The 57671-nt window shown below is 31.9% G+C and carries 57 protein-coding genes, 1 tRNA gene, 5 pseudogenes and 1 riboswitch (1 of these 64 only partly in view); of the genes and pseudogenes, 46 read left to right on the top strand and 17 right to left on the bottom strand.

Annotation, left to right across the window (positions count from 1 at the left end):
• The 3 genes from lip to HMPREF2953_RS11560 all read right to left on the bottom strand — a co-directional run.
• Positions 1–1164, bottom strand: partial view of a YSIRK-targeted triacylglycerol lipase gene (gene lip / locus HMPREF2953_RS10455; protein WP_070673288.1) — the 5' portion only. Its footprint begins 1158 nt before the window's first position; the window shows 1164 of its 2322 coding nt (coding positions 1–1164); the start codon lies at positions 1162–1164; its stop codon lies beyond the left edge, outside the window.
• Between the two features lie 410 nt (positions 1165–1574).
• Positions 1575–3086 carry an MFS transporter gene (locus HMPREF2953_RS10450; protein WP_049335275.1) on the bottom strand — a complete coding sequence of 504 codons (1512 nt, stop codon included), beginning with the start codon at positions 3084–3086 and terminating at the stop codon, positions 1575–1577.
• A 153-nt stretch (positions 3087–3239) separates the two neighbouring features.
• Positions 3240–3330 (bottom strand) — tRNA-Lys (locus HMPREF2953_RS11560).
• Positions 3331–3548: 218 nt separating this feature from the next.
• Here HMPREF2953_RS11560 and HMPREF2953_RS10445 point away from each other — a divergent pair.
• Together HMPREF2953_RS10445 and HMPREF2953_RS11805 are read left to right on the top strand one after the other, a co-directional pair.
• A complete protein-coding gene (locus HMPREF2953_RS10445; protein ID WP_070673286.1) occupies positions 3549–4421 on the top strand; it encodes a trypsin-like serine peptidase in 873 nt (290 codons plus the stop codon).
• A gap of 624 nt (positions 4422–5045) precedes the next feature.
• Positions 5046–5924 (top strand): hypothetical protein, encoded by an 879-nt coding sequence (locus HMPREF2953_RS11805; RefSeq protein ID WP_371091020.1) that lies wholly within the window; start codon positions 5046–5048, stop codon positions 5922–5924.
• Positions 5925–5950: 26 nt separating this feature from the next.
• On the opposite strand, the gene HMPREF2953_RS10435 is transcribed toward HMPREF2953_RS11805, so the two are convergent.
• Together HMPREF2953_RS10435 and HMPREF2953_RS10430 are read right to left on the bottom strand one after the other, a co-directional pair.
• Positions 5951–6826 carry a helix-turn-helix transcriptional regulator gene (locus HMPREF2953_RS10435; protein ID WP_070673282.1) on the bottom strand — a complete coding sequence of 292 codons (876 nt, stop codon included), beginning with the start codon at positions 6824–6826 and terminating at the stop codon, positions 5951–5953.
• 118 nt (positions 6827–6944) lie between these two features.
• Positions 6945–7799 carry an oxidoreductase gene (locus tag HMPREF2953_RS10430; RefSeq protein WP_049335282.1) on the bottom strand — a complete coding sequence of 285 codons (855 nt, stop codon included), beginning with the start codon at positions 7797–7799 and terminating at the stop codon, positions 6945–6947.
• An 82-nt stretch (positions 7800–7881) separates the two neighbouring features.
• Here HMPREF2953_RS10430 and panB point away from each other — a divergent pair, with 82 nt between their 5' ends.
• From panB to HMPREF2953_RS10410, 4 genes are all read left to right on the top strand, one after another.
• Positions 7882–8709: a 3-methyl-2-oxobutanoate hydroxymethyltransferase gene (panB, locus tag HMPREF2953_RS10425; protein WP_070673280.1), complete on the top strand. Its 828-nt coding sequence runs from the start codon at positions 7882–7884 to the stop codon at positions 8707–8709.
• Positions 8693–9544 carry a pantoate--beta-alanine ligase gene (gene panC / locus HMPREF2953_RS10420; RefSeq protein ID WP_070673278.1) on the top strand — a complete coding sequence of 284 codons (852 nt, stop codon included), beginning with the start codon at positions 8693–8695 and terminating at the stop codon, positions 9542–9544. The genes panB and panC overlap by 17 nt, the downstream gene beginning before the upstream one ends.
• Before the next feature lie 5 nt (positions 9545–9549).
• On the top strand, positions 9550–9933 hold the full coding sequence (gene panD / locus HMPREF2953_RS10415; RefSeq protein ID WP_002449536.1) for an aspartate 1-decarboxylase: 384 nt from the start codon (positions 9550–9552) through the stop codon (positions 9931–9933).
• A 236-nt stretch (positions 9934–10169) separates the two neighbouring features.
• On the top strand, positions 10170–10979 hold the full coding sequence (locus tag HMPREF2953_RS10410) for an alpha/beta hydrolase (protein WP_017174743.1): 810 nt from the start codon (positions 10170–10172) through the stop codon (positions 10977–10979).
• Between the two features lie 104 nt (positions 10980–11083).
• On the opposite strand, the gene HMPREF2953_RS10405 is transcribed toward HMPREF2953_RS10410, so the two are convergent.
• Positions 11084–11764: a M15 family metallopeptidase gene (locus tag HMPREF2953_RS10405; protein ID WP_070673276.1), complete on the bottom strand. Its 681-nt coding sequence runs from the start codon at positions 11762–11764 to the stop codon at positions 11084–11086.
• Positions 11765–11968: 204 nt separating this feature from the next.
• Here HMPREF2953_RS10405 and HMPREF2953_RS10400 point away from each other — a divergent pair, with 204 nt between their 5' ends.
• The 3 genes and pseudogenes from HMPREF2953_RS10400 to HMPREF2953_RS10390 all read left to right on the top strand — a co-directional run bounded on the left by HMPREF2953_RS10400 (position 11969) and on the right by HMPREF2953_RS10390 (position 14984).
• Positions 11969–12844 (top strand): hypothetical protein, encoded by an 876-nt coding sequence (locus HMPREF2953_RS10400; protein WP_070673274.1) that lies wholly within the window; start codon positions 11969–11971, stop codon positions 12842–12844.
• Positions 12845–12896: 52 nt separating this feature from the next.
• A pseudogene (locus HMPREF2953_RS10395) lies at positions 12897–13412 on the top strand (ArsB/NhaD family transporter); the annotation flags it as partial.
• Between the two features lie 177 nt (positions 13413–13589).
• On the top strand, positions 13590–14984 hold the full coding sequence (locus HMPREF2953_RS10390) for a YfcC family protein (RefSeq protein WP_049335296.1): 1395 nt from the start codon (positions 13590–13592) through the stop codon (positions 14982–14984).
• Between the two features lie 121 nt (positions 14985–15105).
• On the opposite strand, the gene HMPREF2953_RS10385 is transcribed toward HMPREF2953_RS10390, so the two are convergent.
• Complete coding sequence (locus HMPREF2953_RS10385) at positions 15106–16290, bottom strand: MFS transporter (protein WP_070673272.1); 1185 nt, start codon at positions 16288–16290, stop codon at positions 15106–15108.
• Positions 16291–16420: 130 nt separating this feature from the next.
• Here HMPREF2953_RS10385 and HMPREF2953_RS10380 point away from each other — a divergent pair, with 130 nt between their 5' ends.
• The 8 genes from HMPREF2953_RS10380 to HMPREF2953_RS10345 all read left to right on the top strand — a co-directional run bounded on the left by HMPREF2953_RS10380 (position 16421) and on the right by HMPREF2953_RS10345 (position 25329).
• Entirely contained in the window at positions 16421–17311 is an 891-nt protein-coding gene (locus HMPREF2953_RS10380; RefSeq protein ID WP_070673270.1) for a LysR family transcriptional regulator, read from the top strand.
• A gap of 106 nt (positions 17312–17417) precedes the next feature.
• Entirely contained in the window at positions 17418–18197 is a 780-nt protein-coding gene (locus HMPREF2953_RS10375; protein ID WP_065580991.1) for a (S)-acetoin forming diacetyl reductase, read from the top strand.
• A gap of 428 nt (positions 18198–18625) precedes the next feature.
• The gene (locus HMPREF2953_RS10370) at positions 18626–18865 is read left to right on the top strand and encodes a hypothetical protein (RefSeq protein ID WP_049335305.1); all 240 of its coding nucleotides are present in this window, start codon (positions 18626–18628) and stop codon (positions 18863–18865) included.
• A 152-nt stretch (positions 18866–19017) separates the two neighbouring features.
• A complete protein-coding gene (locus HMPREF2953_RS10365) occupies positions 19018–20361 on the top strand; it encodes a glucose transporter GlcP (RefSeq protein ID WP_070673268.1) in 1344 nt (447 codons plus the stop codon).
• 100 nt (positions 20362–20461) lie between these two features.
• Entirely contained in the window at positions 20462–22165 is a 1704-nt protein-coding gene (locus HMPREF2953_RS10360) for an ABC-ATPase domain-containing protein (protein ID WP_070673266.1), read from the top strand.
• 369 nt (positions 22166–22534) lie between these two features.
• Complete coding sequence (locus tag HMPREF2953_RS10355) at positions 22535–22975, top strand: MarR family winged helix-turn-helix transcriptional regulator (RefSeq protein ID WP_049382207.1); 441 nt, start codon at positions 22535–22537, stop codon at positions 22973–22975.
• A 17-nt stretch (positions 22976–22992) separates the two neighbouring features.
• Positions 22993–24336 carry a dihydrolipoyl dehydrogenase family protein gene (locus HMPREF2953_RS10350; protein WP_070673264.1) on the top strand — a complete coding sequence of 448 codons (1344 nt, stop codon included), beginning with the start codon at positions 22993–22995 and terminating at the stop codon, positions 24334–24336.
• 135 nt (positions 24337–24471) lie between these two features.
• Positions 24472–25329: an ABC transporter substrate-binding protein gene (locus HMPREF2953_RS10345; RefSeq protein ID WP_049382209.1), complete on the top strand. Its 858-nt coding sequence runs from the start codon at positions 24472–24474 to the stop codon at positions 25327–25329.
• Positions 25330–25405: 76 nt separating this feature from the next.
• Here the strand turns inward: HMPREF2953_RS10345 and HMPREF2953_RS10340 are convergent, their stop codons facing one another.
• Positions 25406–26401, bottom strand: a complete 996-nt coding sequence (locus HMPREF2953_RS10340; protein ID WP_070673262.1) for a YeiH family protein — start codon at positions 26399–26401, stop codon at positions 25406–25408.
• 114 nt (positions 26402–26515) lie between these two features.
• Between HMPREF2953_RS10340 and HMPREF2953_RS10335 the strand changes: the two genes are divergently transcribed.
• Complete coding sequence (locus tag HMPREF2953_RS10335) at positions 26516–27337, top strand: LysR family transcriptional regulator (protein WP_049335323.1); 822 nt, start codon at positions 26516–26518, stop codon at positions 27335–27337.
• 70 nt (positions 27338–27407) lie between these two features.
• Here the strand turns inward: HMPREF2953_RS10335 and HMPREF2953_RS10330 are convergent, their stop codons facing one another.
• Positions 27408–28094, bottom strand: a complete 687-nt coding sequence (locus tag HMPREF2953_RS10330) for a type 1 glutamine amidotransferase domain-containing protein (protein ID WP_070673260.1) — start codon at positions 28092–28094, stop codon at positions 27408–27410.
• 291 nt (positions 28095–28385) lie between these two features.
• Here HMPREF2953_RS10330 and HMPREF2953_RS10325 point away from each other — a divergent pair, with 291 nt between their 5' ends.
• From HMPREF2953_RS10325 to HMPREF2953_RS10315, 3 genes and pseudogenes are all read left to right on the top strand, one after another.
• Entirely contained in the window at positions 28386–28898 is a 513-nt protein-coding gene (locus HMPREF2953_RS10325) for a DUF308 domain-containing protein (RefSeq protein WP_070673258.1), read from the top strand.
• Positions 28899–29075: 177 nt separating this feature from the next.
• Positions 29076–30272 (top strand): 3M3SH-releasing C-S lyase, encoded by a 1197-nt coding sequence (locus tag HMPREF2953_RS10320; RefSeq protein ID WP_070673256.1) that lies wholly within the window; start codon positions 29076–29078, stop codon positions 30270–30272.
• Positions 30273–30288: 16 nt separating this feature from the next.
• Positions 30289–30696: pseudogene (locus HMPREF2953_RS10315) on the top strand (carboxymuconolactone decarboxylase family protein).
• 45 nt (positions 30697–30741) lie between these two features.
• On the opposite strand, the gene HMPREF2953_RS10310 reads toward HMPREF2953_RS10315, so the two are convergent.
• Positions 30742–31359, bottom strand: a complete 618-nt coding sequence (locus HMPREF2953_RS10310; protein WP_070673254.1) for a CadD family cadmium resistance transporter — start codon at positions 31357–31359, stop codon at positions 30742–30744.
• A gap of 259 nt (positions 31360–31618) precedes the next feature.
• On the opposite strand from HMPREF2953_RS10310, the gene lpdA reads away from it, so the two are divergent.
• From lpdA to rarD, 7 genes are all read left to right on the top strand, one after another.
• The gene (gene lpdA, locus HMPREF2953_RS10305) at positions 31619–32971 is read left to right on the top strand and encodes a dihydrolipoyl dehydrogenase (RefSeq protein WP_070673252.1); all 1353 of its coding nucleotides are present in this window, start codon (positions 31619–31621) and stop codon (positions 32969–32971) included.
• Positions 32972–33012: 41 nt separating this feature from the next.
• Complete coding sequence (locus HMPREF2953_RS10300) at positions 33013–33966, top strand: thiamine pyrophosphate-dependent dehydrogenase E1 component subunit alpha (protein ID WP_002449327.1); 954 nt, start codon at positions 33013–33015, stop codon at positions 33964–33966.
• Positions 33967–34035: 69 nt separating this feature from the next.
• Positions 34036–35076: an alpha-ketoacid dehydrogenase subunit beta gene (locus tag HMPREF2953_RS10295; RefSeq protein ID WP_070673250.1), complete on the top strand. Its 1041-nt coding sequence runs from the start codon at positions 34036–34038 to the stop codon at positions 35074–35076.
• A 14-nt stretch (positions 35077–35090) separates the two neighbouring features.
• Positions 35091–36374 (top strand): dihydrolipoamide acetyltransferase family protein, encoded by a 1284-nt coding sequence (locus tag HMPREF2953_RS10290; protein ID WP_070673248.1) that lies wholly within the window; start codon positions 35091–35093, stop codon positions 36372–36374.
• Positions 36375–36466: 92 nt separating this feature from the next.
• Entirely contained in the window at positions 36467–36682 is a 216-nt protein-coding gene (locus HMPREF2953_RS10285; protein ID WP_070673246.1) for a zinc ribbon domain-containing protein, read from the top strand.
• Between the two features lie 187 nt (positions 36683–36869).
• A riboswitch (TPP riboswitch) is annotated at positions 36870–36974 on the top strand.
• Positions 36975–37176: 202 nt separating this feature from the next.
• Positions 37177–38919 (top strand): phosphomethylpyrimidine synthase ThiC, encoded by a 1743-nt coding sequence (gene thiC, locus HMPREF2953_RS10280; RefSeq protein WP_070673245.1) that lies wholly within the window; start codon positions 37177–37179, stop codon positions 38917–38919.
• Between the two features lie 138 nt (positions 38920–39057).
• The gene (rarD, locus tag HMPREF2953_RS10275; protein WP_070673243.1) at positions 39058–39963 is read left to right on the top strand and encodes an EamA family transporter RarD; all 906 of its coding nucleotides are present in this window, start codon (positions 39058–39060) and stop codon (positions 39961–39963) included.
• A gap of 71 nt (positions 39964–40034) precedes the next feature.
• Here the strand turns inward: rarD and HMPREF2953_RS11735 are convergent, their stop codons facing one another.
• Both HMPREF2953_RS11735 and HMPREF2953_RS11730 read right to left on the bottom strand, forming a co-directional pair.
• Entirely contained in the window at positions 40035–40169 is a 135-nt protein-coding gene (locus HMPREF2953_RS11735; protein WP_256263334.1) for a hypothetical protein, read from the bottom strand.
• A gap of 24 nt (positions 40170–40193) precedes the next feature.
• Positions 40194–40316, bottom strand: coding sequence for a hypothetical protein (locus HMPREF2953_RS11730; RefSeq protein ID WP_256263333.1), 123 nt, complete (start codon positions 40314–40316; stop codon positions 40194–40196).
• 604 nt (positions 40317–40920) lie between these two features.
• Here HMPREF2953_RS11730 and HMPREF2953_RS10270 point away from each other — a divergent pair.
• The 3 genes and pseudogenes from HMPREF2953_RS10270 to HMPREF2953_RS11555 all read left to right on the top strand — a co-directional run.
• Positions 40921–41439, top strand: coding sequence for an immunodominant staphylococcal antigen IsaB family protein (locus tag HMPREF2953_RS10270; protein WP_049335343.1), 519 nt, complete (start codon positions 40921–40923; stop codon positions 41437–41439).
• 570 nt (positions 41440–42009) lie between these two features.
• On the top strand, positions 42010–44268 hold the full coding sequence (locus HMPREF2953_RS10265; protein ID WP_070673241.1) for an ATP-binding cassette domain-containing protein: 2259 nt from the start codon (positions 42010–42012) through the stop codon (positions 44266–44268).
• A gap of 80 nt (positions 44269–44348) precedes the next feature.
• Positions 44349–44459: pseudogene (locus HMPREF2953_RS11555) on the top strand (winged helix-turn-helix transcriptional regulator); the annotation flags it as partial.
• A 109-nt stretch (positions 44460–44568) separates the two neighbouring features.
• Here the strand turns inward: HMPREF2953_RS11555 and HMPREF2953_RS10260 are convergent.
• A pseudogene (locus HMPREF2953_RS10260) lies at positions 44569–44691 on the bottom strand (alcohol dehydrogenase); the annotation flags it as partial.
• A gap of 187 nt (positions 44692–44878) precedes the next feature.
• Between HMPREF2953_RS10260 and HMPREF2953_RS10255 the strand changes: the two are divergent.
• The 8 genes from HMPREF2953_RS10255 (at position 44879) to HMPREF2953_RS11360 (ending at position 49434) form a co-directional block, all read left to right on the top strand.
• The gene (locus tag HMPREF2953_RS10255; protein ID WP_002449159.1) at positions 44879–45127 is read left to right on the top strand and encodes a hypothetical protein; all 249 of its coding nucleotides are present in this window, start codon (positions 44879–44881) and stop codon (positions 45125–45127) included.
• A 695-nt stretch (positions 45128–45822) separates the two neighbouring features.
• The gene (locus tag HMPREF2953_RS11725; RefSeq protein ID WP_256263340.1) at positions 45823–46188 is read left to right on the top strand and encodes a replication initiation protein; all 366 of its coding nucleotides are present in this window, start codon (positions 45823–45825) and stop codon (positions 46186–46188) included.
• 348 nt (positions 46189–46536) lie between these two features.
• Complete coding sequence (locus tag HMPREF2953_RS10245) at positions 46537–47064, top strand: tubby C-terminal domain-like protein (RefSeq protein ID WP_070673234.1); 528 nt, start codon at positions 46537–46539, stop codon at positions 47062–47064.
• A gap of 236 nt (positions 47065–47300) precedes the next feature.
• Positions 47301–47510, top strand: coding sequence for a hypothetical protein (locus HMPREF2953_RS10240; protein WP_070673232.1), 210 nt, complete (start codon positions 47301–47303; stop codon positions 47508–47510).
• Entirely contained in the window at positions 47497–47646 is a 150-nt protein-coding gene (locus HMPREF2953_RS11550) for a hypothetical protein (protein WP_176746052.1), read from the top strand. Before HMPREF2953_RS10240 ends, HMPREF2953_RS11550 begins: the two co-directional genes overlap by 14 nt.
• Before the next feature lie 190 nt (positions 47647–47836).
• Complete coding sequence (locus HMPREF2953_RS11545; protein WP_176746051.1) at positions 47837–48001, top strand: hypothetical protein; 165 nt, start codon at positions 47837–47839, stop codon at positions 47999–48001.
• Between the two features lie 201 nt (positions 48002–48202).
• On the top strand, positions 48203–48394 hold the full coding sequence (locus tag HMPREF2953_RS11715; RefSeq protein ID WP_070673230.1) for a hypothetical protein: 192 nt from the start codon (positions 48203–48205) through the stop codon (positions 48392–48394).
• 947 nt (positions 48395–49341) lie between these two features.
• On the top strand, positions 49342–49434 hold the full coding sequence (locus tag HMPREF2953_RS11360) for a type I toxin-antitoxin system Fst family toxin (RefSeq protein ID WP_141754107.1): 93 nt from the start codon (positions 49342–49344) through the stop codon (positions 49432–49434).
• Between the two features lie 237 nt (positions 49435–49671).
• Here HMPREF2953_RS11360 and HMPREF2953_RS10225 read toward each other — a convergent pair whose 3' ends face one another.
• Both HMPREF2953_RS10225 and HMPREF2953_RS10220 read right to left on the bottom strand, forming a co-directional pair.
• Positions 49672–50442 (bottom strand): ABC transporter permease, encoded by a 771-nt coding sequence (locus HMPREF2953_RS10225; RefSeq protein WP_070673226.1) that lies wholly within the window; start codon positions 50440–50442, stop codon positions 49672–49674.
• Between the two features lies 1 nt (position 50443).
• Complete coding sequence (locus HMPREF2953_RS10220; protein ID WP_070673224.1) at positions 50444–51139, bottom strand: ABC transporter ATP-binding protein; 696 nt, start codon at positions 51137–51139, stop codon at positions 50444–50446.
• A gap of 219 nt (positions 51140–51358) precedes the next feature.
• Between HMPREF2953_RS10220 and HMPREF2953_RS10215 the strand changes: the two genes are divergently transcribed.
• A complete protein-coding gene (locus HMPREF2953_RS10215; RefSeq protein WP_000635273.1) occupies positions 51359–51967 on the top strand; it encodes a recombinase family protein in 609 nt (202 codons plus the stop codon).
• A gap of 2 nt (positions 51968–51969) precedes the next feature.
• On the opposite strand, the gene HMPREF2953_RS10210 is transcribed toward HMPREF2953_RS10215, so the two are convergent.
• Positions 51970–52155: a hypothetical protein gene (locus HMPREF2953_RS10210; protein WP_000938699.1), complete on the bottom strand. Its 186-nt coding sequence runs from the start codon at positions 52153–52155 to the stop codon at positions 51970–51972.
• 13 nt (positions 52156–52168) lie between these two features.
• Entirely contained in the window at positions 52169–52711 is a 543-nt protein-coding gene (locus HMPREF2953_RS10205; RefSeq protein WP_000873696.1) for a recombinase family protein, read from the bottom strand.
• Positions 52712–52824: 113 nt separating this feature from the next.
• On the opposite strand from HMPREF2953_RS10205, the gene HMPREF2953_RS10200 reads away from it, so the two are divergent.
• The 6 genes and pseudogenes from HMPREF2953_RS10200 (at position 52825) to HMPREF2953_RS10175 (ending at position 57385) form a co-directional block, all read left to right on the top strand.
• Positions 52825–54276, top strand: a complete 1452-nt coding sequence (locus tag HMPREF2953_RS10200) for a SulP family inorganic anion transporter (RefSeq protein ID WP_000229534.1) — start codon at positions 52825–52827, stop codon at positions 54274–54276.
• 13 nt (positions 54277–54289) lie between these two features.
• Positions 54290–54703, top strand: coding sequence for a universal stress protein (locus HMPREF2953_RS10195; RefSeq protein WP_000278297.1), 414 nt, complete (start codon positions 54290–54292; stop codon positions 54701–54703).
• A 948-nt stretch (positions 54704–55651) separates the two neighbouring features.
• Positions 55652–55822, top strand: a complete 171-nt coding sequence (locus HMPREF2953_RS11540; RefSeq protein ID WP_176746050.1) for a hypothetical protein — start codon at positions 55652–55654, stop codon at positions 55820–55822.
• A 238-nt stretch (positions 55823–56060) separates the two neighbouring features.
• A complete protein-coding gene (gene mobC / locus HMPREF2953_RS10190) occupies positions 56061–56444 on the top strand; it encodes a plasmid mobilization protein (RefSeq protein WP_070673222.1) in 384 nt (127 codons plus the stop codon).
• A gap of 165 nt (positions 56445–56609) precedes the next feature.
• Positions 56610–56873, top strand: a pseudogene (locus HMPREF2953_RS10180) (relaxase/mobilization nuclease domain-containing protein); the annotation flags it as partial.
• 95 nt (positions 56874–56968) lie between these two features.
• On the top strand, positions 56969–57385 hold the full coding sequence (locus HMPREF2953_RS10175; protein ID WP_070673216.1) for a VOC family protein: 417 nt from the start codon (positions 56969–56971) through the stop codon (positions 57383–57385).
• Positions 57386–57671 lie beyond the last annotated feature (286 nt).

The following is a 57671-nucleotide window of genomic DNA, read 5'->3' as shown; positions in this document are numbered from 1 at the left end:
TTGTTTAGCAACTTTATTGGTTTGATCTTTTGTTTCTGTCGTACCTTGCTGTTGAGATGTATTATTTGTTGTTGCTACTGCATTATTAGCTAATGTCTCTAAGCCAGCCTGTGAATTTTTTTGATCTTTAGCATCTTTATGTTCAATAGTTTCATTTGTTGTACCGTCAATTGAGATCGCTTCATCTTTAGTGTTTAAAGTATTCATTGTAGATGCAGCAGAATCTGTGGGTTGTTTAGCTGTCACTGTTTGTTTTGTTTCAGTAGTCTCGACTGTATCATTGTTTTGTTCAGCGGATGGTGTTTTTTCTTCATGCTTGTCATTAACATTTGACTCTTCTTCAGACTCAGATGATGTAGATGGCGTCGTTTTTTTGTTTAACTCTGATTGATTCGTTTCTGCTGAATGATTGCCAGTTGTTTTTAATGTATTCTCTTTTGTAGATGGTGTTTTTGATTCATTAGTTGAGTGTTCATGAGTCGTCGCTTTCTCTGTTGTTAGATTTTCATTTGTTGCTCTTTCTGAAGATTGAGATGGATGTTCATCCGTAGATGACTCACTTGCTGGTGTGTCTTCTGTTGTATTCTCTTTTTCATCTGAAGTTGGAGTGTCTTTTTGATTTGTGTTTTTAGTCGATTCTTGTGTTTCAAGAGAAGGTTGCTCCTCTTTAGTTGAAACTGATTCAGGGTTGTCAGAAGATGTTTTTGTAGTTGATGTTTCTTTAGCTTCAGTTGACGCTTCTTTAGTTTCAGCTGCTGCCTCTTCAGTTTTAGTTGCTGAATATTTTGTAGTTTGATGGGTTACATTGTTGTCAGTCACTTCTTCTTTTGTATTCGTTTTATTATTGGCGTTTTTAGCTTGAGTTGAGGTTGTATTTTCATTATGTAAGTTCTGTTGTTTTTCATTTTCGTTAGCTACTGACTGAGATGTACCAGTAGTTTGTTCGTCAGATTGAACATTGTCTTGTTGTGTTTCTTGATTATCAGATTGTTTTTTATGATCCCCAATAGATTGTGCTACAGCTGATTCAGGATTTCCCACTTCCTGATGTGTTTCTGCTGCCTGTGTAGCACCGCCTCCCATAAATAGCAATGTTGCTACTAAAATGGATGATGCGCCTACACTGAATTTACGAATACTGTATCTATTTTGTCTTGTTTTCATAAATAGCACCTCTATTAATTGTTTTTTTTGTTATAAAATATATAGATTAAATAAAAATATTAATAATTGCTCGTGGTATAAAACCGAAAAACTTACTAAATATCGCTTTAATGTGTTCCAAAGTCATCATCCTTTCTTAACTGATATTTTAGAAAGCGTTTACAAATATAGCGAAAAATTGTCGTATGTAGAACGGAGCTACATACGAGATTTAACCATCAACGTTGTCGATTGATTGACTGTAAATTGAATGTAAATAGATAGTAACGCTATATGAAAGCGTTGTCAATAATCTGTCACAATTACATAGAGTAAATGTACATTTTAAGGATATATGAACTTGAAATGTGTAATAACATTGTAAACTAAGGAGCGAAACCCTAATAAAGTAAACTGTTCCTTAAAAATCATTACTTGTGTATATTCAAATGTAACTCGGGGTTTTTAGGCGAACGAGGTGGTGTAATACGTCTCCCTTTTCCAAGAGACATTTGGATAATCGATGATACTAACATAATCGAATTGAAAATAATCATTAGTAGAAATACTTTATGATCAGCATCAATAGCAATATCTTTTATACGCTTAATATAAATTGAAGTGTTTGTAATATTTTCTGTATAAACAGATTGTGTTCCTTTTTGAATATTATATTTAATCAGATAGGCAATCACTGGAACAAGAAATGCTGCCGCGTAGTTACGTATTGTGTGCATCGTTTGAGAACGCTGACCAGCTTGAAGTAAATCGCCATCTAATAATGTTGCCATAGCACCACTTACAAGTGTCATACTTGCACCAAAACCAAGTAGGAAACCTTGAATGTAAAGTAAATGAATATTTACGATATCATGTAAAATCATCCAATGAATACTGACATAAAGTAACGCTGATGAGCCTAATGTGCCTAAAACACCAGCTCCCACTGCACTATAGATAAACATTTTAATAAATCCTGTCACAATGACACCTATGAAAAAGAATAAATAAAAGTGTAAAGATATAGTGAAAGGTAATTTTAAGATTCTAATTATATACACATTAATTCCTGCAATACCACATAATAGGGCTAAATGTGAAGATATAGCCATTGTTGCACCAACAAGGGGTTTCTTTGTTAATAACGTTTTAAAGTGCACAAATGGATGTTTTGCTTCGTGATTAAAAACTACAAAATTTACAATGAATAAAATTGCTATAATTAGGATAGGCCAGACCCAGAGAGACCCGTACCCTTTTTGTGTAAGCATCCCCATCGGTAGCGTAAGAGCAATCGTACTAAGAACTAATGAAATAATCATAGGACGACTAATATGAATAGGTTCAGAATGTTGATATTCTTCTTTCGTTAAGAATATTGAACCTAAAATAAGACATAAGATAGCTGAAATAATATTAATAATAAAGATCCAATGCCAACGATCTAATTCTAAAGATAGACTACCTGATAGACCTCCCAATGCATTTGCGCCAAATAAACCTACAATAACCATTAATAAGAATACATTGCGGTATTGTCTAGGGAAGTTGAGAAAGAGTTTTGGTAAAAGTGTGAAGAATAAGACACCGGTACTTAAACTTTGTAAACCTTTAGCAATAGATAAAATAATTAAGTCGAAAGAAAAAAGCCCGATAATCGAGCCGATTAAAAATAGAGTTACAAAGAATAAAAAATTACGTCTAAACCCGAATTTGTGTGTCAATGTATGTCCAAGTGGCACGCCAAGTGCAAAGGCAAAGTTAGCAATCACAGAAGGTATAATGAGATATTGAGAACCTATACCAAATGATGTTTGTAAAATACCTTGATTTAAACTATAAGCCAAATTTGAAAAATATTGTGAACCAATGCCGAAGATAGTTAGTATGCCAAGTATTGATATTTCTAGCATTTTTCCTTTTTTAGATAACCAAAAGTCCATTTTTTTCACTCCGATATATGAATATGGTGTATCGTCATTTCGCAACTTAACTATTGTACTCTTATAAATAGGAAAAATAAATAAGAGTGTCTTATATATAAAATAATGAAATAAAAAGAAACCTAAGAATTTAATCTTAGGTTTCTTAGATAGCGGAGGGAGAAGGATTTGAACCAACGCGAGCTAAAAGCTCCTACTAACCATAAAATGATTAGCCTCTTAAGCCAGGCTTGAGTATCCCTCCATAATTTTACTTTAATACTGTACTATATATTTTGAAGTTTGTAAAGAAAAATATTTTCTATGTAAATACTTTATAAATGTACATTAAAGTTAAAAATAAATTGTTTTATAAAAAAGACGCATACTGTCCTTTGTTTGTTTTATAATATTGATGTACATATTTTATTTTAAACATAAAACAAATTCATTTCTAAATGAAAGAAAGTAGGGGACAAATTAATGCTAAAATCTAAATTTGGTAAATCATTAGTAGCGAGTGTCATTATTGGTGCCAGTGTACTCGGATATTCTGCCCAACATCAAGAGGCTAAAGCTGTAGAAACCAACTATTATTATGATGGTATACAAAGAGGCTCATATCAGGCGTATTTAAAAGCGAAAAAAATTAGTAACAGTAGTATTTCAATCCAACGCTATCCAAATGCCTCACAAAATAATTTAAAGGCGATTGGTCGTGTATCTAATTTAAACGGCTGGAAAAAAGGTTCTCGCGATGCATCTGTAAGAAAACAAGACTCTATGGGAACAGGAACAGTGATTGGGGCTCATACATTTGTAACAAATGCACACGTGATCGATGATCAATATGGTCGTGCGGCGGCTCCGAAATATATTAAATTTCAAATGAATCGTGATGGAAGTCGTATGCCATATGTTTTCCAAGCAACAGAAGTGATTAAAGTACCACAATATGATATTGCAGTGGTTCACACAAAACAAAATATGTCTAAATATGTGAAACCAATTAAAATTGCAACGGATTCAGAGATTAAACAATTGAAATTCAATTCGTCACTTTATTCATTAGGATATCCATGGCAATATAACGACAACACCAAAGCGTATTTTAATAAACTTCGTGTAACTCAATTCTCATCAAATGGTACCGAGATTCAAACGAAAGATATTTTTAGATCAGGCGCTTCAGGCTCACCAATGTTAAATAGTACATTTACAAAAATGTATGGCTTAAGAACATATGGATATAACTTAATGGGTGGTTCAACGGATGCTTATGCTAAACAAGAAATGTCTGGTGGCGAATCATTTAAAGGATATGCTGGTCGTTTCGTACGTCAACATATTAAGTAATTGATATAAAAAAAGTACATGCTTTAGATAATGAAGTGTGTACTTTTTCATAACAACATACAGAGTCTGTTTAATATTGTCAGTTGAATATATATTTTTATTTTAAAAGGAGCGAAACAAATGAAGAAACATTACTTAGCTATCGGCGCGATAACGGCGACAACTTTACTTGCAGGTTGTGATTTAGGAGATATGACTGGGTTCAATAATTCTAGTGAAAAATCAGAACATACAACATCACAAAGTAACCAATCATCCAATAAAAACACTTCAGATCATGATAAAAATAATACCCAACAAGATAGTAATAAAGGTTCAAATGATAGCAATCAACAAGAGAATAAAATAAATAGTAATGTCGACAACTTATCTCAAGCTGAAAAAGTAGCGTTAGCTTTAAATGATCCTTCAGTGTCAGACTATGTCATCAATGCTAATGAATTAAAAAATCATTCATATTTTGCGAATTATAACGGTGGCGGCGAACAAAAAAATATAGATACTTATCAATTAGAGACTACAGAACAGCTAGAAGGTGCACCAAGCGATATGAAATTCTATAATGCACAACCGGCAAAGGGTTCATTTGCGACAATCATTGGTGTTGGAAGCGACAAAGTTTTTATTGCTGCCACGCAAAGTGCGGGTACGTATGAACAATTTAGGAATTCTTCTACAGGACATGAGTTAGATGTAAATACATTATTTGATAAATATAGTAAAAGTATTGATTATAAAGAAATTGCAAAACAAATTTCATTTAGTGGTAGTAAATCATCAGAAAGTCGCCATACATCTAATACAGATAGTAAAAATTCAAAAGAGTACTTTGCTAGAGTGTGGCTCACAGCAAGAAACGATGTAGATAAAGTGTTCGAAAAAGATGGGAATTATACACCTATAGATATGTCGGGTGAGCCTATTAATCCATATAATAAAAAGGCTTCAAAAGTATACCCAGATGGAACGATTGTACTATCTCCAAATTATACATTTTTAGGTCATGTTACTTTTAAAGATAACGGAGATGGAACTGTGACTTTCTACGATGTACCAAGTCATTTCCAAGGCCGTCTTTGGGAAGAAGATGATTATACTAAAAATGAAACGACACGTATTTTAAATAATGGAGAAACGAAACAACTTGCTAATCCTTCAGAAGCCAAGTTAGACGAAGTTGCAAATCATATTACTAGTGATACACCAGAACAACCAGAAGAATTTGATACTGACACAGAATCAAGTTCTGATGATACATCGAGTGAGAAGGATACCTCAAGTGATGAAAAAGTAACACGTGCAAATGTCATTGATAAGGTAGAAGATTATGAAGGTCATCAATTAGATACAGATACGTACACATATAAAGAACCAGAACAAGATGAAAACGGAGATTGGGGCTTCTCAATTTTAGATAAAAATGGAGATTTAGTTGGCTCATATATCGTTACGTCTGACGGTATAGTGACAAAATATGATGAACATGGAGATCCAATTGATTAATAAAAAGCAACAGCTGATTTTAATGGTCAGCTGTTGTTTTCTGTGTAAGTACGTCTAATTTCATCTAAACGCTCAATAAAACTATCGATATATGATTCCGGAGCAATGATTTTTGCTAGAGGAGCAAGTTGATAAGCAATATAATAAGCATCAAATCGCGTGCAATTTACCCAAGCCAAAATGGTGTCTTCATTACGTGAAACAATCTCTTTAATTGAAAATTGTTGTTTAAATTGATTCCAAATGGTTGTACTCATTTCAAATAATACTGCATTATTCGCGAAGTCTTTAGAAAATTTTGTATCTAGAACGTGTAAGGATGATATCGATTTCAAAGAAACAGTATGTATTTTATGTTGAAATTCGTAAGTAAACCAATAATCATAATGCATATATAAAATAGATAACGGTTTAATAGTTATTTTGTTATGATCTACTTTAATACGCACTCTATGTTTATTGACAATTGCTTTTTGAAGATCCATTAATATTTTTCCAGGAAGTAAATCATCACGTATTTTGAATTGATGTAACATCGTCATCAAAATATGTTTATCTTCTATTCTGACAGACGACAGCGCATGTAAGAAAAATTTGTAAATATCGTAATGAAGAATAGGTGTGAGACTTTGTAACTTAATGAGTAAACTTAGTACACCAAGGCTTTGTTTGTTCGTAGTATCATGTGTGAGTTCGTAACCGCCTAATTGATAATTATAGACGATTTTAGTATGATTGCTTCTCCAAAAATGACTTTCATAAAAAAATGTATTAATCGTATTAATATCACGTTGAATAGATTTTTTGCTGACATTTGTAAACCGATCTAAGTCTTCTTGAGTGACAACATGACCATTTAATAATAATGTCAACATATTAAGTATACGTGTTGCTTTATCCAAAGATATATCTCCCTTTTATTAAAGTAAAAAAGTTTTTAAAAATAATTATATAGCTTGTAATAGGGTTTGTTACTATATAATTTGACAAAATATTAATAGTTAAACATTGATTTTAACATTAATATTGAATGGATAAAGAATGGTGAGACCGTAATAATGCATAAACTGTATCTAACGATGGCGTAGAAAGGTGATGTGTTCTAGCCTTACGATAAATAAAACCTTGAATTGATTCTACTTCAAGGGGCTGATGATTCATCACATCATAATACATACTTGTCCCCATATGATCTGGATAACCAGTATAGATATGCATAATATCTGCAACAATCGTGTCAGGCAATGTAATACCTTCTGCCATAGCGACTTGTTTACCTTCTTCTAATAAGCGCGTGCATAATTGATAGACTTCCGAAATTTTTAAAATTTGTGCAGTATTGCCACCTAATGCAGTAATCGAGTTAATACCAAGATTGACGAGTAATTTATACCAAATCGTTGTTTCTATGTGATCTTCTAATATAAGTTCTATTTTAGTATGTTCTAAATAGCGTTTAAGTTGTTCAGTCCGATGATCATGCTGAATATGCAAACGGTAATCTCTGAAATGGGTCACTTCATCGTCTTTTTTCTGTCCACTAATATAGACCACAGCTTGATAGACATGTTTAAATGGTAAAGTTGAACGCAAACCATATCCATTTTGAGCTAAGATAATAATTGTCTCATCATGAGTAAGACGGTTTAAGTCTGGAACTAAAGATTCAAGTTGATGCGTTTTGACTGCCACGATAATCACATCGAAAGAGTTAGTCATAGACTTAATATCTTTAACAATGACATGTTGATTTGCAGGTTGAAAGTGAATGGACTTATTTGTTCTTCCAAGTAATGTGATATGAGGTAATACTTGTTGTAATTCGTAGGCAATCGTCGTACCTACAGCGCCTGGTCCAATAATCGCAATACGCATTTATAACTTTCCTTTCTTTAAAATATTACATATAATTATACGTGATATTATTGAGATAATGTTATAGGAGATCGATAAAATAATGAAAAATTTGTCAAAACTTATGGAAATGAAGCAAAATGGTACAAAAATTTCAATGGTTACAGCATACGATTATCCCAGTGCAAAACAAGCGCAACAAGCCAATATTGATATGATTCTAGTTGGTGATTCGCTAGGAATGACAGTTTTAGGTTATGATACAACCACTCAAGTTACTTTAGATGATATGATTCATCATGGTAAAGCTGTTCGTCGAGGCGCCGATGATACATTTATCGTTGTAGACTTACCTATCGGAGCGGTAGGCGTAAGTGCGGAACATGATTTAAATCATGCGATAACGTTATATCAACAAACCAATGCGAATGCATTAAAAGCAGAAGGTGCCCATTTAACTGACTTCATTAAAAAATCGACACAAATGGGTATTCCAATTGTTGCACATCTTGGTTTAATGCCACAAAGTGTCGGTGTTATGGGTTACAAGTTACAAGGTGGTACAAAAGACGCAGCAGAACAACTTATTCGCGATGCACATGCCGTTCAAGAAGCGGGTGCAGTGGCGTTAGTATTAGAAGCTATTCCAAGTGACTTAGCTGGATTAATTAGTAAACAATTAGACATTCCAGTTATTGGTATTGGGGCAGGCAAAGATACAGACGGACAAGTATTGGTGTATCACGATATGTTGAATTATGGCGTAGAACGTTATGCTAAATTCGTAAAACAGTTTGCAGATTTATCTGTAGGCATTGATGGTATTAAGCAATATGATAAAGAAGTGAAAGCAGGAGCATTTCCTGCAGAAGCACATACGTATAAGAAAAAAGTATTAGATGAGGTTAATAAAAATGACACAAGTAATTAATACTGTAAAAGAGATGCAAACAATCGCACAACACATAAAAGCGTCTGGTCAATCAATAGGTTTCATTCCAACAATGGGTGCGCTTCATGAAGGACATTTAAGTATGATGCGACGTTCAGTTGAAGAAAATGATGTGACAGTCATTAGTGTATTTGTAAACCCATTACAATTTGGACCTAATGAAGATTATGATGCATATCCCCGCCAAATAGATAAGGATGTTTCTTTAGTTAAAGATATTCATGTCGATTATGTATTTCATCCTTCCGTTGAAGAGATGTATCCAGATGAATTAGGCGTCACATTAAAGGTGGGACGTCTAGGGGAAGTCTTAGAAGGCCCACAACGTCCCGGACATTTTGATGGTGTCGTTACAGTAGTTAATAAATTATTTAATATCGTAAGTCCTAATAAAGCTTATTTTGGTAAAAAAGATGCACAACAATTAGCAATTATTGAGAAAATGGTAAACGATTTTAATCATCCTATTGAAATTGTCGGCGTCGATATAGTACGTGAAGACGATGGACTGGCGCGTAGTTCTCGGAATGTGTATTTAACTGATGAAGAACGTAAAGAAGCGGTTCATTTAAGTAAAAGTTTAACATTAGCAAAAGATATGTATGAAGAAGGTGAACGTCGAAGTCATATGCTTGTAGGTGCAATAAAAACATACTTACAAGAACATACAAGCGGTCATATCGACGAAGTCGCAATTTATAGTTATCCTGAACTTGAAGTTGTTAATGAAATAAATGGGCAAATTTTTATCGCTTTAGCTGTGAAATTTTCTAAAGCACGTTTAATAGATAATATTATTTTAGGGAGTAAATAGAGAAAATGATTAGAACAATGATGAATAGTAAAATTCATAGAGCACGTGTCACAGAATCCAATTTAAATTATGTAGGAAGTATTACGATCGATGCCGATATTTTAGATGCGGTTGATATTCTTCCAAATGAAAAGGTTGCTATTGTAAACAATAATAATGGAGCACGTTTCGAAACATATGTGATTGCGGGTGAACGTGGTAGTGGGAAAATTTGTCTCAATGGTGCTGCATCTCGCTTAGTAGAAGTAGATGATATTGTTATTATTATGACTTATGTACAGTTGGACGAACGTGAATTAATCGATCATGCACCTAAAGTAGCGATTATGAACGAAAATAATGAAATAATTCAAATGATTCATGAAAAAGAAAATACAATAATTAAGTAATTAAGTGAGCGTGCAGTCTTAAAGAGATTATTTTGGAAAGACTAGCACGCTTTTTATATATTAAGAGTATAGAGTTATGAGTTTTTTAGAAAGTTTTGATGCATAGTGATGTTATTATGGGAAAAATAAGAGGAAAACCATCAAACGAAATAAGAATATTAAGAGGTTTTATATGTGTTTATTCTAATTAACGAAGGGGTAGATACGAGTAAAGGTAAATAAAAGGGATGATAGAAATGAATTATATAAAATATTTAGAATCAAAAGATGGAACTAAACTCTATACAAAAGTTAATGAAGTTAAAGAAAGTAAAGCAAATATTATAATTGCACATGGTCTTGCAGAACATCTAGACCGTTATGATGAATTGGTCGCGTTTTTAAATGAGCATCATTATAATGTCGTTCGTTTTGATCAACGTGGTCATGGGCGTTCTGAAGGTAAGAGAGTATTTTATAGTCATGTGGATGAAATCATTGATGACTTGGATAGGATAATTAACTACACTAAGGAGAATTATAGTGGAAGAGTATTTTTAATCGGACATAGTATGGGAGGTTACGCGGTAACTTTATTTGGTACCAAATACCCTAATAAAGTAGATGGCATTATTACTTCTGGCGCACTAACGCGCTATAATAAAAGTACATTCGGAGAGCCAGATAAAAATATTTCAGCAGATACATATGTCAAAAATGAACTGGAAGACGGTGTTTGTTCTGACGAAGAAATTATCCAAAAATATAGAGATGATGATTTAGTCGCTAAAGAGATTTCTATAGGCCTCATATTTACCCTGATGGATGGTATTGCCTATCTAAAAGAACATCCAAGCCATTTTATAGATCCAGTACTCATCTTACATGGTAAAGAAGATGGTCTCGTAAGCTATAAAGATTCTATCGATTTATATAATGAAATTGCTTCTAAGAAAAAGTCTCTGTATATTTATGAAAATTTACAACATGAAATTTTCAATGAGTCGTCATATAATCAAAGTATTTTTAGAGATATCATTGATTGGTTGGATAGTAAAAATAGATAAAATATGATGTTTGACGTGAAACAATGAAGTTAATATTAAAACAACCATGAGTAGGAGTATTCTCACTCATGGTTTTTAATTGACTAATAATATGTGTGGCGAAGTTATTTTAACCCTACATATTCTTCTAATGTTTTACCAGATTGATATACTTTGTTAGCAGTATCTTTTCCTAAATAACGTAAATGCCATGGTTCGTATTGATAACCAGTAACTTTTTCTTTTCCTTTAGGATATCTCACAATAAAGCCGTATTTATGTGCGTTTTTCGCAATCCATTGACCTTCTTTTGTTTTTCCGAAACTTGCATATAAGTTTTTATCTGAATTAACGCCACCGATGTCAAATGTAAGACCTGTTTGATGTTCTGAGTAGCCAGGACGTGCGCTATATTTATCTGCAGCTTTTTTACCATCGCGTGCAGCATAACGATTGTATAGTTGAACTTGAGTAGGATAACTTCTGTAGCCACTCATTTTGTATAAGTTAATACCCTCTTTTTGTGCAGCACTAAATAATTGTTGTAAGGCTTGTTGGGCTTTTGGATCTTCACCAGGATTATAATTTGAAGGAAGACCTATATTTTTATTTACAATTAAAATACCATCGATATATGTACGACCCTCTTTAATAACTTTTTTATGTTTTTGTTGATTGTCATCACTTTTATTAGTTTGAGATGTTTGTTTAGTATTATTTTCATTTTCATCATTACTATCATTACTATGTGAGCAAGCTGAAAGTAATAAAGCGCTTGTCATTAGGACTGCAGAGAATTTTTTCATGCTTAAACTCCTTTAAATTTTAATTACTATAAACAATAATGAAACATTGTACACAGTGTAACATAGTTTTTTAATTATATAAGATACAACTTTTATGAAAAAGTGGTATTTTAACAAAATTTATATTTATCTTCCTCTTCAAATAATGTATAAATAATGTATAGTATATTAGTAAAATAAGAAGAATGTATGAGGGGCCAATAGATGAAAAAAATTTTATTTTTGGGTAGTATCATGATGATGTTATTAGCTGCTTGTAGTACGCATGAATCTTCAAAAGAAGATCATAAATCAAAATCAAATCAAAATAATGTTCAAAAAGCTAAAAAGAACGAATCAGATCAAAAAGATGAAACGTCATCAACCCACACGTCTAAATTATCAATGAAAGAACGATTAGCATTAGCATTCTGTATTGATGGTGTCGATCAATATACATTGACTAAAAATGAAATTCTAACTGGAATTTATGAATATAGATTACCTACGGGCAAACATAATTATAAATTAGTTGATTTTACATTAGTTAAAATGAAACAACCAGTAAAACATGCACCAAAACATATGCAGTTCTTTACGGTTTATCCAGATAAAAGTACCTATCAAGCGCTAATTGGAGTTAATAAAGATACAGTTTATGTAGGACGTATGCAAAAAGGTACATTGGATTATAACGATTTACTTGATAAAGGAAAAGAAGCTAGTTTAGAAGAAGTATATAAACATAATAAAGATAATAAAGCTTTACCAGAACTTATAAGTAAAATGCATATTTCAAACGCGTTACCTGATAGTGCTAATGATAAAGGGAATCCGTTAGCTTCAAATGATTTAGAAAAATCTGGTAGTGTCAATACACGTTATCGTAACGAAGTATATCAATTAATTTCTGATTTCGATGAAGTAGATTTAAAAAAATCAGGTTATCTATGGGATGATATCAAAATGACGGATCATCATGGTAACTGGATGGTGAACTATCGTAACAAAAAAGGCGAGATTTTAGGTACATATAGAACGAAACATGGAAAAATTCAAAAGTTAGATGAAAATGGTAACATTGTAAAAGAAGAAAAATAAATCATCGTTTAATAAAACGTTGTGAGAGGATTAAATTAAATCTTGTCATAACGTTTTTCTTATTTTAGCAGTACAATCAAACGCTGTATCAGTTAGAAAAGTGATTAAAGGAGCACCATGAAATATTGTGATTTTTTCAATTGGTATGTATTTAGTGGTCTTTGAATTGAAGAATGTTGGTATTACAAGTATGTTAGGACAGATATTTTCAGCAATATCCAATCATGGACTGTGTACAAGTATCATGGTTGTAGGTTTCATCTCGGCTATATTATCTTCTATTATGAATAATTTACCGACCGTGCTCATTGATGCGATTGTTATTCGTCAATCAACAGCTAATGATGTACTTAAAGAGGGGATGATATACGCTAACGTAATAGGTTCAGATTTAGGACCTAAAATTACCCCCATTGGTTCTTTAGCTACATTGTTATGGCTCCATGTTTTAGCTCAAAAAGGAATTAAAATATCATAGGGAACCTATTTTAAAACAGGTATCGTTATTACCCTTCCAGTTTTATTTATGACCTTACTAGGTCTATATTTAACATTAAAATTGATATAGACAGACTTATTAAAAAGAAGCCAAAAATGATACGGTTTTTGACTTTTGATATATAAAGCAAAAAGTTTAAAATTATTAAAAATGTAATATTATCATTTTTGTTTAAATAGGTTATGATAAATTATATATATTTTGAATTTTGATTCATATGTAATGAATAACAAGGGGATGACATAAATGAAAAAGAATAAAACTAGAAAGTTTAAACTAGAAACGCCGCACACCTATGCAATATTAATGTTGATTATAGTAATTTCCTGGTTACTTACTTATATTATTCCTGCTGGAGAATATGCGAGAGAAAAGAAAAACGGACAAACCATAGTTATTCCTGGCACCTATCACACAGTATCTTCAGAACATCTAAATTTTTTGAATATATTTAGAGCTGTCCCAGAAGGATTGATTAGCGGAGGAGAAATTGTTTTTTATGTATTTTTAGTGGGTGGCGCTTTTGGAATTGTCCACAAAACAGGTGCTTTTGAAAATGGTGTAAATAAAGCTATGAGAGTTTTAGGTAAAGCCAATTTTTTAATGATTCCACTAACGATGACAATTTTTTCAATATTAGGTTTTACAATAGGTTTAGCTGAAGAAACTATTATATTTGTTCCCATTGGTATCATTATTGCTCGTACCTTAGGTTATGATGCGTTAACTGGTGCTGCAATGGTTATTTTGGGGGCAGCTAGTGGTTTTAGTGGGGGCATGTTAAATCCTTTTACAGTTGGTGTGGCTCAAACAGTTGCTGAACTTCCAATGTTTTCAGGTTGGGGACTTCGAACGATGATATATCTTTTTATATTAGCAACTGCCATTTCAACTGTAATGTTATATGCAAGTAAAATTAAAAAAGATAAAACTAAAAGTATTGTGTATCATTTAGAAAAAGAAGAAGGACAAGTTGATCAAGACATCGATTATCAACATTTTAGTAAAAAACAAGCATTTAGTTTAATGATTATTATGGCAACTATCCTATTCAATATATTTGGTATTTTTAAATTTGGATGGAGTTTCAATGAAATGAGCGCTAATTTCTTATTTGCAGGAATTTTAGCCGGCTTAGTAGGTGGTTTAGGTTTTAATGGTACGTTTGATGCTTTAGTAGATGGAATGAAAAATATTCTATTTGGAGCAATGATTGTTGGGATCGCAAAAGGAATTATCGTACTGCTAGAAAATGGGAAAATCATAGATACTATTGTTCATGCATTGACGACCTTGTTATCAGATGTACCAACGTCATTAGTAATTATAGCTATGTTTATTTTGCAATTCATTCTTAATTTCTTTATTCCATCAGGTTCGGGTCAAGCATTAACGACTATGCCTTTAATGGTTCCTATCTCTGATTTATTACATATTAACCGTCAGCTTACAGTCTTAGCCTTCCAATACGGTGATTCAATAAGTAATATTCTATTTCCTACATCAGCAATTTTAATGGGAGCTCTAGCTGTAGGTAAAATTTCTTATACTGAATGGTTGAAGTTTGTATGGAAACCTATATTAATTTGGATAATTATATGTAGCGTTGCTATGTCTATTGCTTTAGTAATAGGATACTAAAAAAAGAAATCAGGTAAGACTAACGGTTGTCTGAAGTTAGTGAGATGGACGTCTTAAAACCTTGTAAAAATAACGAAAGAGCGTGTGTTCATGTTAAATGAGGGCACGCTCTTTTTTTATATTAATCTTTTGAAGAAGTACTTTTTTGATAACGACCATGTACAAAGAAATATAAAATCATTGCAATAATAATTAGACCTGCCATTGCAAGATATAAATAGCGATAGCCCATAAATGGAATGAGTAGACCTAAAATGAAAGGACCCATACCTGCACCAAAGTCCACAAAGATATAGAACGTTGATGTAGCTAATCCCATTTTACTAGCAGGTGATTGTTGAATGGCGATGGCTTGCGCAGTTGGAACGATGGTGCCATAGCCAAAGCCAATAAATGCAGCAGATAGTAATAGTAAAAATGGCGAACTTACCATACTTAAAATAGCTAATCCTATGGCAAAACTTAGAAGTACAGGATACATGACTTTATTTTCGCCAAAATGATCATAAATCTTTCCAGTGAATGGACGTGTCACAAAAGTCACAACTGCAAATACAATAAAAAAGAAACTAGATGCAGTAACTAAATGTAACATTTCACTGTATATTGATAAGAATGAAAGTACACTTGCATAAGCAATTCCTACTAAGATGACAACACATGAAATAGGTAATGCTTCTTTTTGTAAGAAAGCACTGAGACCTTTAGGACATCGTTGTTCTTCAGTAACGATGTCATGATTCATCGGTAATTTTTTAATTAATAAAGTAAAACTAAATGAAACGACAATGCTAATCAAACTGATGCCAAAAATTGAAGAAAATCCTAGATTATTATTTAATACTAGTCCTAAGAATGGGCCAAAAGCGGAAGCAAGCGTCACGCTTAAACCGTAGTAACCGATACCTTCACCTTTACGTTCTTCTGGAATTAATCTAGAAGAAATCGTACCTGTTGCTGTTGAAGAGAAACCAAAGGCAATTCCATGAATAAAACGAACGAACATCAAAATAAGAATACTATGAATTGTAAAATATAAAGCGATAGCTATAATAGAGCCAATGACACCGCCAATGAGCACATTCTTAGGTTGCAGATGATCGATGATTCTTCCAGCGCCTAATCTTCCAGCTAGCATGCCAATGATAAATACACCAGCTGCTAATCCGCCAATACTTTCTGAAGCATGGTACGTTTCGATTGTGAATTGTGTAATTGTCACAATAAGCATGTAGTGAATTAAATACATAAATAAATTCACAATCGTTACAAAGATAAAGTCTTTTGACCATAAACGTTGCGACATGTTTAACCTCCTCTATTTAATCCTATTTATCTTAATTTATACATAATTATTATAGTATTAGTAGAAGTTAATGTATAATTAGAATAATTTAATTTAATATAAGTAAAACTGATATAAAGGAGGAGAATATATGAATTTTGAACAGCTAATATATGTTAAATCAGTATACGAACAAGAATCAATGATTCGTGCAAGTGAACTGATGCATATTAGTCAATCTGCCATGAGTCAATCGATTGCTAATCTGGAAACAGAATTAGGATATTCATTATTTTATCGCTCTAGAAAAGGAACCATACCCACAGAAATTGGTAAACGATTGATTCCAAAAATATTGGAAATTTTGGAAGCTAAAGAACATCTCATGCTAGAAGTAGAACGTTTACATACACATATAGCAGGAAAATTAACCATAGCCACTATACCAACGTTATTTCACAAACTACTTCCTAAAGTCATTTCTCAATTTAAAGTTGATTATTCAAGCGTAGATATTGAAGTTATAGAATCTGACCGTGAAAATATTATAAAAATGTTGAGAAATAATGATATAGATTTAGGATTAATTGGCAAAAAAGAATCAGATAAAACAATGTCTTTAATTCATGAATTTCCACTTAATTTATCGACGAATTTTAAACTTATTGTACCTGCTAAATCTAAACTTACCTTTAAAGATACTGTTAATTTAGAGGATATTAAAGACTATCCATTTATTCTCTATGATCGTAACTTTTACCATCATCATTTAAAAAAGTTTGAAGAGAAAAATGGGGAATTAAAAATTGTATTTCGTACACATAATCCTATCGTTTTATTAAGAACTGTTGCAGAAGGCTTAGGTGTAGGCATGATTTCTAGTTACATGATCGAAGACGAACCCATTTTAAATGACGAATATATTGAGGCCATACCTCTAGGTCATCCTTTTGATTATTCAGTGTATTTTACAGCGATAGTCAATGACAACAGAAAAAATGAGACCTCTTTATTACGATTTATTGATTATTTAAAGAAGTAATCATTAACAAAACTTTGTTCAAAAGTTCACAAACTTTTCATGGTATTTTTCATACAAAGTGCTAACATAATAATTGAAAGTTATATTACTTTAAGAGGTGTAGTAAATGGGCAATTCTAAAAAAGTAGCACTTGTTACAGGTGCGGCACAAGGTATTGGTTTCAAAATAGCAGAACGTTTATTTAATGACGGTTTTAACGTTGCTATTGTCGATTTTAATGAAGAAGGCGCAAAAAAAGCTGCTGAAGCACTTTCAAAAGAAGGTCAAGAAGCAGTCGCATTTAGAGCTGACGTATCTGACCGTGAAAATGTTTTCGATGTGACACGTAAAGTTGTAGAACATTTTGGAGAGTTAAATGTAATCGTAAATAATGCTGGTTTAGGACCAACAACGCCTATCCATACAGTCACACCTGAACAATTTAATCAAGTTATCGGAGTAAATGTTGGAGGCGTATTCTGGGGCATTCAAGCGGCTTTAGAACAATTTGAAAAATTAGGTCATGGCGGTAAAATTATAAACGCAACATCTCAAGCAGGTGTTGAAGGTAATGCGGGATTATCGTTATACAGTAGTACGAAATTCGCAGTTCGTGGATTAACTCAAGTTGCTGCGCGTGATTTAGCTGACAAAGGCATTACAGTAAATGCATTTGCACCAGGTATCGTTGAAACACCTATGATGGAAGGTATTGCTAAAAAATTAGCCGAAGAAAATAATCAACCAGAAGAATGGGGTTGGAAACAATTCACTGATCAAATCACATTAAAACGTTTATCTAAACCAGAAGATGTAGCTAATGTGGTTGGTTTCTTAGCTAGTAGTGATTCTGATTATATTACTGGTCAAACTATTATTGTCGACGGTGGCATGAGATTCCACTAATTTAAGCAAATTATTATTTTTAAAACTGATATGCACCCTAAAAGTTGGACTTAAAATCTAACTTTTGGGGTGCATTTTTATATTCTTTTAGAAGACATATCTGTATATGATGAAATATTTAACCTTATTGATGTTCATAATATATCAATAATAAATGGATTCATCTAAATTGTATAACTCATTAAAAATGAGTATTTAGTAAAAAATAATTAAAAGACAATGAACGTTTTAATTTTGATTGTTTATGCATCTTATACATCATACTTCTTAACTTTGTTTAAAAAAAAATATTTAGAGATTCAATCAAAATTAAAAATACTCTTATTTAGATAGGATATTTTATATTTAAAAAAATAATGATATATAGTAAATTTAAATGTAAATATAGTATATAATATGATTAATATCTTACAGAAAGGAAGACATCAATGAGATTAAACAATATGAATATAGTTTCTGGTATCTTATGTGTATTATCATTTCTACTTGCAGTTTCGATTACATTTACAGATATGTTTTGGTATTTACCTGGCTTTTTTGTCATGCTATTGTCAGTGGTTTCAAGTGTTGTAGGTCTAATGAGTGGCAGCAAAGTATTTAATAGTATCACGTTATTTTTAACAATTATTTTCTTTCTTATTTTTTCAAGTCCATTATTACTTGCTTAGAAAAGAGAACGATTTTATATCATACTAATATGAATGGCAATCTTTACAGCTATGATGTGAAGATTGCTTTTTTAAATTAAATTAAAAAAATATTGAAACGCTTTCAATTAGTACGTATAATATTTACTAGTTTGAAAAAGGAAGGATAGTATATGAAAGTAAATAAATATTTGATTTTTATTTTGGGTGCTTTAGGAGGTTTGCTTTACGGTTATGATAACGGTATTATTTCCGGCGCATTACTTTATATTCCTAAGGACATTCCTTTACATAATGGTGCGATAGAAGGGTTAGTTGTGTCATCAATGCTTTTCGGAGCGATTGTAGGTGCAGGTGGCAGTGGACCTTTATCAGATAGAATTGGTCGTCGTCGCTTAGTACTATTTATCGCATTGGTATTTATTGTTGGATCACTTGTTTTAGCATTTTCAACAAATATTGTCATGCTTATTATTGGTCGTGCCATTGTTGGACTTGCCGTAGGGGGTTCAATGTCAACAGTACCTGTATATCTTACTGAAATGGCACCTACAGAACTACGTGGATCTTTAGGTTCACTTAACCAATTAATGATTACAATTGGTATTTTAGCTGCATACTTAGTGAACTATGCCTTTGCAGATATGGGCGCTTGGCGTTGGATGTTAGGTTTAGCCGTGGTTCCTTCATTAATTTTATTAATTGGTGTAGCATTTATGCCTGAAAGTCCACGTTGGCTTCTTGAAAATAGAAGTGAAAAAGCAGCGCGTGACGTAATGAAAATTACATATAATCCAGATGCAATTGATGCTGAAATTAAAGAAATGAAAGAAATAGCTTCTCAATCAGAATCCACATTCTCAGTAATCAAATCACCTTGGTTACGTCCGACGCTTATTATTGGGTGTATCTTTGCGATTTTTCAACAATTTATCGGAATCAACGCAGTTATATTCTATGCCCCAACGATTTTTACTAAAGCAGGTCTAGGTGGCTCTGCTTCAATTATCGGTACAGTCGGTATTGGTGTGGTAAACGTATTAGTAACGATTTTGGCATTATTTATTGTTGACCGTGTCGATCGTAAAAAACTCCTCGTTATAGGAAACATCGGAATGATTGCTTCATTGGTTATTATGGCGATGCTTATTTGGTCAATCGGTATTCAATCATCAGCCTGGATCATTATTATTTGTTTATCATTATTCATCGTGTTCTTTGGAATTTCATGGGGCCCAGTTTTATGGGTCATGTTACCTGAATTATTCCCAACGCGTGCAAGAGGAGCAGCAACAGGTATTGCGGCATTAGTATTAAACTTTGGTACGTTAATCGTTGCACAATTATTCCCAATTTTAAATCATAATTTAGATACAGAATGGGTATTCTTAATTTTTGCTGCTATTGGCGTACTAGCGATGTTCTTTGTGATTAGGTATCTTCCAGAAACACGGGGTCGCAGTTTAGCTGAAATTGAACATGAGTTACGATTACGTACAGGTGTTAAATCTGAATAACGTATGTATATCGCTACTTCAATGATTTGGAGTAGTGATTTTTTATTTTTTAAAAAAAGGGTAAATATAAAAAAGCAATGCTATGAACGGAGGAATTAAGATGAAACAGTCAAAAGATTTAGAACGATTACTTAAATCTTTAGACGGACAAAAATATGGCGCTTATAAACGAATGAAAGGGATATATCAATTTGATCAATTCCGTCTAGCTATAGATCATGTCCAAGTTGATCCTTTTGCGCCACCTTCAAAAATGCGTGTCATTATTGGGAAACAAGAGACTGAAATTCCTAATGAATTATTAGACACTAAAGATAAACGTATAGCGACTTCAGACTTTTTAACTCGAACAGTGGATACCCAGTTAAAACATTTCAATCGTACCGTGAAAGGCTCTGGTAAAAATGGGAAGATCTTTATTGATCATCCAGGACAAGAGATACTCGAACGTACATCTGTAGTGATTAATAATAAAGAGATTGAAATACGTATTGAAGTTGGACTACCAGCAGCTGGACGTAAGATTCTAGGAAAAGCAGCATCACATACGATAATACATGGCATTCCTCAAATGGTAGAAAAAGCGATACGATACGAAAATTTAAATCAACAAGCATTGAACGAACAAGTCGCATTAAAACTAGACCAGACTTATATGAGACAACAACTTGAAACAGAGCACTTAGTCGCATTTGTGGCAAATGGTTCAATTTTACCAAGAAAAAGTGGTGTGTCAGACGCTCCAATGAAAGGTGCCATTCAATTCACAAGTCCTAAGAAATTTGAACATACATTCAATCTTCCAAGTGGCCGGGCAGTCACAGGGATGGCTATTCCACAAGGAATTACACTTATTGTCGGTGGAGGTTACCATGGTAAATCGACACTATTAGAAGCGCTTGAGCGTAGTGTATATGATCACATTCAACATGACGGTCGAGAATTTGTGGTGACTCAACATGATGCGATGAAAATACGTGCTGAGGATGGTCGAAACGTTGAAAATGTCGATATTAGTCCATTTATTGATAATCTGCCAGGAAAGAAAGATACGACACACTTTTCTACAGAAAACGCAAGTGGTAGTACATCTCAAGCCACAAATGTAATCGAAGCTTTAGAAGCAGAAAGTTCATTATTATTAGTCGATGAAGATACATCAGCTACTAATTTTATGATTCGTGATGGTCGTATGCAACAACTGATTGCTCCTGAAAAAGAGCCCATTACTCCATTTTCTAATAAAGTAAAATCATTATATGAAGATTATAGTGTTTCTACTATTCTTATTGTGGGCGGTTCAGGAGATTATTTTGATGTTGCTGACCAAGTGTTAATGATGGATGAATATCATTTAAAAGACGTAACAGAAGAAGCAAAAGAAATTGCGAATACTGACGGCTATAAGCGAGAAATTGACGGTGATCAGTCATTCGGAGTGCTATCTCACCGCATACCGTTAACGGATTCTTTCTCTAAAAAAGGAAAAGACAATCGTTTTAAAGCAAAAGGATTACATTCTATTATGTATGGTCATGAGCCTATTAACCTAACAGGATTAGAACAACTTGTGGATGATAGTCAGACAAACGCTATTACGGTGATGTTAGATTACTTTAGACGTCATGGCATCAATAATCAGAATTCCATAATTCAAGCAACAAATGAGATGTATCACTTAATTGACCATGAAGGGTTAGAAGCGCTCTCTCATTTTAATGGACATCCAGGACATCTTGCCTTACCACGTAAACAAGAATTTATCGGTACCTTAAATCGATATAGAGGATTGAAAGTGAAATAAAAAGAGCAGATATTATCTTTTTTAGTAGGCGGGTAGTCTTACTTTTAAAAAATTAAAAGTCTGATTAATAGTGAAGCATCTGAATTAATAACGGAAGAATACGGGAAACTACGAAAAGAAGATTAAAGAAATAAATATTTATCGATTGGACATATGTAAATCATAGACTCACTTTTCTTTTTATTAAAGGAAAGTGAGTCTTTTCTAATTAAAATAGCAAAAGTATTAGGGAGTGAAACAACAAATTTAAAATAAATTCTATCCCGCACCTTCAACATTTTAGAAATGTTTGGATATTTATCATTTGATTAATCGCGCGCGATTGTTTATACTAAAATAAATCTTGCACGATTGAAAAGAGGTGTTGTATTGGACAAGAACGAGATGACTTTAGCGAATCAATTATGTTTTTCTGCATATAATGTGAGTCGCTTATTTGCTCAATTTTATGAACAACAACTAAAGCCATTTGGATTAACGTATTCTCAATATTTAGTTTTACTGGCTTTATGGGAAGAAGATAATCGAACATTACATGAGATTGGTAGACAACTTGATTTATCAAGTAATACGTTGACACCACTTTTAAAAAGATTAGAACAATCAGGATGGGTCATAAGAGAACGTTCTGAAACTGATAAACGTCAACTGATGGTGACACTTACTGAAAAAGCACATCAACAACAAGAAGCAGTTTTTGAAGCGGTAGCCGAATGTTTACCTTCAAATTTTGATAAAACGAAATATAACCAAGCAAAAGACGTATTAGAACAATTAGAACATGGTTTGAAACAACTCAATAAAAAATAAAGGAGAGGATGAGTTAAATGAAAACATACGACGTTACATTTATTGGTAGTGGACATGCAGCTTGGCACGCAGCTTTAACATTAAAACATGCAGGTAAAGAAGTAGCAATTATCGAAAAAGAGCGTATTGCGGGAACATGCACAAACTGGGGCTGTAATGCTAAAATCTTACTTGAAAATCCATTTGAAGTGTTAGAAGAAGCAACACACTATCCTGGTATTGTTGAATCACAAAATCTTAAAGTAAATTGGTCAAACTTAATGGATTATAAACATAAAGTGATTGATCCAATGGCTGGTCAGTTAAAATCATTATTTGAACAACAAGGTATTGATGTATATGATGGTACAGGTGTAATTAAAAATGAACATACAGTTGAAGTAAATGGTGAATCGATTGAAACTGAAAATATCGTCGTTGCGACAGGTCAACATAGCAATAAATTACCTATCGAAGGTAAAGAATATACACATGATAGCCGTGACTTCTTATCGATGGAAGACACACCAAAAAGTATCACATTCATTGGTGGCGGAATTATCAGTATCGAATTTGCATCTATCATGATTAAAACTGGCGCTGACGTTCATGTGGTTCATCATACAGATGAGATTTTACCAGGATTTAACCGTAATCATGTAGATAAATTAGTTAAAAAATTAGAAGATGAAGGCGTTAAATTCTATCTAAATGAAAATACAGCTGCAGTTAAAAAAGAAGGAGACGCGTTTACACTAACAACTGAATCTGGATTATCAATCAATACAGAATATGTACTTGATGCAACAGGAAGAGTTCCAAATGTTGAAGGTATTGGATTAGAAAATGTCGGTATCAATTATAGTAAAAAAGGTATTGAAGTAGATGAGTACTTAAGAACAAATGTTAAAAATATTTACGCAAGCGGTGACGTTTTAGATAAAACGATTCCTAAATTAACGCCAACTGCGACGTTTGAATCAAACTATATTGCTGCACATATTTTAGGTATGGTACAAGATGAAATTAAATATCCAGCTATTCCTTCGGTACTTTATTCGCTTCCACGTTTATCACAAATTGGTGTAACTGTAGAAGACGCAAAAGAAAATGATCAATATACAGTAAAACATGTGCCATTCGGTAAACAAATGGTATTCGAATATAAGAATGAAACAGAAGCTGAAATGTATATTGTACTAGATGAACATAAACACTTAGTAGGTGTTGAAATCTATGCAGATGCTGCCAATGATTTAGTAAACTTACTTGTATTTATCATTAATCAACGTTTAACAGCCAAAGAATTAAGTCAATTGATTTTTGCTTTCCCAGGCGCTTCAACAGGCGTGATCGATTTATTAAGATTAAACATGCTATAGGTAATAATAAAACGGTTAGTTCTTGTAACTAATCGTTTTTATTACGGAAGAATGAAATGTTTAAATTTCTCTAAAATGTAAATAACTATATTGTATGAAAAATGAAACGTCATCTCATTTGGAGGGATTTATATTATGGGTAAAGAATTTGAATCGAATGGTGTTAACGTAGAAATACCAGATGAATTAGAATCAGTCGTTGCGTTAGAATATTCTTTTGTAGAAGCATTAGCTAAATTAGAATTGAATGTCACAGGTATTGCTGATGACAAAGATAAAAATAACTTAGAAAATTCTATTAAACACTTAGTAGGTAACTATACATCTGTTGGTTCACGTTTGGAGCCTGATACAGAATTAATTAAAAAAGCAGAACCACAATTAATCCTAGCAGATAAAACAAGACATGAATCAATGTTTGAAAAATTAAATACGGCAGCACCAACAGTATTATTAGAAAGTTTTGATGCTAACTATGACCAAAGTATTGAAACATTTAAACAAATTGCAGAACTCGTATCTAAAGAAGATAAAGGCCGTGAACTTGTTGTTCAACACAATGAAAAAGTTGAAGACTTAAGCAAAGATATTAAACTTGATAAAGACGTATCAACTATTGCTGCTGTACCAACACATGATGGCTTATATGTTCATGCATCACATTCATATGTTGGACAATTCTTGCAAAAAGTTGGTTTTAATGGTTCTATTCCTGAAGATATGGAGAACCACCTACCTGAATATATGGGTGCAGATTACTTAAAAGTAGATACAGACCGATTTGCAAGCTTCAATCCAGAACGTATATTGATTATGGTAGATGAAGATAACAAAGCAGATTATGAAAAATTAAAAGAATCAGAAGCGTGGTCAAATATTGAAGCAGTTAGAAATGATCGTGTACACGATGTAAACCGTGAACGTTGGGCAAAATATAGAGGATTAATCGCTTCAGAATTAATCTTAGAAGATTTAACAAACATTGAAGAATAATGATTAAAAAAGCGTGCATTTCAAAATGGTGAAATGCATGCTTTTTATTTTAAATATAAGCATATAACATGTTTACTTATTTAAATATTATAGAAGTAACTAAGAGAGTCACACCAGACAGACAAATTGAAGTTATACATATCACTATGAAAGGTTTAAGTGCCTTTGAAATAACTTCTTTTAAAACGATATTCAATCCTAGAGCAACCATCGCCATTAACATACATACCGTTGTAATAACATTTATAATATTCATAAGTAATGAAGGAATAGGAACAAATGTATTGATACAAGCCATTATGATAAAGCCAATGAGAAAGTAAGGAATATCGATTTTTTGTTGTACTTGACTTGAGTGTGACTTATAACGCATATACAAAATTAAGACAATGCTTAATGGAATAAGTAAAAACACACGGCCTAATTTTCCAAGTAAAGCAAATGTCATTGCCTCTGGCCCGCCAATATCTGCTGCTAAGACGACATGAGCGATTTCATGTAGACTGATACCTGTCCAAGCGCCATAAGTTATAGTAGGTATGTTAAAAATAGCCTCGATAGCTGTATAAATAAGTGCAAATATAGTTCCAACTAGTGCAATAATACCTACACTTATTGCAATGTCTTTTTCTTTAGATTTTAAGATTGGTGCTGTAGCTGCAATAGCTGCAGCTCCACATACTCCTGTGCCAATACCAAGTAGTATAGAGATATCTTGATTTCCTTTAATAATTTGATTCAAAAGTAAAGTTAAACTTATTGAAAAGATAATTACGATAATATCAATAAGTAGTAATTTCCAGCCTTTACCTAGAATATCTCCCATATTTAATTTTAACCCATATAAGATAATCGCAAATTTTAATAAACGTTTCGATGCGAACGTAATACCTGGACGAATGTGTTCTGGATATCCCATCACTTGGCGATATAGCATCGCAAAAATAATAGCAATAGCTAATGCCCCAATCGTATGTAAAATAGGAAATTTAGCTAATATATAACTGATCATTGCGATTATAAATGTAAACATAATACCTTTCATAAATGAAGGCTGCGTGATTGATTTCATATGTACTTTCACCTCGATATGAAATCTTAGCACGTTATTGTTATAGCGTTAAATAAATAATAAGTATTGTATATATATCAAAAATGTTATATTAGACTTAAAGGAGAATGATGCATGGATCCGTATAAGGTATTAATTGAAGTAATCAAAACAGAAAGTTTTACTAGAGCAGCAGAAAATTTATATACTTCGCAGCCTTCTGTGAGTCGTGATATTAAACGTTTAGAATTAAAATATAATGTTAAAATATTTGAATTTAAATCTCCATATTTAAAACTAACTAGAGATGGCGAAAAGCTATTACAATACGCATTGCAGCGGGAAAGTATTGAACAAGAATTATGGCAAAACTTAACATCGGAATCTGAAATCATCTCAGGCACTTTAACAATTGGAAGCAGTTATACATATGGTGAATATTTATTATCAAAACAGCTTACCAGTCTTATGCAACAATACCCTAAGTTACATATTCATTTACGTGTTAATAATTCAGATTCTGTTATAAATGATATTAAACACAACAGAGTAGATATAGGTATTGTAGAAAAGGAAATTCAAGATAATGCAATAGAATGTAAGAAAATAATGGAAGACGAAATGGTGTATATTTACAAAAAATCGGTTCAACCTAGAATGGATATATGTTTCGTTAGAGAAAAAGGGTCTGGAACAAGGTTTTATCAGGAAGTAGGTCTTTCTGAGTTGAAATTAAATCCATATTTGATAGAAATTAATAATATTAAGATTATCAAACAAATGGTAGAGGATGGAAATGGGTTTGCGATTATTTCAAAATCAGCAATTCATCCCGAAGATTATGAAAAATTAATGATAACAACTTTAAATGTGAAACGTCACTATTACCTTGCTCAACATGTTGATAAATATATCGATAAAAATATTAGAGCTGTCATTGAAATGATTATGAAGTAGAGTAAATAAAAAAGCCGGATCTTTCTAAAGATTGAAAGGTCCAACTTTTTTATTAACACTGCGGGGTGTCTTATTTATTGTTTTTTAATTCTAAGAATTTTTCAGCTACAGCTTTACCAGATTGTGGATTTTGACCTGTAATCACATGACCGTCAATAACAGCGAATTGACTCCAGTTGTCACCTTTTTCGTAATGTGCACCACGATTTTTAAGTTCATCTTCTGTTAAATAAGGAACTTTATCTGCTAAGCCAACTGCTTCTTCTTCAGTATTAGAGAAACCAGTTACAGTTTTACCATTAATAATAGAATTACCTTTACTATCTGTAACATTTAATAGACCAATAGCACCATGACATACAGAAGAAACTGCACCGTTATTTTCATAAATTTTACGTGTTAATTCTTGTAAATCTTTATTATCTTTGAAGTCCCAAATTGTTCCGTGACCACCTGCGTAATAGATAATATCATAATCTTCAGCACGTACGGCATCTGGTGTAAGTGTACTACCAAGACGTGTCATGAAGTCTTTATCTTGATAATATTTCCAATCTAATTCAGACATCATATCTTCTTGTAGACTTGCAGGATCGATAGCAGTATAGCCACCTTCTGGACTAATATAGTCGATATCATAGCCATTTTTGTATAACACATCTGCAAAGTGAACGACTTCACCTAACCATAATCCAGTTGGACGATTCATATCAGGATATTTTGAAACACTTGTAACAACTACTAATGCTTTACTCATTGTATACCTCCTAAATTTTTTACGTAATTCATACTTACCCATTTTTAAAGAGGAATAACACATACTAGGTATATTTTTTATATTAAAATTATAAATTAATGGGATTGAAAATAATTTTGCAAAAGTTGTTTGAAAAATCTTAATGGTGGTACATACTAGTATACAATTTACCAATTCTTTGAATTCGTAAAAGTAGCCTCACTAATCAATCGATTAGTGAGGTTTTTGTATTCCAATAATAGATAAATTATACTTGTAGTAATCTTTAAATATAAAAAAGGAGAGATAATAATGGCCCAAGATAGTGGAAAATTAAATTGGTCAAGTTTAATCATTGGTACGCTATTACTGATTATTGCTGTGGTTATATTTAGTAATCCAGTTCAAAACTTCTATACACTTACCTGGCTGATTGGCTTACTCATTATGATAGGCGGTGTCATTCAACTTTTATTCCGTCGTACAGCAAAAAAACTTGTAGGTGTAAATAAAAAATTAATTTTAATTAATGGTATTATTGATTTAATCTTTGGCATTCTAGTTGTATTTAATGTTGGAGCAAGTTCAGTATTCTTTGTATTTATGTTTGCGTTTTGGTTTATTTTCAGTTCGGTTATCGGTCTGTTTACACTATCACAACAACATCAATTACGTGGTTTATCAATTATCGTAAATAGCCTAGGTATTATTTTAGGGATTATCTTATTATTTAATCCAATGATGGGTATGATTTTTGTTTCAACCTTAATCGCATTTACATTCGCAGTCCTAGGTGTGACATACGTCATTGATGGTCTAGCATAATATATGTATTCAAACATATTAAATTTTAAACTCTTCACTACTGTATTAGTGAAGAGTTTTTCGTTTAAAAAGCGTGTCTACTGCGTTGAATGAAAAGTAAAGTTAATATACAGAATATAGCGTAAGTATTAGAATGATAATTGATAAAACACATGAACATGTTTAGGAGGAAATCTTGTGAATTACAATTTTGATGAAATCATTGATCGTCGCTATACAAATGCAATGAATGTGGAAGGCTACAAAGGTTATCTTTTTGGTAATGCAGATACGTCTGATTTAAAAGATAATGATGAACTGATTCGTATGTGGGTAGCAGATATGGACTTCGGTACACCAGAAGTCGTATTAAATGCGATTCGTGAACGTTTAAATAAGAAAATTTTAGGTTACACAAACGTCTTCGGTTCTGAATATTATGAAGCTTTTGTATCTTGGACAAAGAAACGTTATGGTTTCACTTTCCCTCAAGAGCACCTCGTATTCTCTCATGGTATTGTGGCTGGGTTAATTGAACTTGTAGGTTATATTTGTGATAAGGATGATAAAGCATTAATTGTTACGCCGAGTTATGGTCCATTTAAAATGGCATGTGATAAAAATCATATTTCAACAGTGTATTCTCCACTAATCAATCATCATGGATATTATGAGATTGATTTTGATGATGTACGTAAAAAAGTAGAAACTGAAAATATTAAATTATGCATTTTTGCGAATCCACATAATCCAACGGGACGTGTCTGGTCAGAAGAAGAGTTAGCCACATTAGGTCAAATTATGAAAGAGAATGATGTATGGCTCATTTCAGATGAAATCCATTGTGATATCAAACGTTCAGGTCAATCACATACCCCATTTGACAAAGCTGTCCCGGATTACGACAAAATCATTACAACTATGTCTCAAAGTAAAGCCTTCAACATTGCAGGTTTAATGTTTTCAAATATCATTATTCAAAATGAATCACTTCTAAAAACTTGGAACACACATCACTTTGGTACAGAAAATCCTCTAAGTGTGGTTGCCACGCAAGCTGCTTATGAAAAAGGCGAAGATTGGTTACAAGCAATGAATCATTATTTAGATGATAACTTTAACTATTTAGCAGATTTCCTAGAAAAAGAACTACCGCATGCAGAATTTAAAATTCCAGAGGCGACGTATTTAGCTTGGGTAGATTTAAGCTATTATATTAAAGAAAAAGATATTGATGAATCAATGGCAAAATTCTTTATTAAAAACGCTGGTGTCATTATTGAAGGCGCAGAGCAATTTGTTCATAACGCAGAGGGTCATATTAGAATTAATATTGCAGTTCCTAGAGAAGTAATGAAAAAGGGACTACAAAAAATAAAAGCGGCTTTAGTCTAAATAGAGGAAAAATATCATGGCTATTATTGAATCCTCACACATAGGTCATACATTATTTCAATAATTATTAGGTCATCATGAGGACATTATGAAGACGTGGACCGCATTGAGTGACACACTAGAAAATACTAGTGCTTTAAACGCAAAACTCAAAGAAGAGATACGCCGTATGCTAGCGCAGAAAAATGGATGCCAATATTGTAAAGCAAAAGGCAAGCCTACCGGGAGTCTAACAGATGAAAAATCAGCAATATGTATTGGATTTACAGAAGTCTATATCAAACTGGGAGATCAAATACCTACAACGTACACAGAGGTCTTAAAGTCTCATTTATCAGATAAAGAAATTGTCGAACTTATTACGTTCATCACATTTACAAATGCCCAACAACAATTTGGTGCGATAATGAAATTACAACCTTAAATAAAAGGACTCTAGCTTAGGTTAGAGTCCTTTTATAATTTTCATTTAAAATAACATTCCCCAAATCGTCTGCAAGGTATGGTTTTCGATAATAATAAATAAACCAAGTCCAATATAGACCACTGACATGATCCAACGACTGAACTTCTCTACAGTTTCTCCGATTTCAGGAATAGATGCAAGCTTCTGTGCAGTAAACACTAAGACATAGATTAAAACTAAAAAGACGATTAACGTCACAATGAGTTGAGAGACGCTTAATGTGACAAAGTAAGGGACAAATAATCCGATATTATCTGCTCCGCAACTTGCGATCGTCACTAACGCAACCGTGCCAATTAGTTTAGTTAATCCGTGTTTGTCTAGTTCTTGTTTCGCTCTTTTTTCTCCTTCACAATCATCAAAAATAGCTACTTTTAATCCTAAATAGATAGGAATAAGACCAAGTAATCCTAAAATCCATTTTTCAGGCACATAATTTAAGACAAAGGCAAAGAATAAACTTACGACAATCAATGTCACAGATCCTACATATTGACCAATATAAATATTTCTATATTCTTTTTTTGTATGTGCTCGCGCGAAAAAAATAAGCAAAATAACAAGTAAGTCGACTGCAGTTGCGATATACAATATCGCAGCAGTAATGATAGTTTGAATCATAGTTTAACTGTCCTTTTAAAAGTGATATTGAATAAAGTATAACGTACTTCAAATAAGAATTATATAGATTTTATTTTAAAATTTTCACCAAATTTTTAATGTCTACTTGCATGGAAAAAATAAAAAACAATAAATACTAAATAATTTGAAAATTTAAAATATAAGATGTAAAATAAATATAAAGAGATAAGAAAGCGCTTACAAATATCTCTTTATAATAAAATGATAAAAGTTCTCTTACGGAAGGAGGCGTTCATTCATGAGTGAATCATATGATTTGATTGTGATTGGTGCAGGACCTGGAGGGTATGTATCAGCCATTCGTGCCGCACAATTGGGTAAAAAGGTGGCAGTCATCGAAAAATTCAATGCTGGAGGCACTTGTTTAAATGTGGGTTGCATTCCATCTAAAACATTATTAGAACACGGGGAAAAAGCATATAGCATTCAAGTTGCTAATGACTGGGGAATGACGACGAAAGAATTAAATATCGATTTTCCTAAATTTGTACAACGTAAAAAGAAAGTGGTACAAACACTTACGGGTGGCGTTAAACAGTTACTAAAGAAAAATAAAGTAGCTTATATTGAGGGAGAAGCAAGCATTTCAAAAGACTTAAACGTAAAAGTAAATAATGAAACGTATCAAGGTAAAGATATTATTTTAGCGACAGGTAGTAAACCATTTGTACCACCTATTGATGGATTAGATAACGTCGATTATGAAACAACAGATACATTTTTCGATTTAAAACAACTACCTAAACAATTAGCAGTGATTGGCGGTGGTGTCATCGCAACAGAACTCGCTTCATCAATGGCTGATCTTGGCGTGAACGTAACCATTGTTGAAGTGGCAGATGATATTTTACTTACTGAAATTGATGATACACGTGAGTTGTTAAAAGCTCATTTAGAAAATCAAGGTATTAACATTATTACAAAGGCGAAAATTAAAACAGTAGATAAAACTAAAATTGTACTCGATGGTCAAGATGACGTCAGCTTCGACACGTTACTTGTCGCGACAGGTAGACAACCGAATACACAAGTGGCTAAAGATTTAAATTTAGAGATGGATGGCAAATTCTTTAAAGTGGATGACCATTATCAAACAAGTCAAAAACATGTCTATGCGATTGGCGATTTAGTCAAAGGTTATCAACTTGCACATGCTGCAAGTGCACATGGTATTCATGTAGCTGAAACACTTGCTGGAGAACACCCACCACTTGTTCGTCAAGAAAACATTACACGTTGTATTTATACACGACTTGAAGCGGCATCCATTGGCTTATCAGAAGAGCAAGCAAAAGAAGCTGGATATGATGTGAAAGTCACACAATCAGCGTTTCAAGGTAATGCGAAGGCGCTCATTAAAGGGGAAGACGAAGGATTTATAAAATTAGTTATTGATCAAACATATGGGGAAATACTCGGCGCCTTTATGGTAGGTCCTCATGCGACAGACTTAATTGGCGAAATCCTAGGAGTAAAAGCGTCAGAAGGTACCATCTATGAATTATCCGAAATAATTCAACCACATCCCGCATTATTAGAAGCGATTGGCGAAGGTGCGGATGCATACTTTGGTTCTGCAATTCACATGTAGTTATTACACTTACGCCCTATGAAAGATAGGAGGAATTGACAATGAAAATGGAAAAAGAACAAGCACGTTGGATTTATAAAACAATGAATGAAATTCGATTTTTTGAAGAGAAGGTACACAAAATTTTTAGTGATGGTCAAATCCCAGGATTTGTACATTTATATGTCGGTGAAGAAGCCGTTGCCACAGGTGTCATGTCACAACTGACTGACGATGATTATATTACAAGTACACACCGTGGTCATGGACATGCTATCGCAAAAGGGTGTGATTTAAACGGTATGATGGCAGAAATCATGGGTAAACGTGATGGTTTAGGTCATGGTAAAGGTGGCTCAATGCATGTTGCCGAAATTGACAAAGGGATGCTCGGTGCCAATGGTATCGTAGGTGGCGGTTTTGGTCTTGCGATTGGTGCAAGTATTTCAATTATTAACCAAGGTAAAGACAATGTCGCCGTATGCTTCTTTGGTGATGGTGCTGCAAATGAAGGGACATTCCATGAAGGTTTAAACTTCGCTTCAATTTTAAATTTGCCAGTTATCTTTGTCTGTGAGAATAACCAATTCGCTGAAGGTACGACACACGACTATGCAAGTGCATCTGAAACGATTGCTGAACGTGCTGCAGCTTATAATATGCCAGGCGTACGTGTAGATGGCATGGATGTCTTAGAGGTTTATAAAGCAACACAAGAAGCAGTAGACCGCGCTAAAAAAGGGGAAGGGCCTACATTAATCGAATGTGATACGTATCGTAAATATGGTCACTTTGAAGGTGACGAACAAAAAGTTAAGTCACCAGATGATCGTAATGCGGATAAAAATGCCACTGTAGAATTCAGAAAACAAGCGATTGAAGAAGGTTGGTTAACTGAAGAAGAAGCAGATGATATTGAAAACACAGCTGAACAAGCCGTAGAAGATGCTGTGAAATTTGCGGACGAAAGTGAATTACCAGATGAAGATTCACTATACAAAGATGTTTTTGCATAACAAACCTTTAAAGCACTAAAACGAAGAAATAGATAAGAACGAACCTAACCAGACGAGGAGGTTTTTACGATGAGTGAAGAACGTAAATTAACATTTATGGGCGCGATTAATGAAGCGATTGATCAATCTATGGAGAAAGATGAAAATGTCATCTTAATTGGTACAGACGTTTCAGGTGGCGCAAAAGTAGAACATATTCAAGACGACGATACATTTGGTGGCGTATTCGGTGTTACAAAAGGACTGGCTAAAAAATATAGTCGTAAACGAGTGATTGATACACCTATTTCTGAACATATTACATTAAGTGCAGCTGTAGGATCAGCAGCTACCGGATTACGTCCCATCGCAGAACTCATGTTTAACGATTTTATTGGCTTTGGTTTAGACCCAATTTTAAACCAAGGTGCAAAAATGAGATATATGTTTGGTGGTAAAGCTAAAATTCCATTAGTGGTACGTACCGTTCATGGCGCTGGCGCAAGTGCGGCAGCACAGCACTCTCAATCTCTATATAATATGTTCGCAACAATTCCAGGTGTTAAAGTAGTTGTACCATCAAATCCATATGATGCAAAAGGATTATTAATGTCAGCGATTCAAGACGACAACTTAGTTGTATTTTCAGAAGATAAAACATTACTTGGTCAAAAAAGTCATGTTCCTGAAGAACCTTATACGATTGAGATTGGTAAAGCCAATGTCACACGAGATGGTGATGATTTAACGATTGTCGCGATTGGTAAAATGGTTGCAGTGGCTGAAGAAACAGCTGATCGACTTGAAGAAGATAACGTTTCAGTAGAAGTCATTGATTTACGTTCAGTGTCTCCATGGGATCAAGATACAGTGTTAGAATCAGTGAAAAAAACAGGTCGCTTAATTGTTATTGATGAATCAAGTCCACAATGTAACATTGCTGGTGACGTCGCTTCTGTCATTGGTGATATTGGATTCGATTATTTAGACGGTCCAATTAAAAAAGTAACAGCACCAGATACACCTGTACCATTTGCATCAAACTTAGAAGCGGCATATATTCCAAATGCAGATAAAGTATTAGACGTCGCATCTGAATTAGTTGATGACTTAAAAAAGGCTAACGCGTAGGGGGGTGTATCACAATGAGTGAAAATATTATTATGCCAAAACTCGGTATGACAATGAAAGAAGGTACTGTAGAAGAGTGGTTTAAATCAGAAGGTGATACAGTAGAAGAAGGCGAAAGCATTGTCACAATTAGCTCTGAAAAATTAACAAACGATGTCGAAGCACCTGCAAGCGGAACATTACTAAAAATTAAAGTACAAGCAGGCGAAGATGCAAAAGTAAAAGCAGTGCTTGGTATCATCGGAGAAGAAGGCGAAGACGTAGGAAGCGATGACGATGATTCTGAAGAAACTACCCAAGAGAATAAAGATAACGACACAACGTCTGAAGATCAACAAGATTCTTCAAATGAAGAACAATCTGATAAAAAAGATACAGAAAAAGAAGCAAAGCCTGAACAACGAGAACGTATCTTTATCTCTCCATTAGCACGTAATATGGCTAAAGATAAGGATCTTGATATCACAAGAATCAAAGGTACAGGTGGAAATGATCGTATTACAAAATTAGATATTCAACGTGTAGACTCAGAAGGCTATGATTATGAAGGTGAAGTGGGTACGTCTAACGAAAGTGCATCTTCAACGGCACAAAACGTCGATGTGTCTAGCATTGGTGAAGGTCTAAACCCAATGCGTCAACGTATTGCTCAAAATATGCGTCAAAGTCTTAATAATACTGCTCAATTAACATTACATCGCAAAGTCAATGCAGATCGCTTATTAGACTTTAAAGCTCGATTATCTGAAGAATTAAAAGATGCAGATCAAGATGTAAAATTGACAGTCACAGCTTTATTAGCTAAAGCAGTAGTCCTAGCACTTAAAGAATATGGCGCAATGAACGCTCGTTATGAAAACGGTGAATTAACAGAATACGATGATGTACATTTAGGTATTGCGACATCACTTGACGATGGTCTTATGGTGCCAGTCATTGATAATGCAGATACTAAAAGTATTGGCACTTTAGCAAAAGAAATTAAAACATCAGCTGAAGCAGTACGTGAAGGAAATACAGGTGATGTTCAACTGAGTGGCGCTACATTTACAATTACGAATATGGGTGCAAGTGGTATCGAATACTTCACACCAATTTTAAATTTAGGTGAAACAGGTATCTTAGGTGTCGGTGCTCTAGCTAAAGAACTTGTTCTTGAAGGAGATAATGTAAAACAAATCTCTCGTATCCCATTAAGTTTAACATTCGATCATCAAATCTTAGATGGCGCAGGCGCAGCTGATTTCTTAAAAGTACTTGCTAAATATATTGAAAATCCATATTTATTGATGTTATAAACATGAAATATCAAATTAATGAATAACCCCCAATTTTGGGGGTTATTGTATTATGTAAGCTAACAACAAATATAATAGAGGAGTGATTCATTATGTCAGAAAACCAAAATCAAGGTTGTATAAAATGTGGTCATACAGAAGTAGAAGAAGGTACATTATCTGCAACAGGATCAGGATTGTCTAAATTTTTAGATGTACAACATAATAATTTTAAGACGATAACTTGTAAAAAATGTGGATATACCGAATTTTATAAACAAGATAGAAACCGAAGTAGAGACTTTATTGATTTATTCTTTGGAGGATGAGTCAAAAGAGTAGAACAGCAGTAACCCTTATGGGTGCTGCTTTTTTAATCTTTGGGTAATACTTCGGGTTGTGTGAAGTTAGACTTTCGGATGTCTAAAAGTTATAAAAATATTTAATATAATGACTTGATATTCTTGGAATTTTAAGTCATTGTATAAGTATAGGTTAAGTAACCTATAATTTAATAATCTCTGCTAGGGGTGCTTTATATTGCTGAAAGGAACATCATGTTCCAACCCTTTGAACCTGATCTAGTTAATACTAGCGTAGGGAAGCCAGTGAGTCACTTTACAATGACATATGGATGTTTTCATAATTTGATGAAAAGGTCAATTTAACGATGAATCATTTTCTTCATTATGATACTTACATATATTTTCGTATATATTCACTTATTCTTATGCATTCAGTATTAAGCTGAATGCTTTTTTTATGAATTATATAATCAGTGATATTAGACCCTTCTAGTAACCTAACTTAGGAGGCAGTGTTAATGAAACAAGAAAAAATCAATTTTAAAAGAACGTTCCCAGCAAGTAAACGTATTTTTAAAAAAGGTGAAGGTAATGATAGTGATATCTTTGTACCATTTCGAGAAATTGAACTTTCTGACACCCAATTAGAACAACGTAGTTTTCAAAATGAACCTGTCGTAGTGTACGATACAGCAGGTCCTTATCATGATGACAGTTATGTGGTTGATATCAATCACGGACTTCCAAAGGTTCGCGATGCATGGATTGAAGCACGTGAAGACGTTGAACATTATGAAGGTCGCCGTATTCAATCGATTGATAACGGTTTTTCAAAAGAAGGCCATAAAAACTATGTAGCTCATCCATTCGAATATCAACCAAGACGTGGCAGTAAAGATACACCAGTTACACAAATGTACTACGCTAAACAAGGGATTATCACTAAAGAAATGAAATTTGTAGCAATTAGAGAACAAGTGGAACCAGAATTTGTAAGGGAAGAAATTGCGAGAGGACGCGCGATTATTCCTAATAATATCAATCATCCTGAATCTGAACCAATGATTATTGGTAAAAACTTCTCTGTAAAAATCAACGCGAACATTGGTAACTCTATTGTGTCTTCATCTATTGAAGCAGAAATTGAAAAATTAGTTTGGGCCACACATTGGGGTGCAGATACGATTATGGATTTATCTACAGGAAAAAATATCCATACAACTCGTGAGTATCTCTTACGTAACTCACCTGTACCAGTAGGAACAGTGCCCATCTATCAAGCGTTAGAAAAAGTAAATGGGGTAGCAGAAGATTTAACATGGGAAGCGTATAGAGATACATTAATTGAACAAGCTGAACAAGGGGTCGATTATTTTACTATTCACGCAGGATTACGTCTTCACTATATTCCATTAACTGTTGATCGTTTAACTGGGATTGTTTCTCGTGGTGGCTCAATTATTGCACAATGGTGTCTTGCACATCACGAAGAAAGCTTTTTATATACACACTTCGATGAGATTTGTGAAATCTTAAGTCAATATGATGTTGCTATTTCTCTAGGAGATGGTTTACGACCTGGTTCAATTTATGACGCTAACGATGAAAGTCAATTTGCGGAGTTGAAAACGTTAGGTGAGTTAACGGATATTGCTTGGAAACATAATGTGCAAGTTATGATTGAAGGTCCAGGGCATATTCCAATGCATAAAATTAAAGAAAACCAAGATTTAGCAGATTTTTATTGTAAAGAAGCACCATTTTATACATTAGGACCTCTTGTAACAGATATTGCACCAGCATATGACCATATTACATCTGCCATTGGTGCTGCTCAAATTGCGAGTCATGGTACGGCAATGTTATGTTACGTGACACCTAAAGAACATTTAGGTTTACCAAATAAAGATGACGTACGTGATGGTGTGGTCACTTATAAAATTGCAGCACATGCAGCAGATTTATCTAAAGGCTTACCAGGGACAACAGAACGCGACGATGCAATTAGTAAAGCACGCTTTGAGTTTCGTTGGATTGATCAATTCAACCTTGCATTAGATCCTGATCGAGCAAGAGAATTTCACGATGAAACATTACCCGCAGAATCAGCGAAAATTGCACATTTCTGTAGTATGTGTGGACCAAAATTCTGTTCAATGCGCTTATCACATGATATTCGCGATTCCTACAAAGAACAACTTGAAGGCATGAAAGAGAAAGCCGAAGAATTTAGAGAAGGCGGCAATAGAATATATCATTAATGATAATGGTAAAGAGGTAGCGATATAAAATGGCTACCTTTTTTTCAAAAAATTCTCCTAGATATACCCATTTCGTCTAACTACTGATACGATAGAGTTATACATATTTCCAGGGTAATATTGCTAGGAGGGTTTAGCATGGATAATCATGCAGAATTTAAAAAAGGAATTTTATTTGCGTTAGGGGCGCATTTATTATGGGGAATTCTACCTATTTATTGGAGATTCATTCACGGTATTAGCGCATTTGAAATTTTAGCATATCGCATTATCCTTGCGATGGTTTTTATGATTCTAATGATTTTTGTATTAAAAAAATCACAAGCGCTTAAACATGATATCAATCAACTCGTAGCACATCCGATTCAACTTGTTGCGATTATTATTGCAGGTTATGTGATTACGATTAACTGGGGAACGTTCATTTGGGCAGTGTCTAATGGTCATGTGCTACAAACCAGTTTAGGTTATTATATTAATCCATTGGTGAGCGTCTTACTCGCATTTATTTTCTTAAAAGAGCGTTTCAATAAGTTTGAAACGTTAGCGATTGTATCAGCCGCAATTGGCGTTATTTACATGACAATGAAGATAGGAGAATTTCCAATTATTTCTTTAATGTTGGCATTCTCATTTGGGATTTATGGTTTGCTAAAAAAATTGGTACGTGTTGAAGCAATGAGTGGGATTGCGATTGAATGTATTGTGACAGCACCAGCAGGACTGATTTATATCATTTATTTATGGCAAGCACACCAATCATCAGTCGGTTTGAATATAAGTACATTTTTACTCTTATTCTCTGGAGCGGTGACAGCTGTACCACTTATTTTATTCTCAGCGGGTGCTCGTCGCATTCCGCTATCACTGACAGGATTTATTCAATACATCAGTCCAACGATTATCTTTTTACTAGGTATCTTCGTATTTAAAGAAAAATTCGATATCCACCAATTCATTACATTTATCTTTATTTGGATTGGTATTGCGCTTTATAGTATCTCCCAATATATTAAAATGAAACGTAGTCCTAGACCAGAATAAAAAACAAGCCACCCCTCACTACTTAATGAGTGAAGGGTGGCTCTATTTATCATCTATAAAAATTATTTAAATTAGCCTAAAGAACCGTTACCAGTTTGGTTTTCATTTTTAAGGTTTTTATAAAAAACGCCAGCAAATACTGCAGCGATTGCTACAACACCTACATATTCAACAATTTTACGTCCAGGTGATTTATATCCAGCCATAATATGACCTCCATTTATTAAGTTTTACGTAGTTAAAGCGTATAGTGAAGTATTCCCGTTTTCAAAATAAAAAAACATGTCCATCGTTAATTTTGATAAAGGTATTGTAGAGTGAACAAGATACATAGCTACATCAATGATCTTCATTATAGACAATACCTCCTTTAAATCTAAGAATCTGCACGACATATTCTTCATTATTTTTATTATTTACATTTCTAGCAATTGATACCATGTCATGACGTTTTTTAACTTTTCATAGGATGACTACTGATATAGAAAGAAGTACCGTTAATAGAATGAAGCAGAAGTATGACAAATAAACATAGGTATTATCTATTAAGTTTCTTCGCAAAGTAAGCAAAATAACTCATCATTATAGCGAAAACAACAGATGAAATGAAACAACGCACAATACCTAGATCTAATTTTAAAAGTCGTTGTGCTAAATAAAAGATTATAAAATAAACGATAAAAAAGTATAGGAAATAACGTATTGTTTTCATTAGGACTCTCCTTATCAATTAACATGTGTATGATTTAAGGCTAACATGTGTTGAATACAAATTAAAAATAATGAAAGAATAAAAAGTAGAGTAATATTATAAGTATTATATAATTAATTAGGGTTTCAATTAATTATATTTAAATAAATTTATATTTTAATTTATAAAAGATTTGAATATATGAGTGTAATATTATATATTAAGGGTGGAAGTTCATTATAATTCTATAAGAGGAGTGATCCATAATGAAGAAATTTGCAAAAGCAATGGTCGTTGGTGGTATTACTTTAGGAACAGTATTAGGGTTTAATGTAACTGAGCATAACGGTGTATCAAATGAAGCACAGGCACAAACACATACGTCACAAGGTTATTATTATCATTATCATGGTTATACAAAGTCAGGTGGCGAATTCGTATTAAATCACACGTTCTATAATGCGTTAAAAGCTGGAAATGTAACATTTAACGGAATTAAAGTGAATGAGCAGTATCAAAACGGTACATCAACAAAAAAAGTATATGACCAAACATTTAATCAAGTCAAAGGCAACACAGCAGCAATGATTGATTTTAAGGTCGCACCTAAAACAGTAAGCTTAGAACAAGTAAAAGATGTTTACGGAGATCATTATCAATATCAACCATCATTGTCTAAAAAACAAGCAGATAAAACAGAAGGATTATACGGTTACACAGTAGGTAAAGGTCATATTACATTCCATGTCACAAATGGATACGTTGATCACGTTGTTGTGTCTTAATAGAAGATATAAAAGGGCAGCACCTCATTGCGAGGTGCTGTTTTTTATTAATCGAGTATATTGATGAATGTCATAATGAAAGTCAGTATACAAGCAATAATAATGACTAACTTTCCTTTTTCTGTTTTCTCATGTCCATGTTGGTATTCTCGTAAAACAAATAACCATGAAATGATAACTAGCAATCCTAAAACAATACTGACAAATGAGTCATATTTTAAATTTTATAATTCTATTTATATTAATATGTTCGTAGATGACAAAAATTTCAGTATTAACAAATATTAACGCTATTGATATAAATATAGTGTAATTGAATTTTGAAAACATTTTTATAGTACTCGTTGATATTGTAAATGTATGAAAACAAGAACAGCCGCAGTTTCCTAATTATGCCTCTGGAAGCTATGGACCTAAAGAAAGTGAAAAATTACTTAGTGAAAACGGATTGAATTGGTGGAATAATTTGTAATATAAAAGACTTAAAGTTGTCGTCTTTTGAATGAGTAGTTAATCATTGATTAATATGCAATAATCAATGTTGTAAAGATTATAAAGGGAGGATACTTAATGGATTTTATTAATATTACAGGTGCTTCACAAAATAACTTGAAAAACATAGATGTAAATATCCCAAAACACTTAGTAACCGTATTTACAGGACGTTCTGGTTCAGGGAAATCATCTTTAGTGTTTAATACTATTGCTGCGGAATCTGAACAGCTACTAAATGAAAGTTATTCCAGTTATATCCAATTTCATTTAAATCAACAACCCAGACCGAAAGTGAAAAAAATTAAAAATCTTCCTGTAGCAATGACAATTAATCAGAAAAGATTCAATGGGAATTCTCGCTCTACGGTAGGAACAGTTTCGGATATATATGCCTCCGTTAGATTACTATGGTCTAGAATAGGCGAACCGTTTGTTGGCTATTCAGATGCATATTCCTTCAATAGTCCTAAGGGCATGTGTAAAACTTGTGAAGGATTAGGGTATATTGAAGACATTAACTTAGATGAATTACTAGATTGGGATAAGTCTTTAAATGAAGGTGCCATAGACTTTCCTTCTTTTGGACCAGATAAAGAACGTGGTAAAGCCTATCGAGATAGTGGTTTATTTGATAATAATAAAAAATTAAAAGACTATACAAAAGATGAATTAGAATTATTTTTATATCAAGAGCCAATGACGTTAAAAAATCCTCCTAAAGAATGGAGAAAGTCAGCTAAATATGTAGGGCTAATACCTAGATTCAGTAGAATATTTTTAGGCGATAAAGAATTTAATAAGAAACGCTATGCCAAACATCTTAAAAATGTAGTAAATAATAAAATATGTCCTACATGTAAAGGTCAACGTTTAAACTCGAAAATATTAAGTTCTAAAATTATGAGTAAAAATATTTCTGATTTCACACAAATGACAATTAAGGAAAATTTAGAGTTTCTTAATAAATTAGAGGATCCAACAGCTAAATATATTATTGATCCTCTCAAAAAGCAGTTAGAAGCACTAGAATATATTGGATTAAGTTATTTAACGCTTAACCGTGTCACAACGACATTATCAGGCGGTGAAGCGCAACGTCTTAAATTAATACGTCATTTAAATAGTTCTTTATCGGATTTAGTTTACATTATAGATGAACCAAGTGTTGGCTTGCATCCGGAAGATATAGCTAAAATCAATGAAATTTTAAAATCTTTAAAAGACAAAGGCAATACTGTGTTAATTGTTGAACATGATCCCGATGTTATTAAAGAAGGAGACTATATCATAGATATGGGTCCAGGTTCAGGAAAAAATGGTGGTGAAATCACATTTGAAGGAACATATAATGAATTACTATCTTCAAATACTTCGACAGGTAATGCATTACGTAACAAACATAATTTAAAAGAGAATATTCGTGAAGCGAACCATTTTTATAATATCGGTCCTGTGACACAAAACAATTTAAATAACGTAAAAACGTCTATACCTAAACACGTATTAACAGTCTTAACAGGCGTTGCTGGTTCAGGTAAGAGTACCCTTGTTAAAGCAGGTTTTGAAAATAATGACCATACCATCTTTATTGATCAAAAAGCAGTTCAAGGATCTAATAGATCTAATCTATTAACGTATTTAGGCGTTTTTGATAGTGTAAGAAGCTTTTTCAGTAAAGAAACAGGCTTAAATAAAGCTATGTTTAGTTATAACTCAAAAGGTGCTTGTCCAAATTGTGGTGGAAAGGGCTATATTAAAACGGAACTTGCTTTTATGGGTGATTTTTCACAAACATGTGAAGTTTGTCATGGTAAACGTTATAAACAAGAAGTATTAGATGCTACCATAGATGGATATTCAATCGCCGATGTTCTCGATTTGACGGTTGACGAAGGTATTATTTTCTTTGATAAAAAGAATGATATTAAGTCAAAATTACAATCTGTAAGTAAAACAGGTTTGAATTATATGTCACTTGGACAACCTTTATCCACTTTGTCTGGTGGAGAGATTCAACGCGTGAAACTAGCACAACATTTAGATGAAGAGATAAAAAATAGTATTTTTATTTTTGACGAACCAACCACAGGCCTACATGAATCGGATATCCCTATATTGATGGAGTGTTTTGATGATTTAATTGATCAAAACAATACAGTTATTTTGATTGAACATAATTTATCGATGATGTGTGAAGCAGATTGGATCATCGATGTCGGCCCAGGCCCTGGGTTGGATGGCGGAAAGGTCCAATTTAGTGGAACACCTAAAAACTTTATTGATAGTTCAGAAACATTGACATCTAAACACTTGAAACGCTATATCAATCAATAGAAATAGAAGAGTTGGATGAGTTTATATTTATTATATTCATTCAATTCTTTTCTTATTATAGATTCTTTCAATATAGAAATATTGAAAGAATTGTCTATCCAGTAGTTCCACCAAAAGTTGAGTATAAGTTAACAAACATAGGAAAAACACTCGATAAAGTAGTTTATGCAATTTGTGATTGGGGGGGATGAATTTCTGGAAGAAATTTCTAAATAGAAAAATATTAAAATTTAAATATATATGTAAAAGACGCCTCAACTTTGAACGAGTTATTCAAAGTAAGGCGTCTTTATCTATATGTTATTGTGGTTTTAAAATAACTTTAATAGTATTATCTTTTTTCTGATCAAAGATATCATAAGCTTCTTTTACATCTTCTAACGGCATAATATGAGTAATAATTTCTGTTGGATCATTTACTTCACATACTTCCATATTTTTATATCCTTGATAAGTAACTGATTCCATACAACCATCCTCTTTTAGCAAATATGCCCCTGTTATTAAAATACAAACTGGTTTTGTGAATTATGCTTATTTTGCTTTTTATAAATTTAAGCTATCATAAAAAAAGCAATGTGTTATTTTGAAACAAAAAGGAGTTTTTGTGATGATAACTAAGAGTATTAAATATCCTTATGCGAAATTAACTTTTGATGTTTTAGGTATCCTTTCTAGTATCACTTTTTTAATATTAATTGCTATTAATTTCTATGCTGATTTTAAAAGTAATGGTACTTCGAAGATAGGTGTTGAATGGACTGGAAATGATTTTGTTTTAGGTGTTGTTTTAATTTGTATTATTTTAGTGTGTGCTATAACTTCTTTTATTTTAAAATCAATAAAAAACACGAAATAAAAAGTAGAACCGGTTGTTGTATTAATTGGAATATCAATAGTTTTGTGGTTGTTAAATAAAATCGAAGTTGATGCTAGAGGAATTGATAATGTTATCAGCGAGTCTCAGTATAATAGTGTTGCATTTGTGAATTTTTTGATTTAGAGGTATTTAATATCGCTTTTTGTATTTTAAGAGCTATAAACTTATTTTTCGTATAAAAAGTATGTACTCCCTAAATGAATACTCTAAAAAGCATTTTAAAATTGTAAATAGGGATATTTAAAATTTAAATTATGTTTGTGTTAAGTTTTACTAAAAAGGAGGCATCTTTTTGGTTATTCATGTTTTTTGTACGCTTTTAATATTAATTGCAATTGTGGCACTTATAAAAAATACAGTCAGTGATAAAAAGGATAAAAAATTAGATATTCTATCTAGCGTATCACTTTTAATATCGTCAATTTTACTTTTGATTTATGAAATTATTATTAATTAGAACGAGCATTTATGGTGAGAAAATTTATTGATGTTGAGAAGAATCCTTAACTAAACGTCAATTTATTAATGATTTAAAATATGTTTACTATAAAGTTTTAAGATGAACTTATATTGAATATAGTGGGCTTTCTTTTAAGAAAGTTGTTTTATTTACTGCTTATGAAGTAAACGTAGAAGATAAAATTATAACAATAAGTATCAACCCAAAATAAAAAATTCTTAATAAACTAACCAATGATTTTACTAAATTCGAACTAAATGAATTAACTAATATTAAATCACCGTATGCTAAAAATAGGTGTAAATTACTTAAACAATACAAACATACTGGAAATTTTAAAACTCAAATTGACGACTTTAGAGAACATTTAGATATTCCTCAATCATACAGAATGACTAATATCACAGACTATGTTTTAAAATTGATAATTAAAGAACTTACACCAACTTTTAAAAACCTTAATATAAATAAAGTGAAAGCTAGAAAGGAACGTAGAATTGAATCCTTAAAATTTATTTTTGATGCTGAGAAACGTATTCACAGAAAGCGACAGCCTAAAACGGAGAATATAGGCACATAGCAACACATGAGAAGTCGAGAAAAAACGCCAAAATGGTTAAATAAAAATAAAGCTATGATAGAAATATGAAATGAAAGGTACGATTAAGATTTAGAAGAACAGAGAAAAGCCTTTCCAAAGCAACTTGAAAAAGACTGGGAAGATTAAAAGTTTATAAGGAGTGATAAAATTTGGCATATCTTATGATATATCTGCCACTAATAGCTTTTTTATCAGTAATGTTAATAGGCTATATTTGTACTAAAATATTTATTCGTTAATACTTAATACTATTTACTCATAAATACTTTGCTACAGGCTATAACATCTAAATAGCTTGATTAACTAAATTTAAGGAGTTGATATAAATTGTATAAATACAAAATTTATAATAGATTATCTACTGCTCTCTCCAAAATTACAGATACGAATACTAATGATGTAATAGGTTATATAAAAAAAGATTATGCTAACATTATAACTCGATTTGTTGATTTAATAGGCGATGGAAAATTTTTTAATGGTTTTAAAGTTTATGATAATAAGAAAAATCTTTTATTTAAATCTAAACAAAAAAGTCCATTTAAGTATAAACAATTTGTTATTAGCTTTTTTAATGACAACGAGAAAAAGATTACTTTTGAAATATCAGATAAAAGTTGGTTTAAATCTTCTGAAAAAATAGATTTTAAATTTTTGGAAGAAACTTATGAATTGCATAAAAATATTGAAGAATGGTCTTATATTATTAATAAAAAAACCGATAAAAAAATTGCTAAATGGAGAAATCCAATTACTTCTCCTACTTCAATTTATTTTGAATTATTAGACAATAATTTAAAAGAATATGATTTACAATTACTAGGTTTATTTCATACTTACTTATACAGCGATTAGACTTTAGATTAATAGAGAAACACGACACGATAATCGATTGTCAAAAATTTAAGCATGTTGAGGGAAAACACAAATCAATTTGCTAAATATTGTAACCAACATCAACTCAACATGAAATACCGAATTATGAAGCTTTAGAATTTAACATTAGTAAATTACGAGAAAAGCTCGATGAGATATAGCAAAAATGAACTAATTTTTGTATTGTCCTTTTCACTATCGGAGGTATATGTGATATGAAGAAATCTAAACTAAGACACGTTCTTATTCTTTTACATTTAATATTTAGTGCTGTATTAATTATTTTTATCTATATGTTAAATAGTGCTTTATTCAAAAATGTATGGATACTAATAGCACTGTTTATGTATCCAATAGTTTTCCTAAGTATTATTGATGTTATAGCACCTAAACGAAAACGAGATGATAACAATGGGAACAACTAAAATAAGATCAACTAAATCAACATTAAGAGTAATCAAATACGCTAAAGGGAGTTTTAAAGCAACACGTGAACTATACGAAAAAACGAGTGGCAAGGGTGGCAATGAAGAACACATAGTTACCAGTCATTTAATCTAAGCGAAGTAGCATTAACATAACGTAATCAACTTGAAATGGAATTAGTCGAGAAAATCGCACCACATTATCAAGTAGCGATTAAAGAAACATCAAAATACTCGGCGAGGTCATTAGACTATGCAAATAAGAGTATTTTAAAATTTAATAACTTCTATGATAAAGTTTACTTAAAAAAGGAGCGACTAAATTTGTGAAAGTTATAAGTATTATTTTAGGAATTTTAGTTATTCTTTCTTGGTTATTTGTAATGAGAGAATACAGAAAAGGAAATGAAAAGACAGAAAAAGGTAAGTTAGTCATATTAATTGCTTGTTTATTAACTTTTATCATGACTTTAATGAATTTCTTTGATTAGACTACGTATTTATGCCAAGAAAATTTATTGATGTTGAGAAGAATCTCTAATTAAGTTTGCAAACGAATGTCACCATAACAAAAGCTATGATCTCAATCATTCGATAATTTTAGGGATTGCTAAGTGTTCTGAGGATCAACGTCAATAAAGCAATTGAAACAAAGTAATTATGGTAAAATTTTTAAAAAAAGGTGGGATATTTTGAATAAAAAAGACGAGTTAGATATAACTTTTATTATGTCTACCATTTTGAATATTTTATTTTTAGTTGGGTTAACTTTCTTAGTTCAATTAGAAAATTTATATATTTTAATTCCATACACTATTCTGATTTTTATAAATGCAGTTTATCTAGTTGTTAGGGCTATAAATATCACTAAAAATAGAGCATGACATTTAGGCGAATTTGAAACAAGTTTCTTCTTGTCTAAATACTATATAGAAATAAAGTTCTTTTCTAAAGATAGGGAGCGTAAAAAGTACATAATATAAACTTTGAAGTTTAGGAGTTGATTTATAAATGTATCTCTATGATATTAAACATACTATCGCTCTTGTTTTGAATATATTTTTTGTAATATTTATGCCGTTAGTTATTAAATATGGGAATATATTTATAACTATTATTTGGATCATACTTGGAGCGATAAATGCAATTTATATTTATCGCAAAAATGCAAAAATGAAAAAAGATCTACAAAACAAAAAGTAGATTATGCATTTATGCCGAGAAAATTTATTGATGTTGAGAAGAACCTTTAACTAAACTTGCAGACGAATGTCAGCATAGCGTGAGCTATTAAGCCGACCATTCGACAAGTTTTGGGTTTGTTAAGGGTTCCGAGACTCAACATCAATAAAGCAATAATTTTTATTTCGAGCATTTTTCACATAGTACTTTTTGATTTTTTGCCCAACTTTTTAGGTTTGTTATTCCGTTAAGATTTTTTGAATTTGTGTGTATTGTTATATTTTCGTTTTTGTCGATTTCTTTATCACAATTACTGCATTTTAATTTTTCAAGAAACATAAAATGACCTCACTTTTTGTGGTTTTTAAAACGAATTGAAAAAGAGTTTCTTCTTGTATTGATATTATATAGGAATAACGTTCTTTTTTTAATAGGGATAGATACTTATATATTAACTTGAATGATTTAAAAAATTTGAAGATATCTATATTTACTAAATTCAAGGTTTTTATTGTTAGTTTTTGATGTTTATTTAAACATAAAATGACCTATCGGAAGTCATCTGTAACTCAATTATTAGAAATGATATAATACAAAGGTCGCCTATCTCTCAGGCATCAATTCAGATGCAGAGAGGAGGTGTATTATTTTGTTAATCATTTTCGTTCACATTATAGCACCAGTCGTCAGTGGCTGTGCTGTTGCGTATTATACTTATTGGCTTAGTAAACGCAACAAATAATTAATAGGCGACTATAAGTCAACACTATAAAAAATCCCCTCACTACGGCAATAGTGAGGGGATTGGTGTATTAATTGTTAATCATTTTCGTTAATTAGATTATAACATTGGTTAGTATAGGAATGCAAAATTGATATTCATGAAATGTCAATTATAAGTACATTCACCCCCCCTCATAATAGTAGTAGTGAGAGACTTAGTATGTTACTTGTTAATCACAAGTTATATTGAACTTATTTAGATATTTTTCTTTCTGAAGACAAATACAACAAGAACTAAGAAAATAAATATATAAACAATATTACCAATAAATAATTCATGTAATTCTAACTTTGTAATTTCTTTAAAACTTTTATCAATAATTTGAACCATGATATTCATCATGTTAATTGGATTCCATTTTAACCATTCCCATTTATCAATAACAATTGTTAATAAACCAGATAAAATAGAAGTAGCAAAATAAAAGACAATGCCGACTGCAATAGAAACACCTGGACTTTTCATTGCACATGAGATTAATAAAGTGATGCTTAAAACTAACCAAGTTCCAATAAATGTACCTAATCCAGTTAATAACATTTTACTTAATAGTGATAGTTCATCACCTTTACTCTCAAGTAAATTAATATCGTTAAAGAAAATAGCCCATAAAACAATAGCTATAGCTATTGTAATAATAAAATAAATTAGCGAAAAAATAATTAAGGTTACGATTTTACTAATAATGATACTTGATCTTGTATATTTACGGTAAAGCAGATTTTTAATTGTACCATGATAAAATTCCATTGAAATGATTGTACTTGCTTGAATGATTAATAAGAAGATTAACCATGAAAATCCACTAAATGCTGATGAAATAGCTAATTTTGGAGAAAAAACGTCATCATAATTTTTAGAGACTACTGCTTGAGCAAGCATTAATAATATAATAATAATAGGGATAATATATGTTGATTTCTTTTTAAATAACTTGAAACACTCTTGTTTGATTAGCGTACTCATTTTATGATTGTTCCTCCTTATCTATAATATCTAATAATACATTTTCTAAATCATTATCCTCGTATTTATTTAATTCTTCTTCTGTAGTTTCTGTTACAATTTTCCCTTTATTGATAATAAAGATAGAATTGGTGATTTTTACTAATTCACTTAAGATATGACTAGAAATTAAAAAAGTAACGCCCTCTTGTGCTTTTTTAATGATAAGTTCTCTAACATCCCGTACAGCTTTAGGATCCAATCCATTCATAGGTTCGTCTAAAATAATTAATTGAGGTTGATTCAAGAAAGCTATTGCGATACCTAATTTTTGTTTCATACCAAGGGAGTATGTTTTTGCTTTATTATGTATATACTCATTCATTTTAAGTTGTGAGACAATGGTATCAATGTCATTAGAATTTTTAGATTCATTTAAAAGTTTTAGATTGTCATAGCCTGACATGAATGGATATATTCCTGGACTTTCAATTAATGCGCCAATATTACTTTTTTTATGTTTATTTTCAATAACATCAAATTGTCCATTTTGATAGCTTGAATACCCCAATATAACTTTCATTAAAGTTGTTTTACCTGCTCCATTAGCTCCTACAAGACCAGCAATTTGACCCCGATCTAACTTTAATGAAACATCTTCAAGAATAGTTTTTTTACCTATCTTTTTGGTTAAATGCTCTACTGTTAAAACATTCATACGATAATCTCCTTTTAAGTTATTAAAATTTTTAATATAAATCTAAACTTAATTTATCATAAAAAGGAACTAAGTTAAATTTACATAAAATAACATCGATATAAAATTGTGAGATATTGTAGGTTATAGGTACACCCTAATCATACATATGTAGTTATTGAATTTATAGTAACTAAAACGTATGATTAGGGTGTATAATTAATTGTGAGGTGAAAATCAATGATTGTTGGTTATGCGAGAGTATCATCAATCGAACAAAATTTAGAAAGACAACTCGAAAATTTAAAGACGTTTGGTGCTGAAAAAATATTTATAGAAAAACAATCTGGGAAATCTATTGAAAATAGACCAATACTTCAAGAAGCACTTAACTTTGTAAGAATGGGGGATCGGTTTATAGTAGAATCTATTGATCGTTTAGGTCGTAATTACGATGAAGTGATTCATACCGTTAATTATTTAAAAGACAAAGAAGTTCAATTGATGATTACTAGCTTACCTATGATGAACGAAGTCATTGGCAATCCATTATTAGATAAATTTATGAAAGACTTAATCATTCAAATATTAGCAATGGTTTCAGAACAAGAACGAAATGAAAGTAAACGTAGACAAGCGCAAGGGATTAAAATTGCGAAAGAAAAAGGTGTGTATAAAGGACGCCCTTTACTATATTCACCTAATGCTAAAAATCCTCACAAGAGAATTGTTTACCATCGTGTTATTGAGCTACTAAATAAAGGAGAATCTATTAGTAAGATAGCCAAAGACGTGGGTATTACACGTCAAACAATTTATAGAATCAAAAGGGAAAGAACAGAACATTAATTTTATAAAACAAAAAGCCTTTTATGTATAGTTATTTGAAATTTAGAAATTTTTTGTGCTAAATCTTCCCCTGCTACGCTCTCAAGTGCTAATAGAAAAGGTTTTTCACTCACATCCAACGTTTTAAAATCTACGCTATTTTCTTCTCGAATCGATAACAATACTTTATAGACTATATCTTGTAACAACGTTCATCACCTCTTATTTATCTAGATGACGATACAAAGTTGCCCTACTTATGTTTGTCTGTTCTTTTATCTCATCTAAAGTGTATTTTTTGCTCATATACATTTCAATAGCATCTCTAAGATTTTTATCATCTCGCTTTGGTCTTCCTAAAGTTTTTCCATCTTTTGAATAATTCTCTAATCCTACACGAGTTCTAAATTTAACAATATCACTTTGAAAGTCTGTGATATCATGTAATATCTCTATAAATTCACCTTTGATGTCTTTATAAATGTAACGATTTAAATTAATAACATATAAAGATATATCCTCCTGAGAAAGATAATCTAATATATCTACTAAATGTTTCGTAGAATCTGCAAGAATACATAAATCCGTAACGTATAACATATCTCCAGGAACTAATTTTTCATTTAAAAGAACATCTAATATATTCCTCTTCTTATTATTAGCATGAATTTCTTCAACAATTTCATTTGTATGAGTTTCTATTTTCTTTTTTTGTTCATTTAAATCGTCGTTTATTGTAACGGGTCTAATATAACCGTATTTCATTTAATTGCACCACCCTGTAGCTAAAGTTTAACACAAAGTTTCATTAAGGGGTATACATATGAAACTTTTCTGATATACTTTACAATATAATTAAATAAAAAGGAGAGTAAGTTATGGTTGAAAAATTAAAAAATGAATGGCTTAACCAGCCAGGCAAAAATATACTTGCAGGTATTGTAGTTGCCTTAGCTTTAATCCCTGAAGCTATCGCATTCTCCATCATTGCTGGTGTAGATCCTATGGTTGGTTTATATACTTCGTTCATTATTGCTGTCGTCACTGCTATTGTAGGTGGTAGAGCGGCGATGATATCAGGTGCAACAGGGGCTATTGCCTTATTAATTGTGCCACTTGTGAAAGATTACGGTGTAGAGTATCTTCTAGCTGCTACTATACTGATGGGGTTAATTCAATTAATTTTAGGACTTCTTAAAGTAGGTCGTCTAATGAAATTTATACCTCGTTCTGTCATGATAGGTTTTGTGAATGCTCTAGGAATCATGATTTTTATGTCTCAAATAGAACATATCTTTGGGATATCAATTTCAACTTATATATATGTAATTGTAACGTTACTCATCGTATATATAATTCCAAGATTTTTTAAAGCTATACCTGCACCATTAATAGCTATTATCGTATTGACTGCCCTTTATATGTATACAGGTTCTGACGTTAGAACTGTGGGAGATTTAGGTAATATCAAACAAGCTTTCCCTCACTTTTTAATCCCTAATGTTCCCTTTAATTTAGAAACTCTTCAAATTATTTTCCCTTACTCTTTATCTATGGCTATTGTAGGTTTAGTTGAGAGCTTACTTACAGCTAAAATTGTAGACGATGCTACAGACACTTATAGTAGTAAAAATAGAGAGTCCTGTGGTCAAGGTATCGCTAACATGATTACCGGATTATTCGGTGGCATGGGAGGTTGTGCCATGATTGGTCAATCCGTCATCAATGTTAAATCAGGTGCAAACAGTAGATTGTCTACATTTACAGCGGGTATTGTACTTATATTTATGATTATTGTACTTGGAGGACTTGTAGTTCAAGTTCCAATGCCAATTTTAGCAGGTATTATGGTTATGGTTTCTATTGGTACATTTGATTGGAATTCCTTTAAATATATTAAGAAAGCACCAAAAACGGATGCAGTCGTTATGCTTATTACAGTGATTATTGTTTTAATGACGCATAATTTAGCTTTAGGTGTTGTTGCAGGCGTTGTTTTCAGTGCTTTATTCTTTGCTACTAAAATTTCAAAAGTAGAAGTTATTTCTGAAGAGTTCGGTAAAATAAACCGATTATCTTTTAAAGGACAAATCTTTTTTGTTTCTATTGATTCTATGATGGAGCAAATAAACTTTGAGATTGAAAATAGTACCATAGAATTAAACTTCAATAATGCACACTTATGGGATGATTCTGCAGTAGATGCAATTGACACGATAGTACGAAAATTCGAAGAAAAAAATAATATTGTTCGTATAGAAAAATTAAATTCAGATAGTCATAAAGTTGTTTCAGAGTTAAGCCAACTAAATGAAAATCATTTAAACTAAAGGAGCGTTATTTATGTATAAATCAATTTTATTAGCAGCAGATGGATCAGAGAATAGTTTGCGTTCAGCAAAAGAGGTTTTAAATTTTATAGATGATAATACGATTGTTACTATTCTTACAGTTGTAGATGTTGAGGAATCGAAAACAGATGTTTTACATGGTAAACAAAGTTCCAGTTTGACGAATGAAAGAGAAGACAAACTCTCTCATATCACTGAGTTATTTGTAGAGCATAATGTAAAATATGAAATGAAAATTGCACATGGTGTTCCTGCGGACACAGTTGTTTCAGTTGCCAATAGTGGAGAATTTCAAGCTATTGTTTTAGGAACACGTGGATTAAATAGTTTGCAAGAAATGGTGTTAGGTAGCGTCAGTCACAAAGTAGCAAAACGTTCAGAAATTCCCGTTGTTATTGTAAAATAGTCTGTCTAACTTAATCCTTTCACGGATTGAGTTTTATTTTAGAGGTGAATAATAGATGAAAACCAAAAATTTCTATTATGGTTGGGTTATTGTATTTAACGAGTCCATATTGTGAAACTTTGGAAGACTTACAACACGATATAACCACAAATCAACACTCTACGATTTTTTCAGAAGAAAATATAGTTGGCGCATTTGAAATTAAAGAAAACATAATAGTCAACATTTATATAAAATTTTCATTTCTCAAAATGAACAGAATAATGGAATTAGTAAATTAACTATGAAAATGATTTTCGAAAAATTTACTAATAAAAATAAATAGACCGTTTATACTCCTCATAAAAATTGTAGAAATTACCACTTCTATGAATCTTTAGGGTTTGAAAAGTATGGTGAGGCTATTTTATCAGATAAATTAACATTATTTAAATATGCTAAATATAACTAAAAATAATATCTCCATTATATATAGTTATGTATATCTCCTGGAGTTTATTCAACTAATATCTGACAGTAATTAACATAATCGATGATTATAGGTAGTAAGTTTGTATAATATATCATTTATTGTCTTTCCTCTTTATAAAAAAAAGCAGAGCTATTGTAATTATTAAGATTACTAAAGTTATCAACAAAGATTTTTCTATATCATTAATTAAAAAAAGCAATATCATAAAAATTGGAATTATTAGTATCATTAGCGAAAAGAACTTATTCAATTTAAAGTCATCCTTTCAACATTTTTATTTTCTTTGGTAATTCCTTAAAGTCATTAATATTAATAAAAGTACTATATTTATAATATTGATTTATCACAGTTTATTTTTTCAAAATACAATAGTTCTGATAATACAATATTACTTTCAATATTAGTCTGTTTAATATATTATTTTATATTAATTATAATTTGTTTAGTTATTTTTAAATATAATAGGAGGAATTATTATGAAAAATTTTAACTATACTGATATAGGAGATAAAATTAAGCCAGGAGATAAAATTATAATAGAAATGTCTTTTCCTCAAAAATTCTCTTTCGTAGGTAGAGCCGATTCAGTATTTAAAAAACTACTAGAAGATAATAATGCTAAAATAACAAAATCTGATAAAGAGTAAATTGAATTTAGAAATATTGTTATATAAAATAAGTGGCTAATATCTAGCCACTTATTTTTTCGCAGAAAAAATCTTAAGGGGCTTGGGGATATTCCCTAACAAGCCGGCGACGCTACCACGTATGTGGCTAGCAAAGACAGTACTTGCCAAACCACTATATTACTTTAATAACCTTTACATATTTTATATGCTTAGGTTATTAAAGTAATGACTTTCGAAGAAAGCGTGGTGGGAATGAATGAATGAACGAGACACATTTGTGGCTAGCGACGATGCTGTTAGGAAAAACCGTAAACCTAACCGTAAGGAGCCTAAACAAATTAGCTTTCGAGTGAGCGAAGACGAATATTTAAAGTTACAACAATCTGCGGAAACTTTAAATATGAGTGTGCCTGCTTTCGTTAAGAAAAAGGCACAAGGCAGTCGATTGGTCGCACCAAAATTTGATAAAGAAACGCGACAATCGATTGCTAAGGATTTAAGCAAGCTAGGATCAAATGCTAATCAAATTGTTAAATATTGTAACCAACATCAATATGAGGCGCCGAATTATGAAGCATTAGAATATAATATCGAAGAATTGCGTAAAAGGTTGGATGAAATATGGAAAGTTCTAAAATAAATATGATTTTAAGTCTAATTTTATTTATTGTCTATTTAATTATGATTAGCTATTTTATTTTTTATGCACATCAATTTTGGGCAAGTATCTTTTTTTTACTTTTAGCCTTTATAAATGTTATTAAATGCTATACATCTTATAAAGAAATGAAAGAACGTGATACAAATGGCCACAGCTAAAATAAGTTCAACGAAATCAACGTCACGGGCTATTAATTACGCTGAAAAACGGGCTGAAGAAAAAAGTGGCTTAAATTGTGACATAGACTATACCAAGGGAAGTTTCAAAGCGACACGTGAACTGTATGGAAAAACGGGTGGCAACGAAGGTCATGTGGTTATCCAGTCATTTAAGCCTGGAGAAGTAACACCAGCACAATGTAATCAACTTGGAATGGAATTAGCCGAGAAGATAGCACCTAATCATCAAGACAAGAAGAAACTCGTTTCAAAAGCCACCTCTTTTTGACATTAACGTAACGTAATACATTACAATAAATAAAAATAAAAAAAGAGGTGGAAACAATGGAGTTTTATCAAATGCCAATGTTTAATAAAGTGCTAGTTAAAGACATTGAAAAAGCAGAGAAATGGTATGAAAAAACACTTGGTTTTAAAAGTGTTTTTAAATTTAGAAATGATAAAAATGAAGTGCTAATGAATCATTTAAGACTAGAAAAATATCAAGATTTAATGCTAATTTCTCAAAGAGATTTTGAAGTTGGAAACTCAATATATTTAAACATCTTAGTAAAAGATATCGAAGAAAAGTCAGAAAATATTTCAGGAAAATTTATAGTAAGTCAATTAGAAGAACAACCATGGAACGCTAAAGAAATGACAATAAAAGATCCAGATGGACACTTAATAACACTTACTCAATCAAATATTAGCGATACTGATTTTGAAAAATTAATGAAACAAACTTCTAAAGATTATTAGATAACAAATCTATATTGCTTTATTCCAATTGCTTTTTTATGATAACTTAAGTTTATAAAAATAAAATAAGCATAATTCACGAAACCGGTTTGTTTTTTACAAACTGGTTTTATTTTTTTATTTTAATTAATGTCTAAATTTATAAAAAATCGGAATACTCTTATTTATAATTCTAAGATACCTTTTAGAGCATTTAGAGATATTTATAGAATAATAAAAGAGTTAAAAAGTAATAGGAAAAATAGGATTTGGATAAAAAAATCAATCCTATTTATAGGATTGACGT

The organism is Staphylococcus sp. HMSC072E01 (genome assembly GCF_001814125.1).
In the GTDB taxonomy this organism is placed as follows: Bacteria; Bacillota; Bacilli; order Staphylococcales; family Staphylococcaceae; genus Staphylococcus; species Staphylococcus hominis.
This window is presented reverse-complemented; position numbering and strand designations above follow the sequence as displayed.

Bases quoted from the DNA above. Each gene is read 5' to 3' on its own strand.
- HMPREF2953_RS10450 (WP_049335275.1), bottom strand. From the start codon at position 3,086: ATGGACTTTTGGTTATCTAAAAAAGGAAAAATGCTAGAAATATCAATA.
- HMPREF2953_RS10445 (WP_070673286.1), top strand. From the start codon at position 3,549: ATGCTAAAATCTAAATTTGGTAAATCATTAGTAGCGAGTGTCATTATT.
- HMPREF2953_RS10430 (WP_049335282.1), bottom strand. From the start codon at position 7,799: ATGCGTATTGCGATTATTGGACCAGGCGCTGTAGGTACGACGATTGCC.
- panB (WP_070673280.1), top strand. From the start codon at position 7,882: ATGAAAAATTTGTCAAAACTTATGGAAATGAAGCAAAATGGTACAAAA.
- panC (WP_070673278.1), top strand. From the start codon at position 8,693: ATGACACAAGTAATTAATACTGTAAAAGAGATGCAAACAATCGCACAA.
- panD (WP_002449536.1), top strand. From the start codon at position 9,550: ATGATTAGAACAATGATGAATAGTAAAATTCATAGAGCACGTGTCACA.
- HMPREF2953_RS10410 (WP_017174743.1), top strand. From the start codon at position 10,170: ATGAATTATATAAAATATTTAGAATCAAAAGATGGAACTAAACTCTAT.
- HMPREF2953_RS10405 (WP_070673276.1), bottom strand. From the start codon at position 11,764: ATGAAAAAATTCTCTGCAGTCCTAATGACAAGCGCTTTATTACTTTCA.
- HMPREF2953_RS10400 (WP_070673274.1), top strand. From the start codon at position 11,969: ATGAAAAAAATTTTATTTTTGGGTAGTATCATGATGATGTTATTAGCT.
- HMPREF2953_RS10390 (WP_049335296.1), top strand. From the start codon at position 13,590: ATGAAAAAGAATAAAACTAGAAAGTTTAAACTAGAAACGCCGCACACC.
- HMPREF2953_RS10385 (WP_070673272.1), bottom strand. From the start codon at position 16,290: ATGTCGCAACGTTTATGGTCAAAAGACTTTATCTTTGTAACGATTGTG.
- HMPREF2953_RS10380 (WP_070673270.1), top strand. From the start codon at position 16,421: ATGAATTTTGAACAGCTAATATATGTTAAATCAGTATACGAACAAGAA.
- HMPREF2953_RS10375 (WP_065580991.1), top strand. From the start codon at position 17,418: ATGGGCAATTCTAAAAAAGTAGCACTTGTTACAGGTGCGGCACAAGGT.
- HMPREF2953_RS10370 (WP_049335305.1), top strand. From the start codon at position 18,626: ATGAGATTAAACAATATGAATATAGTTTCTGGTATCTTATGTGTATTA.
- HMPREF2953_RS10365 (WP_070673268.1), top strand. From the start codon at position 19,018: ATGAAAGTAAATAAATATTTGATTTTTATTTTGGGTGCTTTAGGAGGT.
- HMPREF2953_RS10360 (WP_070673266.1), top strand. From the start codon at position 20,462: ATGAAACAGTCAAAAGATTTAGAACGATTACTTAAATCTTTAGACGGA.
- HMPREF2953_RS10350 (WP_070673264.1), top strand. From the start codon at position 22,993: ATGAAAACATACGACGTTACATTTATTGGTAGTGGACATGCAGCTTGG.
- HMPREF2953_RS10345 (WP_049382209.1), top strand. From the start codon at position 24,472: ATGGGTAAAGAATTTGAATCGAATGGTGTTAACGTAGAAATACCAGAT.
- HMPREF2953_RS10340 (WP_070673262.1), bottom strand. From the start codon at position 26,401: ATGAAATCAATCACGCAGCCTTCATTTATGAAAGGTATTATGTTTACA.
- HMPREF2953_RS10335 (WP_049335323.1), top strand. From the start codon at position 26,516: ATGGATCCGTATAAGGTATTAATTGAAGTAATCAAAACAGAAAGTTTT.
- HMPREF2953_RS10330 (WP_070673260.1), bottom strand. From the start codon at position 28,094: ATGAGTAAAGCATTAGTAGTTGTTACAAGTGTTTCAAAATATCCTGAT.
- HMPREF2953_RS10325 (WP_070673258.1), top strand. From the start codon at position 28,386: ATGGCCCAAGATAGTGGAAAATTAAATTGGTCAAGTTTAATCATTGGT.
- HMPREF2953_RS10310 (WP_070673254.1), bottom strand. From the start codon at position 31,359: ATGATTCAAACTATCATTACTGCTGCGATATTGTATATCGCAACTGCA.
- lpdA (WP_070673252.1), top strand. From the start codon at position 31,619: ATGAGTGAATCATATGATTTGATTGTGATTGGTGCAGGACCTGGAGGG.
- HMPREF2953_RS10300 (WP_002449327.1), top strand. From the start codon at position 33,013: ATGAAAATGGAAAAAGAACAAGCACGTTGGATTTATAAAACAATGAAT.
- HMPREF2953_RS10295 (WP_070673250.1), top strand. From the start codon at position 34,036: ATGAGTGAAGAACGTAAATTAACATTTATGGGCGCGATTAATGAAGCG.
- HMPREF2953_RS10290 (WP_070673248.1), top strand. From the start codon at position 35,091: ATGAGTGAAAATATTATTATGCCAAAACTCGGTATGACAATGAAAGAA.
- HMPREF2953_RS10285 (WP_070673246.1), top strand. From the start codon at position 36,467: ATGTCAGAAAACCAAAATCAAGGTTGTATAAAATGTGGTCATACAGAA.
- thiC (WP_070673245.1), top strand. From the start codon at position 37,177: ATGAAACAAGAAAAAATCAATTTTAAAAGAACGTTCCCAGCAAGTAAA.
- rarD (WP_070673243.1), top strand. From the start codon at position 39,058: ATGGATAATCATGCAGAATTTAAAAAAGGAATTTTATTTGCGTTAGGG.
- HMPREF2953_RS11735 (WP_256263334.1), bottom strand. From the start codon at position 40,169: ATGGCTGGATATAAATCACCTGGACGTAAAATTGTTGAATATGTAGGT.
- HMPREF2953_RS11730 (WP_256263333.1), bottom strand. From the start codon at position 40,316: ATGAAGATCATTGATGTAGCTATGTATCTTGTTCACTCTACAATACCT.
- HMPREF2953_RS10270 (WP_049335343.1), top strand. From the start codon at position 40,921: ATGAAGAAATTTGCAAAAGCAATGGTCGTTGGTGGTATTACTTTAGGA.
- HMPREF2953_RS10265 (WP_070673241.1), top strand. From the start codon at position 42,010: ATGGATTTTATTAATATTACAGGTGCTTCACAAAATAACTTGAAAAAC.
- HMPREF2953_RS10255 (WP_002449159.1), top strand. From the start codon at position 44,879: ATGATAACTAAGAGTATTAAATATCCTTATGCGAAATTAACTTTTGAT.
- HMPREF2953_RS10240 (WP_070673232.1), top strand. From the start codon at position 47,301: ATGAAGAAATCTAAACTAAGACACGTTCTTATTCTTTTACATTTAATA.
- HMPREF2953_RS11550 (WP_176746052.1), top strand. From the start codon at position 47,497: ATGGGAACAACTAAAATAAGATCAACTAAATCAACATTAAGAGTAATC.
- HMPREF2953_RS10225 (WP_070673226.1), bottom strand. From the start codon at position 50,442: ATGAGTACGCTAATCAAACAAGAGTGTTTCAAGTTATTTAAAAAGAAA.
- HMPREF2953_RS10220 (WP_070673224.1), bottom strand. From the start codon at position 51,139: ATGAATGTTTTAACAGTAGAGCATTTAACCAAAAAGATAGGTAAAAAA.
- HMPREF2953_RS10215 (WP_000635273.1), top strand. From the start codon at position 51,359: ATGATTGTTGGTTATGCGAGAGTATCATCAATCGAACAAAATTTAGAA.
- HMPREF2953_RS10205 (WP_000873696.1), bottom strand. From the start codon at position 52,711: ATGAAATACGGTTATATTAGACCCGTTACAATAAACGACGATTTAAAT.
- HMPREF2953_RS10200 (WP_000229534.1), top strand. From the start codon at position 52,825: ATGGTTGAAAAATTAAAAAATGAATGGCTTAACCAGCCAGGCAAAAAT.
- HMPREF2953_RS10195 (WP_000278297.1), top strand. From the start codon at position 54,290: ATGTATAAATCAATTTTATTAGCAGCAGATGGATCAGAGAATAGTTTG.
- HMPREF2953_RS11540 (WP_176746050.1), top strand. From the start codon at position 55,652: ATGAAAAATTTTAACTATACTGATATAGGAGATAAAATTAAGCCAGGA.
- mobC (WP_070673222.1), top strand. From the start codon at position 56,061: ATGAATGAACGAGACACATTTGTGGCTAGCGACGATGCTGTTAGGAAA.
- HMPREF2953_RS10175 (WP_070673216.1), top strand. From the start codon at position 56,969: ATGGAGTTTTATCAAATGCCAATGTTTAATAAAGTGCTAGTTAAAGAC.